This is a genomic window from Candidatus Tectomicrobia bacterium (assembly GCA_016192135.1).
GTDB lineage: Bacteria > UBA8248 > UBA8248 > UBA8248 > UBA8248 > 2-12-FULL-69-37.
On record JACPUR010000013.1, the window covers coordinates 1 to 54,506 of the forward strand.

Consider the following 54,506-nt stretch of genomic DNA (forward strand, 5'->3'; position numbering starts at 1 on the left):
CCTTGTTTTCCTGGTCGGGGCGGGCGGATTTGAACCGCCGACATCCTGCTCCCAAAGCAGGTGCGCTACCGGGCTGCGCCACGCCCCGCCGGGGAAAGAGTAGCATATCCGGGCATCCGCCGGCCTCAGGTGCCGCGGTAGATCCTAGGGGAAATAGGTTGCCCGCAGGGCGGCCCGGAGCGAGGCCTCGGGCGGCCCCGAGGTGTCCACGAAGACCCTTTCCTCCTCCCAGGGCTCGAACGCCGCCTCCTGGGCCGCCATGATCTCGATCCGCCCGTCCGAGGCGCTCCCGCCCCTGGCCTCCCGCCGGGCGAGGCGGCCCCGGCGCTCCTCCCATGGGCATTCGCAGGCGATCCAGTGGAGGCGGGCCCCCGCCTCCTCCGCCAGGCGGGCGAAGGAGGCCCGGCCGGCCCGCCGCGCGAAGCTCGCGTCCACGACGGCCCCCCGGCCTCCCTCCAGATCGCGCCGTGCCCGGGCGAGGAGCTCGGCGTACACCCGGCCGCTCATCCCCTCGGCGTAGAGGCCCCGGCCCCAGGCCTCCCGGGCCGGCGCCGTGGGGGCCAGCCCCGCCAGCTCCTTGCGCACCGGGTCGGAGTGATGGGCCGCCATCCCCGACGCCCGGGCCAGACCCCGGGCGAGGGCGGACTTGCCCGTCGCCATGAGCCCCCCCACCAGGACGAGGCGCGGGCGGCGCTCCCGCGCGGCCGCCTCCCCGGCCAGCCGGAAGAGCGCCCGGGAGCGCTCCCCCGCCCCCTCCCGCTCGGCGGGCGGGGCATCCTCGGAGGCCGCCAGGAGCCCCTCCACCTTCGCCCGGACGAGGGCCCGGTGGAGGAAGTAGAGGGGGAGCAGCGGCAGCCCGGCGTCGTCTCCGGTCCGGTCCAGGTAGGCGCGCAGGAAGGCCCGGGCCTCGGCCCGCCGCCCCGCCAGGCGGAGCTCCATCACCAGGGCCGCCGCCTCGTGGATGACGTCCATGCACCGGAAGTCGTCCCGGAAGTCCAGGCAGTCGAAGACGACCACCTTCCCGTCCTTGAAGACCACGTGCTCCATCCGGAGGTCCCCGTGCACGTCCCGCACGAAGCCCTCCCCGGCGCGGCGCCCGAGGACCTCGTCGAGCTCGCCCAGGAGCCGCTCCAGGGAGGCCCGGCAGTCCGCGGTGACCTTCTCCCCCGGCCGCTGGGAGGGGGGGAGCGAGGCGCACTCGCCGAGGTTCCCGAGGAGGAGATTTTTCACCGCCTCCGGGGCACCGTGGCGGGCGATCTCCCCTCCCCGCTCGGCCCGGAGGTGGAAGCCGGCCACCGCCTCCGCCGCGCGCTCCAGGAGGGGCTCACCCGGCTCCCCGCGCTCGAGGCGGGCGGGCAGGAAGCCCTCCGGCGGAAGCTCGGCCATCCGGAGGAGGAACTCGGCCGCCCCCGCCTCCTCCCCGGCCCGGCCCACCCGCAGGCGGCCCCCCTCCTCCAGGACGGGGAGGACGTCGAGGTACACGTCGGGGGCCAGGCGGCGGTTGAGCCTCAGCTCCCGCGCCAGGGCCTCCCGCCTTTTTTCGAGGGTGGAGAAGTCGAAGAAGGGGTACTTCACGGGCCGCTTCATCTTGAAGGCCCATTGGCCCGTGAGGAAGACGAAGCTCCCGTGCGTCCGGCGGACCCGGACCGAGGCGGGCCTGGGATCGTAGGCCGCCGGGTCGCTCAGCCCCCGGACCACGTCCTCCGTCTTGCGCGCCGCGTCCGGCATGGAACGTCCTCCGAAGAGGCGGGAGAGCATCCCCTGAATTAAATGTAATGATTCGGCGCGACGGCGGCCAGCGGCACCACGAGATACCCGGCCATCCGTCGGGGCGGCCCCCCGTGGCCGCCCACTCCATAGGCAGGGGCAGGCACGGGGCCTGCCCCTGCCAAACCGCTGCGCCGCGATCCTCCGCCCCTTGCCTCTCCCCCGCCCGCCCCGCCATGATGGCGCTTTCCGCTTCCGGAGGGGCCGATGGCGCCGAGCCGCTGGGACGCCGTGATCGTCGGGGGAGGCATCCTGGGCCTCTCGAGCGCCATGGCGCTCTCCAAGCGCAACCCCGATCTGCGGCTCCTCGTCCTGGAGAAGGAGGCGGAGCCCGGCCGGCACCAGTCCGGCCGCAACAGCGGGGTCATCCACGCCGGGCTCTACTACCGCCCCGGCTCCCTCAAGGCGCGGATGTGCGTCGAGGGCGCCCGGGCGATGGTGGAGTTCGCCATCGAGCACGGAATCCCCCACGAGCTCTGCGGCAAGCTGGTCGTCGCCACCTCGGAGGCCGAGCTGCCCCGCCTGGAGGAGCTCCACCGCCGGGGGACGGCGAACGGGGCCCAGGGCCTGGAGCTGGTGGGTCCCGAGCGGCTTCGGGAGATCGAGCCTCACGCGGCGGGCATTCGCGCACTCTGGTCGCCGGGGACGGGGATCATCGACTACCCGGCCGTGGTGCGGGCCTACGCCCGCATCGTGAAGAGCCGGGGGAACGAGATCCGCACCGGGGCCGAGGTGAGGGGCATCCGCCGCCTGGGGGGGGAGACGGTGGTCGAGACCACCGACGGGGAGTTCGCGTGCGGCTTCCTCGTGAACTGCGCCGGGCTCCACGCCGACCGGGTGGCGAGGCTGGCGGGCGGGCAGGTGGGACTCCAGATCGTGCCCTTCCGGGGGGAGTACTACGAGATCGTCCCGGAGCGCCGCTCCCTGGTGCGGGGTCTCATCTACCCGGTGCCGGACCCGGCCTTCCCCTTCCTGGGGGTGCACTTCACCCGCCGGGTGGGCGGGGCGGTCGAGGCCGGGCCCAACGCCGTGCTCGCCTTCATGCGCGAGGGCTACACCAAGATGAAGATCGATCCGAGGGACCTCTTCGAGACCCTCTCCTACCCCGGCTTCCGGAGGCTGGCGCGCAAGTGGTGGCGGGTGGGGGCGCGGGAGATGGCCCGCTCGTTCAGCAAGGCTGTCTTCACTCGGGACCTTCAGAAGCTCGTGCCGGAGATCGAGGAGCGCGACTTGGCGCCCGGCGGGGCCGGGGTGCGCGCCCAGGCGGTGGACCGGGAGGGGAACCTCCTCGACGACTTCGCCATCGTCCGCACCGAGGGGGCCATCCACGTCTGCAACGCCCCCTCGCCGGGGGCGACGGCCTCCCTCCTCATCGGGCGCGCCATCGCCGAGATGGCCGGGGAGGCCTGCCCGGCGCTGGCGCCGCGCTGAGGTGCCTCAGCCCCCCACCGCCGCGGCGGCGGGCACCCCGCCCGCGACGAGCGTCCGGACCAGCTCCGGGGTAAGATTCCCCCCGCTGACCACGGCCACAATCTTGCCCTTCGCCTTCACCTGCCCCGCCAGGCACGCCGCCACCGGGACGGCCCCCGCCCCCTCGGCCAGCACCTTCCCCCGGAAGAGGAGCTGGCGGAAGGCCTCGGCGATCTCCTCCTCCGTGACGAGCACCACCTCGTCCACCCGGGCCTGGATGTGGGCGAAGGGGAACTCGCTCGGCCGGGTGGCCGAGAGGCCGTCGGCCATGCTGTCCCAGTGATCCATGGTGAGGAGCTTCCCGGCCTGGAGGGAGTGGTAGATGGCCGCCGCCCCGACGGGCTGCGCCCCCACCACCCGAATCTTCGGGTTCCGGAGCTTGGCGGCGCTGGCCACCCCCGCGATGAGCCCGCCCGAGCTGCAAGGGCACACGATGGTGTCCACGCCGGGCATGTCGTCGAGGATCTCCATCCCGGCGCTCGCGTGCCCGATGGGGGTGCGGCGGTCCTCCGATGCGTCGATGGCGATCATGCCGCGCTCCTCGGCCACCCGCCGCATCATGGGCTTGCGGGCCATGGGGTCGTTCTCGGAGAAGACGACCTCCCCCCCCACGCGCCGCACGGCCTCCACCTTGAAGGGGCTCGCCTTCTTCATCATCACCACCGCGACCTTCACCCCGTGCTCCCGGCCCGCCAGGGCGAAGGCCTGGCCGAAGTTGCCCGAGGAGCACATGACCACCCCCCGCGCGCGCTCCTCGGGCGCGAGGGAGCGCACGATGTGGAAGGCCCCCCTCGGCTTGTAGGCCCCGGTGATCTGCTGGTTCTCCTGCTTGAGGAAGAGGGTCTCCCGCCCCGCCTCCTCCGGCCGCAGGGCGAAGGGCGTGAGGGGGGTCCAGCGCACCAGGGGGGATATCCGCGCCCGGGCGTCCTCAATTTCCTGCAGGGTGATGAGCTCGGCCATGGGGCACCTCCGGGGGGGGGAGATGTATCCGACACGATTGGATTCAGCGAGCATGACACATTTGCAGGGGCGAGGCATGCCCCGCGCTAAATCATCCGATCCGCTAAGCGTCCCCTCGCCCCGGGCGTGGTAGAATTCCGCTCCCACCCCAGGGGAGGAGACGCTGATGCTTCCCGATCCTGCCTTGATGGACGGCTTCACCCGCCTCGAATGGCTCAATCAATGCGGCTCGGCCATCGCGGATCTCGGCTTCTGGCGAAGGATCAGTTTCCTCGGCGACGGGGACGCGGCCATCCTCGTCTTCGCGGGCATAGCCATCGGCGTCATCGCCTGCGTCACCAAGGACCACTTTGTGGGCTGACCCAAGCTCATTTCGCCACCCCCACCCCACAGGAGGCGATGCCGATGCAAAAAGGTGATGGCCTGGCCGTCATACTCGTTGCTTGTGGGTTATGGGCCATCTTAGTCATTCTGCTATCAACGAAAATGATCGGTGTTCTGGCCATGCTTTTTGCTCTGTCCTTGGGTGGAGCTTTTTTCTTCAATTGGCTGGGAGATTTACGCGGGCGCTCCGCAGTAATCGGATGGGGCGCCGTAACAATCATTCTCATCGCTTCCGTCCTCATTCGGCTGTTTGAACCTTGAGGCACCTGTAGGGGCGAGGCATACCTCGCGACTACAAATCGCCGGCGCAGGTCGGCTTGATCATTCTTGCTGTCATTCTAAGGGAGCGAAGCGATCGAAGAATCTCGGTTTTGAACCGATATCCTTCGCTGCGCTCAGGATGACACCTACCGCAGAGTCCGTCCCCTTTCCCTCACACTTTGGGCCTGTACCGGCTGTCCGGGGGGTCGGGCTTGGTCCAGGGGGCGAGGAGCCTGCCGCCCCGGTAGGCCGCGCGCCAGGGGCCTTTCTCGGTGAGGACGACCACGGGCTTCTTCCGCCGGCTCATCAGCCGCCGGTAGTTGCGGCTCTGGTCCATGTAGAGGTCCTTCTCGCCCGGGAGCTTCTCGATCAGGCGCTCGAAGAAGCGGAGGAAGGAGCGGATGAAGTCCCGGGTCACGACGCGGTGGCGGTCCACGAGGTAGCACTTGTCCTCGATCACGCGGTTGTACATGAGCCCCAGGAGGTTCCCCTCCGCGTCGAAGTAGGGCTCGTAGGGGAAGGTGCGGCAGGAGACGGAGCGGTTGTGGCGCTCGCAGTGGGCGGCGCCCCGGCACTCGATGAAGATGCTCTCCTTCCCGTCCACCTCATCCACCATCTTGAGCTCGGAGGGGGTGCGGGGGCGGAACTCGTGCCAGAGGCGGGTGTTCCGGCCCTGGAGGAAGGTCCACTCCTCCCGGTAGGCGATGGGGACGAGCCAGCCCGTGTCGCAGCAGAAGGGGACGCCCCCGTTGAAGGGGGAGCACTTCTTGCCGCAGTCGAAGCGCGCGGGCGGACTCTCGAGGTCCTTGTAGAGAGCGGCGAAGTCGTCAGGCTTGAGCACGCGTTTCCTCCGAAAGCCCCAGGGCGGCCTCGGGCGTGGGTCCGGCCGGCGCCCCCCGGCCCCCGCGCCGGGAGGGCCAGCGCCCGCCCGCCGCCGAGAGGAAGAGCCCGGCCAGGATGGCCCCCGCCCCCAGCAGGGAGACGCCCGAAGGCCACTCCCCCAGGAGCGCCAGGCCGAAGGCCAGGGCGAAGACGGGTTCCGAGAGCAGCCAGAGCGCTCCCCGGGCGGGCTCCAGGCGGGCCTGGGCCCAGGTCTGCAGGAAAAAGGCCAGGGTGGTCGCGAGCGCCCCCGTCACCCCCAGGGCCAGGATCACGGCGCCGCTCCAGCGCACCGGACCGCCCCACAGGATGGCCGCGGCCCCCGCCAGGGCGCCCGCCGCCAGGAGCTGGATGGCGAAGAGGTGGAAGGTGGCCATCCGCCTCCCGAAGGCGCCCAGGCAGAGGATGTGCCCGGCGAACAGCACGGCGCAGGCGAGGGTCAAGGCGTCGCCCCGGCCCGTGGCGGAGAGGTCCGCCCCCGAGAGCAGGAAGAGCCCGGCCACCGCCACCCCCGCCCCGGCGAGGTCGCTCCGACCGGGCCGGGGCCCCCAGGCCCACATGAGGAGGGGCACCAGGATCACGCACAGGCCGGTGATGAAGGCGGAGTTGGCGGCGCTCGTGAAGCGGAGCCCCTCCGTCTGAAAGAAGAAGCCCCCGTAGAGGAAGAACCCGGCCGCGGCCCCCATGCCCCACTCCCCGCAGCGGGCGCGCCGGATGACGCGCGCCAGGGCGAAGGGGGCGGCAAGGGCCATCGCCAGGACCGCCGCCGCGAAGCGCCAGCCGAGGAAGCCGAGCGCCTCGGCCTCCCCGAGGGCGGCCTTCACCAGGGCGAAGGTCGAGCCCCAGACCAGCGACGCCAGGAGCAGCGCCGCGACGGGCCACGCCGCCCCGGCGGGATGTTTCGCCAAAACCCTCACGATCGGATTCCTCGCCGCCGGAGCCGGGACGAAGCGCATCCCGCCCCGGCCGGTCTCAATGCACCTCGGCGCCCCGCGGCGGCGGCTCGGCGAGGGAGAGCGCCCTCGCCACCGCCGACGCGCACTGGAGGGCGGCCAGGGAGCAGAACTCCACCTCCCGGCCCTCCAGCTCGCGCGGCTCATTGAAGAAGAAGGAGAGAAGGCCAAAGACCCGATCCTGGATGCGGATGGGGAAGACGGCGGCGGCCTTGGACCCTTCGGAGCGGAAAGCCTCGGGCGCGTCCTGCCAGCCATCGAGGGAGGTCACCTCGACGATGTCCCGCTCCCGGATGGCGATCCATTCGGGCAGGTCGGCGACCCCCATCCCCACCGCCGCGCGGTAGCCTTCCCCGAGCTGGGAGCTCGCCACCTCGAGGACCTGGTTCAGCGAATCGTCGTAGAGGGCGGCGTAGTGGCGGTCGGCGCGGATGAAGCGGGCCGTTTCCTGCGCGGCCAGGGCAATGACGTCGCGGAAGTGATCCCCGCGCGCCACGGCCTCGCTCACCCGGTTCAGGCCGAACAGCGCGGACGGGGCGATGCCCTCGGGCCCCGCGGCCGGCCGCCCCGCAGGGAAGGCCTCCTCCCCCCCGGCGAGAGGCTCGGGGGCGGGCGCCCGGCGGCCCTGGGCGAAGCCGAATATCCCGACCAGCAGGATCCAGCCGGCCGCCAGGGTGCCGATGAGCAGCCGCTCCGTGGACGATTGCCCCGCCCCGGCCTCGCGCCGGTCCGCCACGCGGACGAGGAGGAAGTCCCGCGCGCCGGCCGTGAAGCGCGACTGGACCATCCACCGGTCCCCCTCGTTCACGGTGTTGAAGGCGGCGGGCTCGCAGCAGGCGACGATGTCGAGGGCGCTAGCCAGCCCCCGGTCGAAGGGGCGGCCCACCTCCTGGTGGAGGAACCTGGGACCCTGCCGGGCGTAGATCACGGACTGCTCGTCCCCCGCCAGGAGGAACACCGCGTCGCGCGCCCCCGCCTCGGCGGGCTCGACCGGCAGCAGGGACTCCGAGGCCAGAATCACGCCCCAGAAGCCCTTGGTGGAGGGAGAGGGCCCCACGAAGTAGATCACGGGGACCCCGCTCAGGGCGCCCGCCTCCAGGTAGTGGCGGCCGTCGGGCGGCTTCTTCAGCGCGTCGGCCTTCTGCAGGGCCTCGGCGCCCCGGATCCAGGCGGCCTTCTCCGCCTCCCCGGGGGGAGGCACGCTCCCCTTCCGGCGCGAGGCGATGATGGCGCCGCGCTCGTCCAGCACCACGGCGGCCAGGTAGCCCTCCTCGGAGTCCTCCCGGAGGGCGAAGGCCAGGGCCCGGGCGGCCGTGCGGGCGCTGGGCGGGGTGGCCGCGATGAGGAGTTCCGCCCCCTCGACGCGCACCCGGACGGCGCCCAGGCGCGAGAGAATCCGGTCCTGGAAGATCTGGACGAGGCGGCGGTCGCGCTCGAGGAGGCGCGCCCGCTGGGCCTCGCCGACGGTCTGGCGCACGAAGAAATACAAGGCCACGGCGGCGAGGGCCGTGACCAGCGAGAAAGCGATCAGGGGCAGGCGGGAGACTTTTCGATCATCCATGATTCACGGCCGAACGCCCGACGGGCGGGATAGGGACCCCCATGAGGGCACTCTAACCCCGCCGGATTGGATGGAGCAACACGGCCGGCGGACGGCCCCGGCGGATCGGGCTCCGCTCACCCCACGGAGAGCGGGGATGATTTGGTTTCGATCCCGTAGAGCTTCTCGGAGAAGTGGCAGGCCGCCTGGTGGCCCGAGAGGATCTCCCGCAAAGGAGGCTCTTCCTTGACGCAGAGGTCCTCCTTGTAGGGGCACCGGGTGTGGAAGCGACAGCCCGAGGGAGGATTCACCGGGCTCGGCACGTCCCCCCGCAGGAGGATGCGCTTCTTCTTGACCTTGGGGTCCGGCACCGGGGCGGCCGAGAGAAGCGCCTCGGTATAGGGGTGCTTCGGCATCATGACCAGGTCGTCGGCGTCCGCCACCTCCACGATTTTGCCGAGGTACATGACGGCGATGCGGTCGCTCACGTGCTGGACCACGGCCAGGTCGTGGGCGACAAGGACATAGGCGATGCCGAACTCCTTCTGGAGGTCCTCGAGGAGGTTGAGCACCTGGGCCTGGATGGAGACGTCCAGGGCGCTCACCGGCTCATCGGCGATGATGAGGTCGGGGTTGAGGGCGAGGGCGCGCGCGATGCCGATGCGCTGGCGCTGGCCGCCGGAGAACTCGTGGGGGTAGCGCCGCATGTGCTCGGGCCGCAGGCCCACCCGGTGGAGAAGCTGGGCCACGCGCTCCTCGCGCGCCTTGCCCGAGGCGATGTGGTGAATGGCGAGGGGCTCGCCCACGATGCTCCCGACCGTCATCCGCGGGTTCAGCGAGGCGTAGGGATCCTGGAAGATGATCTGCATCTTCCGCCTGAGCTTGCGCATGGATTCCCGGTCGAGCTTCACCACGTCCTGGCCCTGGAACCAGACCTCTCCGGAGGTGGGCTCGATGAGCCGCAGGATGGCCCGGCCCGTCGTGGACTTGCCGCAGCCGCTCTCCCCCACGAGGCCCAGGGTTTCGCCCTTCGCCACGCTGAAGCTCACGCCGTCCACGGCGCGCACATAGGCCCTGACCTGGGAGAAGACGCCTCCCCGGACAGGGAAGTGCTTGACCAAATCCTTGACTTCCAGGAGCGCTTCAGCCATTTCGGGCACACCTTTAGAGAGAATAAGAATCGGCAAATGTGCGCAGAACCCTCGAGACTTCGTATGTACCAGACGGGGAGAGCCCGGGCAAGTCCCGAAAAACAAGGACTTTTAATTATTCGCCCGGGCTGGGCAAAATTTGCTCCTCTCCAAGCCCGTCGTTCGGGACCGGGAGAAGACGCGGGGCAAAAAAACCGCTGATTTCAGCCTCTTTTTCGGGAGCCGCGCCCCCCGGCATACTCCTTGCTGTAGAATGCGCCGGGTTGCGCGCGGGCCCGGGATTTTCCCCCTTTGAGGCGCCCCGCGGAACGGATATGATTTTCGCATCGCCCGGCGAGGGTCGTTCTCCCCGGGAGGGAGGCAGCGGACATGACGGACATCACGCCCATCCAGCCCTCCGGCGCCCCGGGAAGGCCCGATCCGGCGCACGGGACGCACCCGGCCGGCCAGCCGGACGGCTCCTTCGCCAAGTTCCTGGAGGAAGCCGCGCGGACCGGCGGGGCGGGCGCCCTTGGCGCTCCCGCCGCCGGGCAGGGCGTGCCCATCTCGCCCGCCCCCTACATCGGCCCCATCGAGTCCGGAGCCGGGACCCCGATCCGGGAGCTGGGCCGCCAGTTCCTCGCCCTGGCCGAGCAGTTCCAGGCCCGGCTCGCCGACCCCAAGTCCACCCTGCGGGACATCGCCCCGCTGGTGCGAGACCTGGAGGCCCACCGCGACCGGCTGGCCGGGGAGCTCCAAAGCCTTCCCGCGGAGGATCCGGGCCGGGGCCTCCTCGAGGAAATGGCCGCCCTCATCTCGTCCGAGTCGGTCAAGTTCCACCGGGGGGATTACATCTAGCCCTGTCCGGCAATCCAGCGAACGCAGGGAGCGGCGCACGAGCGCCGCTCTTTTTTTGGGGGGCGCCATTGATCCCCCCGCCCGCTTTTGCTAGCTTTGCCCCTCCAGACGGACCTCATTGGGAGAGAAGAGAAATGGCTGACGAGGAAAAGACCGAAGCGGCGGTGCCCGCCGAGGAAGGCCCGAAGCTGACCGCCCGCGAAATCGAGAAGATGAACGTTCCCAAGCTCAAGGAAGCGGCCCTCGCGTACAAGGGGCGCATCTCGGGCGTCCACGGGATGGACAAGGCCCAGCTCATGCGGGCCCTGAAGGAGATCAACGGCATTCCCCTTCAGGAGGCCAAGCGGGCCTCGAAGATCGATCGCACCGCCGTCAAGCAGAAGATCAAGAACCTCAAGAAGGCGCGCACCCAGCATGTTGAAGCCAAGGAGGGGGTCCAGCTCGGCCGGGTGCGCAAGCGGATCAAGGCCCTCAAGCGCAAGCTCGCCCGCTCAGCCTGAGAACCCCCAGGGCCGTTTGACCCCCGGGGGCGCCTCTCCGCATACTGCCCGCACCCGGAGAGCGCCGGCTTTCCGATCTTCGCTGAGGGTTCCGCCATGCGACGCCTTCTCTCGGCCACTGTCTTGAGCCTGTTCCTCGCCGCGCCGGCCTTCGCCGGGGAGTATCAGATATTTCCCGAGTACAGCTGCGACGACGCCCCGGATCTGCTCTCCACCGCACAAGACCTTCTGGCCGAGACGAAGAAACCAGAGGCCTCCGCTAAGGCCGAAGCCGCACCGAAGAAAAAAAAGATGCCCTCCGAAGAGAACCAAGCTCTCGCGCGCATTCACAAGTAGGGCGGGCCGTCTCACGGGCATTTTTCCGGAATATTTCCACTTGTGGGAACGTTCGACTGGGTAGTATGCGCTGAGTTTGCGCTAGAAGCGCGTCCCGCCATGAGGTTCGAATGAGTTCCCTTCTTCTCACCATCTCACGCGAGCGGAATGGCTTCGCCCGGCGCGTGAGCGAGGACATCGAGCGGCTCGATCGCCTCGCGCTGGCCACCCTCCAGGTGAACGTGGGCAAGCTCTGCAACCAGACCTGTGCCCACTGCCACGTGGGGGCGGGGCCCCACCGCCGCGAGATCATGACCCCGGAGACGGCCGGGCGCGTCCTCGCCTGGCTCGCGGAAACCTCCATCCCCACAATGGACATCACGGGAGGCGCCCCCGAGCTCTGCCCCAGCTTCCGGCACCTGGCGGCCTCGGCCCGGGCGATGGGCCGCCACGTCATGGTGCGCCACAACCTGACCGTGACGTTCGAGCCCGGGCAGGAAGACCTCCCGGAATTCTTCCGCGAGCAGGGCGTCGAGCTCGTCTGCTCCCTGCCCTGCTATCTCGAGGAGAACGTGGACGCCCAGCGGGGCGAGGGGGCCTTCGTGAAATCCATCGCGGCCCTCAAGCGACTGAACGCGGAGGGCTTCGGCCTCCCCGGAGGGCTCCCCCTCCACCTCGTCTACAACCCGGTGGGCGAGCACCTGCCACCCCCTCAGGACACCCTGGAGGCGGACTACCGCCGCGAGCTGGGCGCCCGCTACGGCGTCGCCTTCAACAGCCTCTTCACCCTCGCCAACATGCCCATCACCCGCTTCGCCAGCCACCTCAAGCGCTCGGGCAAGATGGCGAACTACATGGGGCTCCTGCGCGGCGCCTACAACCCCACGACCCTCCCCGGACTCATGTGCCGCCATCTCATCAGTGTGGGCTGGGAGGGCACCCTCTACGATTGCGACTTCAACCAGATGCTCGGCCTGGCGCTCGCGAACGGCCGGCCCCTCAAGCTCTGGGACCTCTCCCCCGAAGACCTCCTCGGCCGCGAGATACTGACCGGCGAGCACTGCTACGGCTGCACCGCCGGGGCCGGCTCCTCGTGCGGAGGGGCGCTGGTGTAGGGATTCCACCCCCTTCCCATTCTCCACGCCTCATCTCCCGGCGGAAGCCCTTCGCGACCCTTCGTACCGCAAAGCATTTGCCAGGCCCGGGCGCGCCCCGCGTCCTCAGGGAGAAGCGGCTTCCGCGCCGGCCGGCGCGGAAGCCGCCGGGGCCGCGGTTTCGAGCGCGCGCACCCTGTGCATCACCTGGTCGGCCACCACCACGCCCGAGGGCGAGAGGTCCGGGCGCGCCCCGCTCAGCATGCGGGCGGTCCAGGTGTTGCACGTGTTGAACAGATGGGACTTTCCGCGCGCGGCATAGAAAAAACTCCCCGGGTAGAGGCCGGGACTGTAGACCTTGGCCCGCTCAGCTCCGGCGCGGTCGAAGGAGGCGTCGATCCGCTCGATCAGGGCGGCGAGGGCCTTCGGCCCGAGCCGGATGGCGGCCACATCCGCGTCCGGGTAGGCCTCCTGCGGGGGCCGCGCCAGGCCAGCCACATGCAGCACCGAGGGTGTGGGCACCAGGAGGGCCGAGAGCGCGATGCCGGGGCCCGGCCGGGGCGCGGGGAAATACTTGCGGTCGCCCAGGCTGAACTCGAAGAAGGCCGCGTGGGGGAGGTCGGCCGCCTCGGGGATGAGCCCGGAGGCCTCGAGGTCGCCGCGCGCGAGGGTGATGCTCGTGTGCCAGCGGTTGCTGAGGACATAGACGACGTGGGCGGCGGCGCCCTCCTCAGCCGCGGGCGGGGCGGGGCGCGCACTATCGAGCGCCGCGCAGCCCGCGAGGCCGCCCAGGCAGGCGAGCACCAGCCCGCCCTTCATCCGCCGCGCCAAGGCCCGCCAGCTCATCCATTTCTCCCGCGGGCGGCCAGGAAAGCGGCACGGATACGATGAGACAGCAGGGCGGCATCGTCAATTTGCCGCCAAGCGCGGATTTTCGCCCGGAGGCCCGCCTTAGCTCCCCGCCTCCCATCTCTTCCGCGCCGCCTCGTCCTCCCAGCGGGCATGCTTGACGCTGAAACCGGGGACCACCTCCTTGCAGTTGATCACCTCGAGATCCTCCATTACCTCGAGGATGCCGTGCTTGACGTTGGGCGGGGCGACGTGGACGAGATCGCCCGGCCCCACCACGCGCTCCTCGCCCCCGATGGAGAAGCGGGCCCGGCCCCGGAGCACCACCTGCATCTGCTCGTTGGGGTGGGAGTGGAACTTGGCCTGGGTTCCCTTGGGATAGAGGAAGCGGCCCACCTCGATCTTCTTCCCGCAGACGTTGGGGCCGAAGGCGGAGGAGTATTCCGGAGTGATGAGATCGGGTTTCACGTCGTCCAAGTGGTGATAGGGCATCGGAGTCCTCTTTCTTCCCGTCCCGGGAATGATGTGGAAGCCTGGCGGCCTGTTGTTTTTTTCTTCACCCATTCCGGAGCCCCGCGCAACCCCCCGGGGAGCGGGCCGATTATTTCTCTTTCCCTTCTCCCGGGGCGTGGTAGAATCACGTCCACACCCGTATCCCATCGCATGGAGGTTTATTCCATGAAAAAGTTCGCCCTCGCTCTGCTCGCTTTCGCGGCGTTCGGCCTTTGGGCCTTCCCCGCGGCGGCCGCCTACCCGGAGCGCCCGATCAAACTCATCGTCCCCTGGCCGGCGGGCGGGGACACGGACGGCATCTTCCGGCCCTTCGGGCCCCAACTCCAGAAGTACCTGGGGCAGACGGTGGTCGTCGCCAACGTGGGCGGAGCCTCGGGCACCAAGGGGGCCCGCGAGGCGAAGGGCTCTCCCCCCGATGGCTACACCCTCTACGCCATCCACGACTACATTCACCTGACCTATTACACCGGGGTCGCGAACGTGAAGTTCAGCGATTTCGCTCCCATCTGCTCCCTTTCCTCTACGCCCGCCATTCTGACGGCGAGCCCCAAGACCCCCTGGAAGACCTGGCAGGAGTTCCTGGCCGACGCCAAGAAGCGGCCGGGGCAGATCAGCGCCGCCGTCACCCTGGGATCGACCAGCCACATCTTCCCCGCCCTCGTCGAGAAGGCGGCGGGCATCAAGCTCAAGTACGTCTCCTATGAAGGCCTGGCCCCCCGCATGAACGCCCTCCTGGGCGGCCACGTGGACCTGGGCGAATCCAACCTCACCCAGAAGGGCAAGGTCCAGGCCGGCCAGCTCAAGTTCCTCGCCATCGCCACCGAGAAGCGCCATCCCGAGATCCCCAACGTGCCCACGTTCAAGGACATGGGCCTCGACATCGTGTACGACGTGACGCGCGGGCTGGTGGTGCCCAAGGGCACCCCGGAGGCCATCCAGGCCAAGCTCGAGGACGCCTGCAAGAAGGCCGCGGCCGAGCCCAAGTTCGCCGATGACATGGCCAAGCAGGGGACGGAGGTGCGCTTCCGGGACCGGAAGGGCTACGCCGCTTACCTCAAGCGGACCGACGACCTCAGCCTGAGCAAGGTGAAGGAGCTGGGCCTTTTCAAAGCTCCCAAGAACTGATCGGCGGGGACTCTGGCTATGAGCCGCGACGGCGCCGCCGGGCTGGCCTTGCTGGGCGGCTCGCTGATCCTGCTGTGGGCGACGCTGCACCTGCCCCGCTCGCCCCTCGTGCCGATCGGGCCGGAGTTCTATCCCCGCATCCTGCTCAGCGTCACGGCGGGGCTGAGCGCCCTGCTCTTCGTCTCGGACCTCCTGCGCCGCCGCCCCCGGGCGGCGGCGCAGGAGGGGCATTACCGCAAGGTCATCCTCTCCTTCCTCATCTTCGGGGTCTATGTCTTCACCCTCTCCCCGCTCGGCTACCGGACGGCGACCTTCCTCTTCATGCTCGTCCTCCAGGCCGTACTCGACCCCCCGGAGGACTGGGGGAAACGGGCGCGCATCCTGGGGATAGCCCTGGGGACCACCGCGGTGACCTATTACACTTTTGAAATCTACTTGTTCGTCCTGCTGCCGCGCGGCTGGGTCACGGGGTTCTAGGCATGTTCTCCCAGCTCGGGACGAGCCTTGTAGAAGTCATGCAGTTCAAGTTCCTGATCCCGCTCGTCATCGGCACCTGGGCGGGACTGCTCGGGGGCGCCATCCCCGGCGTCACCATCACGATGACCATCATCCTCGTCCTGCCCTTCACCTTCGGGCTCGACCCGCTTCAGGGGCTGGCGGCGATGACGGGAGTCTATGTAGGAGGCTGCGCGGGAGGGCTCGTGACCGCCGTCCTGCTGGGAATCCCGGGGACGCCCGCGGCCATCGCCACCACCTTCGACGGCTTCCCGATGGCCCGCAAGGGGGAGCCCGGCCGCGCCGTCTGGCTGGGCTCGTGGGCCTCCTTCTTCGGGGGGCTGCTGGGGGGCATCTTCCTCGTCGGCCTGACCCTCCCCCTGGCCACCTTCGCCCTCCAGTTCGGCCCCTGGGAGTTCTTCTCGCTCTTCATCTTCGCCCTCTCCATGGTGGCCGGTCTGACGGAGCAATCCCTCCTCAAGGGGTTCATCGCCGGGGCCATCGGGCTCGTCATCACGGTCATCGGGACGGACCCCATCATGGCGGTGCCACGGCTGGAATTCGGGACCGACTTCCTCCAGGGCGGCTTCCAGTTCCTGCCCGTCCTGATCGGCGTCTTCGCCTTCGCGCAAATCATGACCGACCTGGAGAAACTCCCCTCGGCCCGCCGCCGGGAAGCGCAAGCCGCCCCGGACCTGTCGGTCTCCCACCCGGCCGTCATCTGGGAGATTCTCCAGCGGCCCTTCCTTCTCCTCTGGTCCACCCTCGTGGGGATATTGATCGGCGTCCTTCCGGCCATCGGGAGCAGCGCCGCCAACGTCATGGCCTACGACCAGGCGAAGAAGATCTCGCGCCATCCGGAAAAGTTCGGCACCGGCATCCCCGAGGGCATCATCGCAAGCGAGGCCTCGAACAACGCGAACGTGGGAGGCTCCCTCGTCACCATCATGGCCTTCGGCATCCCCGGAGACGCGGTGACGGCCGTCATGCTCGGGGCCATGATCATCCACGGAATCCAGCCGGGCCCGCTGTTCATCAGCCAGCAGCCCCGCATCGCCTACGGGATCTTCGCCGCCTATATCCTGGCCCACCCGGTGATGATGCTCCTCCAGTGGGTGGGGGCGCGCTTCTATCTCCGGATCGTGACGGTGCCCAAGGACATCCTTTTCCCCGTGGTGCTGGTGCTGTGCACCGTGGGGGCGTTCGCCCTGAACAACACCGTGGACAACGTGTACGCCCTCCTCATCTTCGGCGTGCTGGGCTACCTGATGGTGAAGTTCGGCTTCCCGCTCGCCCCCCTCATCCTGGGCGTCATCCTCGGCGACGAGATCGAGAAGAACCTCATCCGCGCCCTGATGACGGACCCCAACCTCTGGCTCTTCCTGACGCGCCCGATATCCGGCGTCCTGCTCGCCCTCTCGGCCGGTTCCATCATCCTGGCGCTATGGCAGCACCATCGCTCCCAGGCACGGCTCGCCGGGGCGGAGCCCGAGGCCGAGGCGGATTTCTAAAGGCCTTCCCCCGCGCCCCGATCAACCGCCGCGTCTCCTGCTCCTTCCCGTGCCGGAGAGGCCGGTCGGATCCACCTTCTTGCCGCCCGCCTCCTTCTTCTTGCCCCGGGTGACGTTCGGTTCGATTTCCCCGCCATCTCCGGGAGAAGTTTCGTCACGGTAAACGCTGGCCTTGTCCTTTTCCTTCTTGAGCACCTCCACGGGATCCTTTTTTGCTTTTTTTCGTATCGCCATTACCGGACTCCTCGGGCGACGCCTCCCCACGCATCCAATATGGGAGGCCCCGAGGTTCAACGCCAAGAAGGGCCCGCCCCGCCCTCCCCGCATTGGCCCGGGCGCGCGGATATGCGATTCTCCCCGGCACGTCCACCGAAGGAGCGCGCCATCATGCAGGCCCTGCTCCAGGGCGCCCTCGCCTGCGCCCTGGCCTACCTCATCGGCTCGATCTCGCCCGCCTGGTTCGCCGGGCGCGCGCGGGGGCTCGACCTGCGCTTCGAGGGGGAGGAAACCCTCGACGGGGAAAACGCCTGGCGGGTGCTGGGCCGGGGGGCGGGGGCGCTCGTCTTCCTGGCGGACATGCTGAAGGGGCAGGCGGCGGTGGAGCTCGCCTATCGAATCGCGGAAACGCCCCTCGCGATAGCGCTGGCGGGGCTTGCGGTGACGGCGGGCCACGTCTGGCCCCTCTTCCACGGCGGGGCGGGGGGCCGCGGGCTCGCCCCCGCGGCGGGGGTGCTGCTCGCGGCCTCGCCCTGGACCCTGGCCATCTCGGCCACCCTCTTCGCCCTCCTCGCCTCCCTCACTGGGAGGCTCGCCCACGCGGAGCTCTTCGCGATCGCGCTGATGCCCGGGGCGGCCATCCTGGCCGGGCGGGGGGACCCCTCCCTCATGCTCCTGGCCATCGGCCTGGCGGGGATACTCATCTGGGCGCGCTGGAGGCTGGTGGAGGTGTTCTTGGGGGTGAGGAAAGAGGAGGAAGAAGAAAAATAGGCGCGGGTGGAAACCCGCCCCAGGAAAGATCGATGCATCCCGGCCGCAGGGGCGAGGCATGCCTCGCCCTCGCGAAATTATCTCCCCCCTACGGCTTCTCGACCGCCGGCCAGATGCGGGGCCCCACGAAGGGCGAGCAGGGGGCGTGGACGACGTATTGGTGAACGCGGTGGGTCCAGGAGCCGGCCTCGTGGCCCAGCTCCTCGTGGCCGACGAACTCCCGCTCCCGCGCCTCGGCCGAGACGTACTCGTAGAGGATGGAGTGCCGCCCCCAGCCCACGGTGGCGGCGAGCTTCCGGGCGCCGATGGAGCCCTTCATCCTCTCCATGAAGGGGAGGCGGTGCTGGGCATACCAGCCTCCTAGGTCGTGGCCGTCGCCGAGCGACTTGACGTTGAAGTTACCCATCTGGATGTAGGGGCCGGCGGTGAGGCCCGGTCCCCGCTTGGCCGCCGCGGGGCCCTCCACCCGGGCCTCCTCGGTGAAGACACAGGAGTAGGACCCGATCCTCCGGCCGAGCATCCCGCGCTCCTCGGCTGTCTGGCGCTCCCGGAGCTGGTCCCGGTTCGGGTCGAAAAAGGCGAAGCTGGTCTCGGCGCCGATGAGGACGAGGAAGTCCTTTCCCGCCCCCACGGCGGAGTCGTCGGACCGGGCCATGTCCTTGATCACCTTGTGGAAGCGCTCGCCCCCGCCCGTGTTCTCGAAGTGCGCCGCCCAGAGATAGCCCTTGTGCTCGAGTACGCGGGGGAGGTGGACTTCGTGGAGCCAGGCGAGGTACTCGCCCCGGCCCTTCTCCGGCAGATCGTACCAAGTGGCCCAGATGCCGCGGTCCACGATAGGCCCTCCAGCGCGCGGGGCGCCTCATTCGACGCCGGGGGCGTCGGGACGAACGCCTATTCGACGAAAGTGGTGCCGGCCTTGTCCTGGTGGGGGCAGTTGCCGTAGCTCGCGATGAGCTCGGCGTGATCGGTCTGGCTGGGATTCTCCTGGCCGTGCACTTCCCCGGCCGGAACATAGCAGAAATGCCCCGGCTGGACGAGGTGGCGCTCGGGCCGCTTGGGATCGCCGCAGTAAACGTAGATGGGGCCCTTCACCACGTAGAAGGTGGCGTCGCAGGCGTGGTAGTGGAGCTTGTTCTTGCCGCCCGGGGGGATGATGGTGCGCTGCATGGTCATCACCCTCGTCCCCGCCGTCTCCTCGTTCACTCCCCACATGATGGTGTAGGGGGACTCGTAGCGAAGGTCCTTCTCCAGCCCCAGCGAGTTGATGATCTTCATTGGCCATCCCCATTCAATGAAAACGAAAATGCCCCTCCCGCCCCGGGGGAGCGGGAGGGGCGCGGATGGCGCATTCTAGCCTATTTCAGCTCCAGCATCTCGTTCGAGGTGAGGCCCAGGTGGGGGCCGCCGCCGCCGGCCACGTTCGCTCCGCTGATGGCGAAGATCTTGTTGCCGACGGCCGCGCCCAGGAAGCCGTGGCGCGGAGTCAGCAGGGGGGTCTCCGTCCGCCAGCTGTTGGTCTTGGGATCGTAGGACTCGTGGGTCTTGTGCACCCCGATGAAGGTGCCCTTCCATTCCTCGCCGCCCATCACATGAATGCGGCCGTTCACCGCCACGCCCACGATGGAGCTGCGGGGGGTGATCATGGGCCGCTTCACCGACCAGGTGTCGGCGGCGGGATCGTACATCTCGTTCGCCCCCACCGGGACGGACCATCCGCTCACGAACGGCCCGCCGACGCGGCCGCCGATGGCGTAGAGCTTGCCGCCCACGGCGTTGAGGGCGAAGTGGTTGCGCGGGGTGATCATCGGGGCCTTCTTGGACCACTTGTTGGAGGCGATGTCATAGACCAGGAGATCGACCGGCTGCTCGAGAGGCTGGCCCGGCCGGATGCCGTTCTCCTTGGAGCCGTCGGGCAGGCGAACACCGCCGGTGCAGTAGATCTTGCCCTCCAGCGCCGCGCAGGCCGGGGAGCCCAGGGGCTTGGGCAGGCCGGCGAGTTTCTTCCAGCCGTCGGTCTTGGGGTCGTATTCCCAGGCGGAATTCACCGGGGTCCAGGCGGGCCGCCCCTGGGGAAGCAGAAAGCCGCCCATCAGGTATATCTTCCCGTTGGCCTCGGCGACGCCGACGTGGTGGATGAGCTGGGGCATGTGCTTCTTCTTTGCCCACTTATTCGATGCTGGGTCGTACTCGGCCACGATCCCGAGAGGCTTCCAGCCGGGGGCGATGCCGCCCATCAGGTAGACCTTGCCGCCCGACGCCGTGCCGTACACCTCCTCCTCGCCCTCGGGCGCGTCCGCCATTTTCTTCCAGGGCGACATCTGGGCCAAGGCCTTCCCGGGGGCCATCGAGATCCCGAGCGCCGCGATGAGAATGGTTGCCGCCGCGAGCCAAGCTCTGCGCATCGTACCCTCCTCCTCCTGGATGAATCCGGGGCGCGAGCGGACACGCCGGCCCCGGCCCTCCCCGCGAATGAATTCTCCGAGCAAGCTGTGTGGTGCCATTCTAGCCCATCGGGGTGAAACGCGCCAGGTTTCCGGCCGTTGCTTGCGGGGAGAAGCCGAGGGATAATCCCGCCACTGATGGGCAGTGCAAGTCGCTATGGTTACGATGAAGGTTTCGTCCCGCGAAGCGGCATGAAGCCATCCGTTTGCGTCCGCACGAAGGGAGCCCCATGGAAACCGAAAAGATCCCCCTGCCCGCCGACGTACTTTCCGCTACCGCCGCCCCGCCCACCGCTGCCCTGGCGCGCCTGGAATTCGCGATTGCTATCGCATTCACCGCCGGCGCAGCCCTCCTAAGTATCTTCATGGACCGCCTGATTGCGGAGGGGGGAATGCGCGAGGCCCAGCAGTTCATCCGCCTCACCCCCGTCTTCTTCCCCCGGGTGGCGTTCGGGCTGATGGCCGTCCTGGGGGCCATTCATGGGTACAGGGCCTGGCGCCAGCTTTCCGAAACGGCCCCCCCCGGCCCCGGAAGCTGGATCGAGAAGTACCGGAACGTCGTCCTGGTGGGAGCCTTCATCCTGGCCTACGCCCTCCTGCTTCCAAAGCTTGGATTCACCGCGGCGACCCTTGTGGGAATCGCGGCCGTCACCGCTACCCTGGGCAGCCGCACGTGGTGGGAGATCCTCCCCGTCTCGCTCCTCTCCCCCCTGGTCATCCGGTTCGTGTTCGAGCGCGTGCTGCTCATCGCGCTGCCGAGGTCCGACTTCGAATTCATCGCGGTACCCGAGGAAGCTCTGATGAAGTTCCTCGTTCGCCTCTTCTTCTTCCAGTTCTGAGGCCGCCATGCTCGACGCCTTCTTCCAGGCTTTCCAACTCATCTTCCGATTGGATATCTACCTGTACGTCATCGTCGGCCTCGTGGTGGGGATGTTCGTGGGGGCCATGCCTGGTCTGACCACGGTCCTGGCCCTGGCAGTCCTGCTCCCGGTCACCTTCAAGGTGGAGCCCATGCTGGGCGTCCCCTTCCTGATCGGCATCGTCAAGGGCGGCATCTTCGGGGGCAGCATTCCCGCCGTGCTGGTGGGCATCCCCGGCACCGGGGCCGCCATCGCGACCTGCATCGACGGCCCCCCGCTCACCCGGAAGGGCTACGGACGCAAGGGGCTGGAGATGGCTCTCTTCGCCTCCGTCACGGGCGACACCATCGGGAGCATCCTCACCCTCTCCCTCATCGGCCTCTTCGCCCTGCTCGTCCTCCTCATCGGCCCGCCCGAGGTGTTCGCCATCATCGTCTTCTCCCTCGTCCTCATCGCGAGCGTCTCGAGCGAGTCCGGCCTCAAGGGGGCCATCGCCGCTTTCTTCGGCCTGGGCCTAGGCTTCATCGGCACGGACGCCACCACCGGCGCCACCCGCATGACCTTCGGCCTGAATGCCCTGAGCGGCGGGATTCCCCTCATCCCGCTCATCATCGGCGTGTTCGCGATCCCGGAAATCCTGATGGCGGTGGAGTCCAAGGAGCCCCGCTTCGTGACGGGGAAGGTGTCGGGGGCGACGGGAGAGCGCCTGCATCTCCGCGAGTTCATGGCGTCGTGGCGCACCCTGTTGCGCTCGTCGATGATCGGAGGATGGATCGGCGCCGTGCCGGGGGTGGGCCAGGTGGTGGCGGCCTTCGTGGGATACAGCGCGGCCAAGCGCGCCTCCTCCCACCCGGAAACCTACGGCAAGGGCGAGCTGGACGGCGTCGCCGCGCCCGAGGCCGCGAACAACGCCGTGAACGGACCGGCGATGGTCCCGCTCCTCACACTGGGCATCCCGGGGGACAACACCACCGCCATCATGCTGGGGGCCTTCGTGGCCCACGGCATCCGGCCCGGACCCCAGATTTTTCAGGAACAAGGGGCGCTCATGTACGCCCTGCTCATCGTCATGGTGCTGGCCAATCTGCTCTTCCTGGCGGTGGGCTATCTCCTCCTCAAGCCCTTCGCCATGGCCATCCAGATCAAGAAAGCCTACCTCATCCCCATCATCGTCATCCTGGCCTTCGTGGGCACCCTCTCGACGGGCGACATCTCCGATCTGGGCATCATGCTCGCGGTCGGGTTCTTCTCCTATGTCCTCCGGAAGCTGGGCTTCGACCTGGCGCCCCTGGTCATCGCGTTCGTGCTGGCGGAGCCGCTCGAGTATACCCTGAGCCAGTCCCTCCTTTACGCCCGCGGGGCGGTGCTGGGCTATTTCTTCCTGGCCAGGCCCATCGCCGGCGTCTTCCTCGCCGCCACTTTGATATGGGTTGCTTGGATGTCGGTGCGCCACCGTTTCCGCGCACCTCGGCCCGCAGAGCCGTAGCGCTCTGTCCATCCGGAGGAACACAACATGAGACGACGAATATTCCTGCTGACCGCCGCCGGCCTGGCCGCCGCCCTGGCCGCGCCGGTCCCCGCCCCGGCCGCCTACCCCGACCGGCCCATCACCCTCGTCATCCCAGTCGGCGCGGGCGGGAGCCACGACCTCCATGCCCGGGGCATCACGGGGATCATCAGCGACATCATCGGCCAGCCGATGATCGTGAAGCTCCTCCCCGGCGGCGCTGGGATGAAGGGGACGGGCTTCGTCGCCGGCGCGAACCCCGACGGCTATACCATCCTCTTCAGCCACAACGGCTGGGACCAGCTCGTGCCCCAGACCCAGAAGGTGCCCTTCAACACCCTCAAGGCCTTCAAGGCCGTCGCCCGCATCAACTACGGCGATACGGTTTTTATCACCAACGCCCAAAAGCCCTGGAAGAGCCTCAAGGACCTCATTGACTACGCGAAGAAAAATCCCGGCAAGGTCAACTGGGGCCACAGCGGAGTCTGGGGGGCCGGCCACGTGCCCGCCGCCCAGCTCGTGCGGGCCGCTGGCATCAAGGTGAACTTCATCCCCCACAAGGGCGGCGGCCCCAGCCTCCAGGCCGTCCTCTCAGGCCAGGACGACATGGGAATCGCGTTCCCCACGCAGATACGCCCCCACGTCAAGGCCGGCAGGATCCGCGCCCTCGCCGTCGCGGGCGACAAGCGGATGGAGAAAGACTCCGACTTCAAGGACGTACCCACGACGGCCGAGCTGGGCTATCCCCAGTCCTCCTTCACCATGGAGCGCATCTTCCTGGCCCCTTCGGGCATTCCCGAGGACCGGCTCAAGGTGCTGCGCGACGCCTTCGAAAAGCTGACGAAGAACCCCTCCTTCCTGGCGTTCATGAAGAACATCGGCGAGCCCGTCCAGTTCATGCGGGGCGAGGAGTACGAGAAGCTCCGCCCAAAGCGGTATGCCGAGTACAAGGAACTCATCAAGGAGATGACCAGGAAGTAGCGGACACACAACCAGTTTCCGCGGCCGGCCCCGGTCCGCCGGGGCCGGTTTTTTTATGGGGATTTCCGCATGCATTCCGCCGCTTGGCCGAGCGTGCCGGGAGCGCTATATTAGGACCGGGCCCTCCCGATTAATGGACGTGGGCGGAAGCCCGCCGGGCCGAGCCCGGTCCACCCAACGGGAGGGAGGTTTCATGCGCAGACGCTTCATCATCCTGGCGGCCGCTTCGATCACGGCCGCCGCCCTGGCCGGGCCGATCCCGGCCGGGGCCGCGAGCTATCCCGAGCGGCCCATCACCCTGGTCATCCCCCTGGGCGCGGGGGGGAGCCACGACCTCCACGCCCGGGGCATCACGGGGATCATCAGCGACATCCTGGGCCAGCCGATGATCGTGAAGCTCCTCCCGGGCGGTGCCGGCATGCAGGGCACCGCCTTCGCCGCCCAGGCGAAGCCGGACGGCTACACCGTCCTCTTCACCCACAACGGACTCGATCTCCTCGTCCCCCAGACCCAGAAGGTGCCCTTCAATTCCCTAAAGGACTTCAAGGCCGTCGCCCGGGTGAACTACGGCTACAACATGTTCATCACCCACCCGAAAGCGCCCTTCAAGACCATGAAGGAGTTCGTCGAGTACGCCAAGAAGAACCCGGGGAAGGTGAACTTCGGCCACAGCGGCGTCTGGGGCGCCATCTATACCCCGGCGGCCCAGCTCATGAAGGAAACCGGAATCAAGCTGAACATGATCCCTCACAAGGGGGGCGGCCCCTCCCTCCAGGCCCTGCTCTCCGGGCAGGACGACGTGGGCGGCGCCTTCCCCACCCAGGCCCGGGTGCACGTGAAGGCCGGGAAAATCATCCCCCTCGCCGTAATCGGCGACACCCGCATCAAGAACGACCCCGACTTCAAGGACGTTCCCACCACGGCCGAGCTGGGCTACAAGAACGTCTCGTTCGTGATGGACCGTTACTTCCTGGCTCCGGCCCAGACCCCCCCGGACCGCTTGAAGGTCCTCCAGGGCGCCTTCGCCAAGCTGATGGAACACCCCTCCTTCAAGGCCTTCATGAAGAACATCGGCGAGCCCATCGATTTCATGAGCGGCGCCGACTATGACAAGCAGCGCACCAAGCTCTGGAGCGAGTACACCGCGCTCATCAAGGAGATGACCAAGAGGTAGCGGATACCCGAAATCCGCGCGCCGGCCCCGGGCCCGCCCGGGGCCGGTTTTTTTCCGGGACATCAGGGGATTTCGGAGCCGCTTGCCCCAGCGCCCCCTCCCGCTATATTTTCCCCCCAGGCCGAATGCGCTCCCGGCGGGGTTTCCCCCGCGGCCCGGGATCGCGCGCGGCCCCGATTCGTCCCGCAACCATCCAGCGGCGGAGGACCCGGTGCCCAAGACCTACTACTTCAGCACCAAGAAGATGGCGGCCAAGCACGCCGGCGGCGACTACAGCACGGCCCACGGGCCCTTCGTGGTGGGCGAGCGCATCATCTTCGGCCACATCACCATCACCAGGGGGACCCAGGCGGAGCTCCACAGCCATCCGAACGAGCAGTTCATGCTGATTGAGAAGGGCCGGGCCCGGATGGAGGTGGGCGGCCAGAAGAAGACCGTGGGCCCGGGCGACATGATCCTGATCCCCGCCAACACCCTCCACAGCTGCAAGGTGACGGGGAACCAGGACCTGGTCTTCACCACCGCCAAGGACACCTCCTGGAGCATCCACGGGGTGAAGGCGGCCCAAAAGGCGCCGGCAGGGCCGAAGAAGGCGGCGCCCCGGAAGAAGGCCCCCGCGGGGCGCAAGGCCGCCCGCTAGCCCGGCTCCCCTTCATCCCGGCGCGCCCGGCGCGCGCCGCGCCCACTCGAGACGGAGACTCCGCTTTGGCCGACATCATCACCGGGATGATCAAGCGCTTCTCCTCGGACTCTCGCTTCACCCCCCAGCCCGACCCCTCGGGCCGGTTGCTCCGCCTGCGCCTGAACGAGAAAAGCTGGTTCGAGTTCGAGAAGCTCGAGGACGAGAACAAGCTGCGCGTCAGCTTCGCCACCGACGACCGGTACTTGAACGAGGACATCGAGCACGCCATCCTCGACAGCAAGGACCCCATCGACGACTTCGTCTACGACGGCATGGAGGAGGCGGGCGAGGAGGAGGAGCACGAGGTGAAGCATTACCACGACGGCGCCTTCCGCTACGCCATCGAGCTCCCGCTCGACAAGCCCAAGGTGGACGAGCAGGCCGCCCGCGTCCTCGACGGCCTCTTCAACACCTTCGAGGAGTACGCGGAAGGGGACTAGCTTCCCCTACTCCCCCACCACCATGATCTCCACCCGCCGCGCCCGCGGGCGGTTATCGAAGTCCACGAGCACGACCTGCTACCAGGTGCCCACCACCAGGCGTCCCCCCCGGAAGGGGAGGGCCAGGCTTGGGCCCAGGAGGGCCGCGCGCACGTGGGAGAAGCCGTTGCCGTCCCCCCAGCGCTTGTCGTGGGCGTAGGAGATGCCCTCGGGCGCCAGGCGGGCGATGGCGGCCTTCAAGTCCTCCACCGCGCCGGGCTCATACTCGATGGTGGTGACGCCGGCCGTGGAGCCGGGCACCGAAACCAGAGCGATTCCCTCTCGCAATCCGCTGCCCTCGACGGCCGCCTCCACCTCCCCGGTGATGTCTCGGACGTCCGTGAAGCCCCGGCACTCCACCTGGATGCTCCGGGCGTAGCTGCCCATCCCCGCCTCCCTGTGTTATACAATCGGCCGTAGAATCAAATTCCGCGTTCGCCGAGTCCGTTTTGGCGTCCTCAATCGAAAGGAATCTATCATGCGCAGATGGCCCCTCATCCTCCTCGCGCTCATCTTGGTGGGCTTTGGTGCCCCCCGCGCCGAGGCCTTCAAGGGCACGGTGACCATCGCCCTCTCGGGCGAGCCCCTGACGATGGACCCCCACCGGGAGACGGACTTCATCGGGACGATGGTCTGGCCCTGGGTGACAGACCGGCTGGTCACGACCCAGCTCGGGACGGGGAAGATCGTCCCCTGGCTCGCCGAGAAGTTCGAGAGGCTCGACGCCAAGCGCACCAAGATGACCCTCCGCAAGGACGCCAAGTTCTTCGACGGGAGCCCCGTCACCTCCGAGGCGGTCCAGTACTCCATCGGGCGGATCCTCGACCCGCAGATGAAGAGCCGCCAGCGGTCCTTGTGGAACACCTTCGACCGGGTCGAGATCCTCGACGAGCGCACCTTCATTCTCCACAACAAGGTGCCGGACAACGGCCTCCTCAACCGGTTCCTCAACTGGGGACAGATCCTCTCCCCCAAGTCGCGGACCTTGGACCCGGCTGCGATCTCCCGCAACCCCCTGGGCTCGGGGCCCTACATGGTGAAGGAGTTGGTGAAGGGCCAGCGGACGGTCTTCGAGGCCAACCCCAACTGGTGGGGCAACTCCCTTTATCCCAACCGGCCCAAAACCGTCATCCTCCGGCGCATTCAGGAAGCGACCACCCGGATCAAGGCGCTCGAGACGGGCGAGGTGGACGTGATCACGGGCGTCCCCCACCACTTCATCCCCGAGATCAAGAAGCACGCCGGCCTGGAGGTCGCGGCCGTCCCCGCGGTGCGCATCCTCTTCATCGGCTTCTTCACCCGATTCGGGGGGCCCTTCGGGGACGTGAAGGTGCGCCAGGCCGTGAACCACGCCATCGACGCCGAGAAGATCCGGACCACCCTGCTCGGCGGCTACGCCGACATCTTCCACCAGCTGCTCCACCCGTGGAACTACGCGGGCTACAACCCGGACAAGCGCTGGTACGGCTACGACCCGGCCAAGGCCAAGCAGCTCATGAAGGAGGCCGGCTACGAGAAGGGCTTCCGGGCGGAGTTCATCACGACGAACGGGCGCTACCCCGCCGACCGGGAAACCTGCGAGGCCGTGGCGGGCATGCTCCGGGACATCCAGGTCCAGACCACCTGCTCCGCCCTGGCCTTCCCCCTTTTCCGGAAGACCTTCACCGCCTACCAGAACGAGCAGAAGAAGGGCGCCGCCATGTACTACATGGGCTGGGGGAACGGGTCGGGCGAGGCCGGGCTCGTCCTGCGCGGCTCGACCTCCTGCAAGGGCTCGTTCAGCGGCAGCTGCTTCCCGGATCTGGATGGGGCCATCGAGAAGGCGGCCACCACCGCGGATCCCAAGGAGCAGCAGGCGGCCTTCGAGCGCGTCACCGACCTCATGAAAGAGAAAGCTTCCCACAAGGTCATGTTCAAGATCCACGACATATTCGGCTTCAATAAGCGCCTCAACTTCCAGCCCAGGCACGACGAACAGCTCCAGCCATGGGAGATAAGCCTCAAGTAGGCGGCGCCGCGGGGAGAGGCGATTTTGGGCCGGCGGGGACTCGTTCCCCGCCGGCCTTTGTGACTCCCTCCCGCCCGGCCTCCATCCGCCGGCGATGGCGCGGGCGTCCGCGAAGCCCGGCACTCCATCCCGGCGCGGGCCGGCCCCATCCCCGCCTCCCGCCTCGGGCCAAAAAGAGCCGTAAAAAAGGGCAATTTCACATCCTCCCCGGTTGTTATACAATCTGGATGCGCAACCGATAACCCCATTCCACCTGCCCGGGCGGGACGGCCCCCCTTCGGGACCCGTCTCACCTCCCGCCGCAGCGCAGGAGAGGGAGGATTTTCCATGCCGCGCACGACTCGCTCGATCCGCTCCGCCGCCCGCGCCTTCCTGGCGGCCCTGCTGCCGGCGGCCCTTCTGGCGGCGGCGCCCGCCGAGGGCGCGCGCCGCTTCATCATCGCTTTCCAGGGCGACGCAGCCACCCTCGATCCCCAGGGCCGGAACGAGACCACGACCATCTCCATCCAGATGCACATGTTCGACACCCTCGTCTTCCGGGGGATCGAGGGCTATGAGCCCGGCCTCGCCACCTCCTGGAAGGCGGTGAGCCCGACCAAGTGGGTCATCAAGCTGCGCCAGGGGGTGAAGTTCCACGACGGCTCGCCCTTCACGGCCGAGGTGGCCAAGGAGAGCCTCCTCCGGGCCCAGGGCAAGAATTTCCCCAAGAGCCAGATGAAGCACTTCACCAAGGGCATCAAGTCCATCCGAGTGGCGGACGCCTCGACCCTCGAAGTCGACACGGGCGTCCCCTGGCCTACCCTGCACGAGGACCTGGCGAATATCGCCATCGTGCCCATCGACTACATCAAGAAGGTGGGCGACGCGATCTTCGCCCGCAAGCCCGTGGGCACCGGCCCCTACAAGTTCGTCGAGTGGGTGAAGGACGATCACATCGACCTCGACGCCTTCCCGGGCTACTGGGGGAAGCAGCCCACCGTCAAGCAGGTGCGCATCCGCCCCGTCCCGGTGGACGCGGCGCGGACGGCGGGGCTCATCTCGGGCGAGATCGACGTGGTGTGGGGCGTTTCCCCGGTGGACGCCAAGACGCTGGAGAAGAACCCGGACGTGAAGGTCCTCCGCACCATTACCCAGCGGAACATCTACTTGGCCTTCGACCATTGGCGGAAGGAGGGAGGCGCCTTCCAGAAGGGCGGCTCCCGCTCGCCCGGGCTTCCGGCCGGGGCCCCCAACCCCTTCCTGAAGCTCAAGGTGCGCCAAGCGGTGGCCCACGCCATCGACGTGCCCGAGCTCATCCGCTCCGTCATGCACGGAAGCGGCGCCCCGGCCACCCACCTCGCCCCGCCCCAGGCCTTCGGCTTCAACAAGAAGCTCTCCCGGCTCCCCTACGACCCGGCCCGGGCGAAGAAGCTCCTGGCCGAGGCCGGCTTCCCGAACGGCTTCCAGGTGCGGCTCGACTGCTCGAACGACCGCTACATCAACGATGGGCCCATGTGCGAGGCCATCACGGGCATGCTCCGCAAGGTGGGCATCAACGCGACGCCCAGCCCGCGCACCAAGGCGGTCTTCTTCCCGGCCCTGGACAACGGCGACTTCTCCATCTACCAGGCGGGCTGGGGCACGGAGTCCGTCGGCCCCACCTTCAGCGCCGTCTTCCACACCCAAGACCTGAAGAAGGGCGTGGGCCGCATCAACCGCGGCCACTACAGCAACAAGGAGGTGGACGCCCTCATCGCCCAGGCCTCCTCCGAGATGGACGACTCCAAGCGCCAGGCCCTGTGGGAGAAGGCGTGGTCCATCTCCATGGGGGAAATAGCCGTGCTGCCCCTCTACCAGCAGGAAGCGATCATCGGGGTGCAGAAGAACGTCCAGCTCAAGCCCCGCTTCAACGAGTGGATCCTGGCCCAGGAGATCACCCTCGCGGGCCGGAACTGACCTTCGCAGCCCCCGGCGGCCGCCCCCGCGGCGGCCGCCGGGGGCGGGACGGCTGCCGTGCCGGCATTCCTCGTCAAGCGCCTCTTGCAGAGCCTGGCTGTCTTCCTGGGCGTGAGCCTCGCCATGTTCCTCATGCTCCGCATGGCCGGGGATCCCGTCCAGCTCCTCCTCGGGGAAGAGGGCACGCCGGAGGACATCGCCCGCCTGCAGGTGGTCTTCGGCCTCGACCGCTCCCTGCCCGTCCAGTACCTCTACTTCCTGCGGAACGCCCTGCGCGGGGACCTGGGGGTCTCCTACCACCACGGCGTGCCCGCCATGGAGCTCGTGCTGGAGCGCGTGCCCGCCACCCTGGAGCTGGCCGGGGCGGCCATGCTCATCGCGATCGTGCTGGCCGTGCCGCTCGGGGTGATCGCGGCGAACCGCCGGGGGGGAGTGCTCGACCGGCTGTTCCTCTCGGGCTCGCTCGTCGGCATCTCGGCCCCGCCCTTCTGGGTGGGGATCGTCTTCATCCTGGTCTTCGGCGTCATGTTCCGATGGCTCCCGACCTCCGGGCGGGGGGGCTGGGAGCACCTCGTCCTCCCCGCCGGCTCCCTGGCCCTCTACCGGCTGGCCCTCTTCATCCGCCTCGTGCGCTCCGGGATGCTCGACGTCCTCGGGCAGGACTACGTGCGCACGGCGCGCTCCAAGGGCCTGGCCGAGCGGGCGGTGGTCTTCAAGCACGCCCTCAAGAACACCCTCATCCCCTTCATCACCATCGCGGGGCTCCAGATGGGGAGCCTCCTGGCGGGGGCGGTGGTGACCGAGCGCGTCTTCGCCTGGCCGGGGATGGGGCGGCTCATCCTCGACTCGATCCAGAAGCTCGACTACCCGGTGGTGATGTGCTGGGCGCTGGTGACGGCGGCCATCTTCATCCTGATCAACCTGGTGGTGGACATCTCCTACTCCTTCGTGGACCCCCGGGTGAGGAGCGGCTGATGGCCCAGGAGACGGCCCTCCGGGCCTACGAGGCGGAGGCCCCGCCCGCCCCCGGAGGGGCTCCGGGGCGCGCCCTCCTCCGGGCCGACGCCCTGGCGGGGATGGCCGTCCTCCTCGCCGCCTGCCTCGTCGCCCTGCTGGCCCCCTGGATCTCCCCCCACGACCCCATCGGCCAGAACCTGCGCTCGGTCCTCCGGCCCCCCTTCTTCCTCGAGGGCGCCCTTCCCGGCTACCTCCTCGGGACGGACGGACTGGGGCGGGACCTCCTGAGCTACATCTTCCACGGCTTCCGCATCTCCATGGCCGTGGGCCTGGCCTCGGTGGCCATCTCGGCTGTCCTGGGCGTGACGCTCGGGGTGTGGGCGGGCTACCGCGGCGGCCGGGTGGACGCCCTGGTCATGCGGCTCGCGGACTTCCAGCTCACCCTCCCCACCGTGCTCGTGGCGCTGGCCGTCATCGCGCTGTTCGGCTCAGGGGTGGGGAAGCTCATCCTCTTGATCGGCCTGACCCACTGGGCGGTCTACGGCCGCACGGTGCGGGGGTCGGTCCTGGCCATCCGGGAGCGGGAGTTCGTGGAGTCCGCCCGGGCGCTGGGGGCCTCCCCCTGGACCGTCATCCGGTGCCACGTCCTCCCCAACGTGATGACCCCCATCCTCATCATCGCGGCGGTGGAGCTGCCCCGGGTCATGCTTCTCGAGTCCACCCTGAGCTTCCTGGGGCTGGGGGTGCCCCCCACGGTGCCTTCCCTGGGCGGCGCCATCGCCCACGGCTACGGCTACCTCCTGAGCGGCTACTGGTGGCTCACCGTGCTGCCGGGCCTGGCCCTCATGGTGGTGGTCGTGGCCATCAACCTCCTGGGCGACTGGCTCCGGGACGTGCTGGACCCGAGGGTGGTGAGGTAGGAAACCCCAGGTCGTCACAACAAAAACGGGAGGCCCTTCCGGGCCTCCCGTTTTGATTCTCGCTCGGAGGGCTACTTGCGCTTCTCGATGGAGACGTACTCGGCCTCGAGCTCCCCGACGTAGATCGAGGTGGGCCGGAAGAGCCGGTTCTCGGGGAGGTACTCGAGGATGCTCGCGCACCAGCCGGCGATGCGGGGTACGGCGAAGATGGGGGTGAAGATCGCGGAGTCGATCCCCATGGCGTCGTAGATGACGCCCGAGAAGTAGTCCACGTTCGGGAAGATGCCCTTCCCGCCCAGGTCGGCCACGACGAGGGCCTCGAGCTTCTTGGCGATCTGGTAGAGGTGGCCGTGGCCTCCCCGCTCGGAGAACTCCTTGGCGATGGGGTCGAAGATGCGGGCGCGGGGGTCGTAGGCCTTGTAGACGCGGTGGCCGAAGCCCGGGACCTTCACCTTCCGCTCTTTGGCCTTCTTGAACCACGTGTCGACCGTGTTCGGGTCCTTGATCTCCATGAAGGTGCGCAGCGTCTGCTCGTTCGCCCCGCCGTGCAGGGGGCCCTTGAGGGCGCCGATGCCGGCGGTAACAGAGCTGTAGAGGTCGGTCAAGGTGCTGTTCACCACCATGGCGCTGAAGGTGGAGGCGTTCATGCCGTGCTCGGCGTGGATGATGAGGGCCATGTCCATCACCTCGGCCGTGCGCTCGTCGGGCTTCTTGCCCGTCATCATGCGCAGGAAGTCGGCCGAGTGCCCGAGGGAGGGGTCCGGGTCGAGGATGGGCTGGCTCCGCCGCACCCGGGCGATGGCCGCCACGAGGGTGGGGAACTGCGCGGTCAAGTCGAGGGCGATGCGCATGTCGTTCTCGACGTTGACCTCGAACTCCTTGGGGTCGAGGCAGCCCAGCAGGGAGACGGCCGAGCGGAGGGTGTTCATGGGGTGGGTGCCCTTGGCCACCAGGGAGATGAGGTCCTTCACCTCCTTGGGGACGCCCCGCCGCTTGGAGAGGTCGGCCTTGAAGGCGTCGAGCTCCCGGCGGGTGGGAAGCTTGCCCTTGAGGAGAAGGTAGGCCGTCTCCTCGTAGCCTCCCCCGCCCCGGCAGAGGTCGTCGATGCTGTAGCCGCGGTAGATGAGCTTCCCGTTCTGGCCGTCCACGTAGCTGAGGGTGCTCTCGTGGGTGATGGCCCCCTCCAGCCCCTTCACGAAGTCGGTCTTCCCTACGTATTTGCGCTCTTTCTCAGGCATGGCCCGTCCACCCGTATCTGGGGCAGCGCCCCGCTCAATGAAGGCCCCGCGGGCGGCGCCGCCCGCGCTAATGTTTTTCGAGAACTCCGAAAGCGTGAATGGCTGGCGCTCATGGGCCGGGTGATCCTGTCCGAACATAGCACCAAGCCCGGCCAGTGACAATCCGCCGGGGGCTTTTGGGCGTTTCGGATAGTGGAATCGAAAAAAGGCCGTGGGACGAGAAACGACTCAGCCGGGAAGGGCCAGGAGAAGCTCCCGGACGGCCTTGGCCGCCGCCACCGAGCTGGCGCCCGAGGGGTCGAGCATGGGCGAGAGCTCCACGGCGTCCAGGGCAACGATGCGGGCCCCCTCCCGCCGCAGGAGGGCGATGCAGGCGGCCAGCTCGCCGAAGCGGACGCCTCCGGGCTCGGGGGTGCCCGTCCCCGGGAACTCCCCCGGGTCGAGCACGTCGAGGTCCAGGGTGAGGTAGATGGGCTTCCCGGCGTGGCGGGCCAGGGCGCTTGTCAGGGCTTCGGGGCTGAGCGGGTGGACGGTGCCGTGCTGGCGCATCCAGTTCCACTCCTCCCGGGTGCCGGAGCGGATGCCGAACTGGACGAGCCGCCCGGGCCCCACGCGGTCCGCCGCGAGGCGCATGACGCTCGCGTGGGAGAGGGCGGCCCCCAGGTAGCCCTCCCGGAGGTCGGCGTGGGCGTCCCACTGGAACACCACGAGGTCCGGATAGACCTCCAGAGCCGCCTCGATGAGGGGGAAGCTCACCAGGTGCTCCCCGCCCAGGGCGAAGGGCACCTTGCCCGCCCCCAGGATGCGCCGGGCCTCCTCCCGGATACGGCCCAGGGCGGCCTCGGCGTCCCCCGGGGCCAGGGGGAGGTCCCCCAGGTCGCAGTAGGGGAGGTCCTCCAGGTCGGCATCGAGGAGGGGGCTGTAGGTCTCCAGGCCGTCCGAGACGCTGCGGATGGCCTCGGGGCCAAAGCGGGCGCCCGGGCGGAAGCTAGCGGTGCCGTCGAAGGGGCAGCCGAATAGGACGGCGCGGGCCTTGTCGAAGGGCGTATCCGCCCAGAGGAAGGGGGTGCGCGGGAGGTAGGGCGGAAGCCCCCCCGTCATCGGATGAAATCCCGCACGAAGGGAGGCAGCACGAAGGCGGCCGTATGGATCTCGGGGGAGTAGTAGCGGGTCTTCGTCCCCCTGGGCAGGGGGCGTGGCTTGAGGCCGGCGGGGTGCTTGGCCCCCCGGGCCCCGATGAGGTAGGTCCAGTGCCCGCCCGGGTAGGTGGGCGTGGGCCCCATGAAATGCGCGGCGTGGCGGAACACCTTGCGCGCCGCCCGGGCGATGCGGCCGATCTCCTTGCCGTCGAAGACGGGCCCCTGGGACTGGGCCACGTAGAGCCCCTCGGAGGTCAGGGCGTTCATGGCGGTGCGGAAAAAGGGGGCCTGCGTCAAGGGGCTGGCCATGCCGACCGGGTCGGTCGAGTCGACGATGATGACGTCGAAGCTGCCCCGGTTGTCCTTCATGAACTTCACTCCGTCCTGGATGAGGACGCGGACCCGGGGATCGCCCAGCTTCGAGGAGACGGAGGGGATGTGCTCGCGGCAGGCCTCGACCACCTCGCCGTCGATCTCGACGAGGGTGACCTCCGCGACGCCCGGGTGGAGCAGGGCCTCGCGGACGCAGCCGCCGTCCCCGCCCCCCACGATGAGCACCCGGCGGGGCCGGGGGTGGATGGAGAGGGGCACATGGACCAGCATCTCATGGTAGAAGAACTCGTCGCGCTCCGTGAACTGGACCGTGCCGTCCAGGAAGAGGGCCCGGCCCATGTCCTCGGTTTCGACGAGGGCGAGCTCCTGGAAGGGTGTCCTGGCCCAGTGGAGGACCCGCTTCACCCGGAAGGTGATGCCCGTCCCCGGCGCATGGAGCTCGGTGAACCAGAACTCCCCCTGGTGGAGGACTCCCAGGGAGGCCGAAGGCTCTTTCTTCAATTCCAAAGCACCACGGCCGCGAAGGCGGCACCGGTCTTCACGACCCTGTGCTCGCAGGCGATGCTCTTGACCGCGCGGACGGCCTGGCCCCGGAACTTCATCCCCTCCTCGGCCATCCGGCGCACCTTCTCCTCCACCGCGCCGCGCGGGGCGAGGTCGTGGTACTCCATGATGAGGCCGCAGTGGTCCGGGTCCTCGGGGTAGGCGATGGAGACGGCCGCCGTCAGCACCTGGCCCGGCTCCGCCGAGGTGATGGCGGAGTAGGCCACCGGCACGAGCGCGCCCTGGGGCAGGCGCACGGGGGCGATCTCCTGGCAGTGCGGGGGCAGGATGCTGCTCATCCGCACCAGGTTGGTGTTGCCGACGCCGGCGTTCAGGAGGGCTCCGTCGAACGCGTTGAGCTCGGTGAAGCCCTCGGCGCAGCCGGCCACGAGATAGTATTTGGTCGGGGTGGCGAAGATCATCGCTTGTCTCCCCCTCCGGGAAAAGCCTCGTTAAAGGGCCGGCTCGCGCCATTGGGTGGGAAAGAGGCCCTTCGCGGGGGAGAAGCTGGAGCCCTCCTCCACCGCGGGAGCCAGCACGCCGCGCTCGACTTCCTTCGCTTCCACGGTCATGGCGCCGAACCTCTCCTCGAGGTGGCGGATGGCCCCCTCGCAGTCCACCGGGCCGCACGAGAAGTAGTCCACGGCCGCGTAGCCGTGCTCGGGCCAGGTATGGACGGCGAGATGGCTCTCGGACACGACGACCACGCCGCTCACCCCGTGCGGGCTGAACATGTGGAACACGCTCTGCACGATGGTGGCGCCGCTCACCACTGCGGCCTCGCGCATGTACCGCTCGATCAGCCCCTGATCATTGAGCACGTCCCTGTCGCAATCGTAGAACTCAGCAAGGATGTGGCGGCCCAACGAGTTCAAGGCTTCCTCCTCCCATCCCGGGCGAGTGGGGCGACCGCCCCTTCTCCGTCTCTACGATCCGGCTTCGCTAGAAGCTGGGCGGAGCCGAAATCCACAGCAGCTTGGCCCGTTCCTCGAACGGATTCCAGACCTTATGGCTCCGGTCGGCCACCAGGTAGAACCATTCCCCCCGCTTCACGGGGCTCTGGCGCCGGCCGTACTGCACCATGACCTTCCCCTGCAGCACGTACCCAAATTCCTCTCCCGCGTGGGCGCGCTCCTCGATCCCCTGCTCCGGATCGAGCGTCACCAGGGCGGGCTCCATGTTGCAGTTCGCCGCCCCCGGGACCATCAGCTCGAAGGCGGCCACATCGGGATAGGTGTCCGCGTTCGTGCAATCGGCGGGGCCGAAGGCGACGCGCGCCTCGGACTGCCCGCGGAAGAATTCGACGATGTCGGTGTCCAGCGCCCGGAGAATCCCCATGAGACTCTCCAGCGAGGGGGACGTGAGGTCCCGCTCGAGCTGGCTGATGAAACCCTTCGTCAGATTCGAGCGGTGGGCCAGCTCCTCCTGAGTGAGGCTATAGGCCATCCGGAGATCCCGGATCCGCTCGCCGACCTGGAGCCTCCCTTCCCCGTCCCGCGGGACCGGCTCCTTCATCCGCCTCCCGTTGGCTGTGGAGGCCATCTTTCAACTCCTTCCTCGGCGCGCCCGTCGCGGCCCGGCGGAGCCCCGGGGCGCCTCATCCGCCCGGGCCAGAACCCTGCCGCCCGGTTTGTTTAATATACCAAACACGCCGGGAGCGTTTCCCTAAACCCGAAGCGAAGCTTATATATAGCCATTCGGCGGGCATGTCAACGAAAAATGCGGCGGCTGGCACGGAAAATCGAGGTTTTTTCGGGGGAAGGGGACCGAAGGGAAAATGGCGCCAGAAAACAAGGTTTTTCAGGCGGCGGGCGGGCTCCCGCCTGCGCGTCTCAAGCCGAAATGCCCGCCAAAGGGCTCAGTTCATGCGCTCGCCCGTGCCCCCGTCGAAAAGGTGGAAGCCCGCCTCCTCCAGGGAAAAGGTGACGCCGCTCCCCGGCGAGAGCTGGAGCTCGGGGGAGACCTTGACCACCAGGGAGGCATCCCCGCCGTAGTCGAAGAAGACGAGGGTCTCGTCCCCCAGGGGCTCGGTCAGGATGACGCGGCCCGGCTGGGCGCCCTTCCCGACCCGGACATGCTCGGCCCGGATTCCGAGGGTGATCTCCTCCTCCTTCCGGGGGAGGCGCACCCCGGCCGGGAGGAGCAGGTCGATGTTCTTGCCCCGGAAGCGGAGCCGGCCGTTCTCCTCCTCCACCCCTCCCCGAATGAAATTCATGGTGGGGGTGCCGAAGAAACCGGCGACGAACTGGTTGGCCGGCCGACGGTAGATCTCGAGGGGCCCGCCCACCTGCTGGATGTGCCCCCCCCGCATGACCACGATGCGGTCGGCCATGGTCATGGCCTCGGCCTGGTCGTGGGTGACGTAGACGAAGGTGGCCCTGAGGCGCTCGTGGAGGTGCTTGAGCTCGGTCCGCATGTCGAGGCGGAGCTTGGCGTCCAGGCTGGAGAGAGGCTCGTCCATCAGGAAGACGGCCGGATTGGTCACGATGGTGCGCGCCAGCGCCACCCGCTGGGCCTCCCCGCCCGAGCACTGGGAAGGGCGCTTCTCGAGCAGGGGGGCGATGTGCATGGCCGTCGCCGCCTGGAGCACCCGGCTGCGGACCTCCTCGCCGCGGGTATTTTTGACCCGGAGGCCGAAGGCGATGTTTTCGAAGACAGTCATGTGGGGGAAGAGGGCCAGGTCCTGGAACACCATGCCCAGGCCCCGCTCGCCGGGCTCGATCTCGTTCACCACCCGGTCACCGATGACGATCTCCCCGCTGGTGGGAGTTTCGAGGCCCGAGATCATGTTCAGGGTAGTCGTCTTCCCGCAGCCCGACGGCCCCACCATGATGAGGAACTCGCCGTCCCGGATCTCGAGGTTGACCCCGTCCACGGCGGTCACCCGCCCGAACTGCTTCACCAGGTTTCTCAGCACGATCTGCGCCACGCGGCGCCCCCCTTCTGAAAAACGCCCTACTTGCGAATCATGCCGAAACTGAAGCCCTTGATCAGGTGCTTCTGGATCAGGATGCCCAGCACGACCACCGGGATGGTGATGACCGTCCCGATGGCGGCCTGGGGGCCGTAGAGCCTCCCCTCGACGGCGCTCTGGAACTTATTGAGCAGGATGGGGAGGGTCGTCACCTTCGGGTGCGTCAGGGTGAGGGCCAGCAGGAACTCGCTCCAGTTCAGGATGAAGATGAAGAGGAAGGTGACCACCATCCCCGAGGCCACCAGGGGGAGCACCACCCGGCGGAGGGTGTAGATGCGCCCGGCGCCCATCATCCGGGCCGCGTGCTCCAGGGTGTAGGGCACCTCGTCGATGAAGCTCAGCATCATCCAGATGACGAACGGGAGCGTGGTTGCCGTGTAGAGAGACCCCAGGCCCGTGTAGGAATCGAAGAAGCTGATCCGGGCGCCGAAGAGCACGTCCGTCGTGTAGGGGATCATGATGGCGTAGTACATGAGGATGGGGATGGCGATGACGATGGGAGGCACCATCCGGATGGTCAGGATGAGGTAGCGGAAGTTCCGGCCCCCGACGCCGAAGCGCGAGACGGAGTAGGCCAGGAAGGTTCCCAGCAGCAGCGAGATGAGGGAGCTGACCGTACAGATGAGGAGCGAGTCGTACATCGCCCCCCAGATGCTGAACACCTGCTCGGAGGCCTCGCGGCTCAGGCCCTCGGACAGTGTGCTGAAGGCGAAGATCTGACGGTAGTTGTAGAGCGTGGGATAGTGCGGATACCAGTGGGGCGGCCAGGTCACCCACTCACCCGCGTCCTTGAAGGAGGTGGCCAGCATCCAATAGATGGGGAACATGACGAAGAGCGTCCACGCCAGGAGGGCCGCGTGGCGGAACCACCAGAACAGGTGATGGCGCCGGGCGAAGGAGGCCCGCGCCCCCGGGGCGGCGGCCATCATCCTGCCTCCCGCTGCAGGGCCGCCCGTTCGCGCACGAGCAGGTAGATTCCGCAGTAAATGAGGGCCGCGAACATCACGAGCAGCAGGATGGAGGCGGCCGCCCCGAAGCCGAACTTGTTGAACTGCCACACTTGGCGCCACAGGTAGAAGGCCACGGTTTGGGTCGAGTTGCCAGGTCCCCCGAAGGTGAGCAGCACCGCCTGGTCGAAGACCTTGAGCGCCTCCATCGAGCGGATGACCACCGCGATCACGATGACCGGCTTGAGTAGCGGGAGCTGCACCCGCCAGAAGATCTGCCACCGGCTCGCGCCCAGGATGCGCGCCGCCCGGATGAGCTGCGGCGGCAGCGCCGAGAAGCCCGACAGGAAAATGAGGAAAGTCAGCGAGGTCCACTGCCACACGTCGGCCAGGATGATGGCCCACTGGGCGGCGATGGGGTGGGAGAGCCAGCGCACGCGGGGATCCCCGCCGAAGGCCTCGATGAAGGGAGCCAGGATCTCGTTCAGCGGCCCCGAGTCGATGTAGATCATCGAGAAGTTGTAGCCCACCACCACCGGCACCACCATCATCGGGACGAGGAACACGGTGATGTAGAAGCGCCGCCCCCGGAACTGCTGGGCGCAGAGCATGGCGAGGCAGAAGCCGATGAGGAGCTCCAGCAAGACGGCCACGCCGGCGAAATAGAAGGTCCGGGCCAGCGCCCACCAGAACGCCGCGTCCGCCATGACGTCGAAGTAGTTGTCGAAGCCCTGGAAGAAGGCCTGCTCGAAGGGCCGGTTGGCCCGCCACTTGAGGAGGCTGATGTAGAGCGTGAGGGCGAAGGGCACCGCCAGCAGGAGGAGGAACATCGCTTCCACGAGGACGAAGGGGATGAGGCGAAAGACGCGCTCCCGTGCCAGCCACGCCCCCAGGCCGCCCCGCGCGGCGCGTGTGCCCTTTGCCGTCCCGCCCGCGGGGCGGGCCTCGGCCTCAGCCATGATTCCGCCTCGGGGCCCCCGCCCCCGCCCGGCGTGCCCGGGAGGGGGCGGGCGGCCGAAATTGGCCTACTTGAACTTGTCGATGTAGATGCCGCTCTCGACGCTCTGCCGCCAGGCCTTGACCTGGTAGGAGCGGCCGATGTCGCTCGTGACCTTGTTCCAGCCGGCCTCGATCCGCTTGGCGGCCTCCTCGGCCGTGTTGTTGTTGTTCATCACGTCGGCCAGGTTCTTGTCGAGGATGTTGAAGTACTCGTAGTTGCCCTCGATCATGAGGAGCGAGACGGCGTTCTTTGAGTTCTCCATCGTGACCTTGAGGAACTCCTCGCCGAACTTCTTCTTGATCCCCTCATGCTTGAAGTTCGTCTCCCGGAAGGGGTCCCAGAAGCCGCGCGGATGGGCGATGGCGTCGTCGCCCACGCTCGGGCTGGTGAACCACTGGATGAACCAGTAGGCCAGCTCGGGATGCTTGCTGTAGGCACTCACCATGTAGCCGGTGCCCGCCGCCTGGGGGGCGCGGCGCACGACCTTGCCGCCCCGCTCCACCCCCGGGATGAGACAGGGGAGCTGCTTGCCCTTCACCACGCTCTTGGGATTCGCGTTGCCGAAACCCACGATGGAGGGGAAGGACACGATCGAGAAAGCCTGGCCGCTGGCCCAGAAGGGATAGATTTGCGGGGTGCCCCAGCCCTGCACGTCGGGGGGCATATACTTCACGCTGGAGGCGAAGTTCCGGATGGCCTGAATGCCGGCCGGGGTGTTGATCTGGGGCTTCATGTCCTTGTCGAAGAGCAAGTGCCCGGCCATGTACATGGGGAAATGGCGGTAGGAGAAGTTGATGCTCCGGTAGGCCAGGGCGCCATAGAGGTCCTGGTCGAACTTCATCCCCCAGCGCGTCTGGCCCTTCTTCGTGTGGAAGAAGGCCGCCATCTGCTCCCACTCTTGGACGGTGTCGGGGCAGCCGGGGTCCTTGCCGAACTTGGCCCGGTACTCGGCCTTGGCCTGCGGATTCTCCACGATGTCCTTGCGCAGCACGAGCATCAGGTGGTCGCCGTCCAACACCATGTTGACCAGCTTGCCCTGGTAGAATTGCTGATAGGAGAGGCCGGGCGCCACGCCGGAGAAATCGGGTTTGCCCCTCGTGGCGAACGCGTCCATCGGCAGGACGACCTTCGCCCCCACGCCGTCCGGCGCGGTGTAGGGGAAGTCGTTGAAGAGGTCGAACTGGCCCGTCTTGGCCACCGACTCGGCCATGATCTTGGCCGGGATATCGGTGTAGCCCAGGGGCACGATGTTGAACTTCACCCCGGTGAGCTCGGTCCACTTCTTCGCGAAATCCGGGAAGGAGTTGTTGTAGAGGGAGCTCAAGAGGATGGTGAGCTGGGGATTCTGGAGGCTCTTTTTCTTGACGTAGTCCTTCGCCCCCTGGATGGCCCGCTCCGCCACCGGATCGGACGCCGCCCAGGCGGGCCCGGCCGCCAGCGCCAGGGCGATGGCGAGGCCGAGGACTTTCAGCAGTGTGCCTTTCATCCCTCAATCCTCCTTCGGTGGAAGACCATACCCTCGGCCGGGGCCGCGGCCACCTCCCCGGGCCCGACGGGCTCCAGCGGACACTCACAGAATTCCCCGGCCCAACCAGCGGAGAAAACCCCTGGGCCCGGAATAAAAACAATCGCACCGATGTTGGAATGCTATTTTGCATTCTCTGCGGAGTCAATCCCCGGGCGGGGGTGCGGGTGACGCAGCGCAGGCGTCCCTGCTATCTTCTCTGACGGCCCGGGTCCGGAACCGGAGCCCGCTGGATTGACGCGCACGGGAGGGATTCCATGCCCTACGAGATCGAGATGTACACCACCAATCCCTGCCCCTTCTGCCTGGCGGCGAAGAACCTCCTCCAGAAGCGGGGCCTGAAATGGAAGGAGCACCTCGTTTTCGGCGGCACCCCCGAGTGGGCCGCCATGATGAAGCGGACGAACGGCAAGACCGTCCCCCAGGTTATCATCAACGGCGAGGTGATCGGCGGCTTCCCCGAACTGTCCGCGCTGGACAAGGAGGACCGCCTGAAGGAGCTGGCGAACGGGAGAGAGTAAAAAGGGGAGTTCACGCATGGTCTGGATCCGTACGATCCCGGAAGACGAAGCGACGGGGATGCTCAAGCGGTATTATGAGGGAGCGAGGAAGAGCCGGGGCTTCCTCTCCGAGCGGATTACGGTTTTCAGCATCAAGGAAAACAACCTTCGGGCCAACCAGACGTTGACTTCCACCCTGATGGAAGGCGAATCGGGGCTTTCCAGGCCCGAGAAGGAGATGATTGCCGTCCGGGTGTCCGCCTTGAACCACTGTCATTACTGAACGGTGTCGCACGGGCAGGCGCTCGTTCAGCTGACCGCGGATGTGAACCTTCCCGTGGCCATTGAAAACGGGGACTTTGAAGGGCTCGGCCGCAGAATGCAGGCCGTTCTGCCATACGTGGAGAAACTCACTCTGCGCCCGGGCGAGATGGCTGAGGAAGACCTCGGGCCTCTGCGCGAAGCGGGGCTGTCCGACGAGGACATTCTCGATATGGTGATGATCGCCAGCTATTACGGCTACATCAACCGCGTCGTGGACGCCCTCGGCGTCCGCTTGTCCGCGGAGCAGGAGAAGCGGCAGGAGGAAATTGCCCTTTCGCGCAGCCGGGGGTGAGGGCGGCCCCCCGTGGGCCCCCAAGAGGGACAAGCCTTCTTTTGAGTGGCGATGCCCGCCCGCGCCAGGGCGCTGGGGCGGAGGGGGCCTGCCCCCTGCCCGTTTCTGCCGCACATTTCCCCCTCTCCCCCTTCCCCCTCCCCGCCAAAAGGGCTAGGCTTGGGGCCTCCTGACAACGCGAGCCGGAGGAAGCGCCATGCCGCTGATGAGCCCGGGGCAGTACAAGGAGAGCCTGCGCGACGGCCGGACGGTCTACTACCGGGGGGAGCGGGTGGAGGACGTGGCCGCCCATCCCGTCCTCGGGGTGGCCGTCGAGCACGCCTCGATCGACTACCGCATGGCCGAGGATCCGGCCGGACGGCCCCTCGCCGTGGTGGATGGGCCCGACGGCCCCGCCTCCCGCTACTACCACATCCCCCGCTCGGCGGATGACCTCCTGAAGCGCAGCGCCCTCATCGAGCGCGCCACCGCCCTGGGCGGCACCCTGGTGGTGCTCATCAAGGAGATCGGCACCGACGCCCTCTTCGCCCTCCACCTCCTGGCCGGCCATATGGACCGCACGAAGGGCACCTCCTATCTTCCCCGCGTCCAGAAGTTCTTTGAGCATTGCCGCTCCAAAGATCTCGCCGTGGCGGTGGCCCAGACCGACGTGAAGGGCGACCGGGGCAAGGGTCCGGGGGAGCAGGCCCACCCGGATTACTACGTGCGCGTCGTCTCCGAGGATAAGGAGGGCATCACCCTCCGGGGCGCTAAGGTCCACACCTCGGTCTCGGTGAACGCCCACGAGATCATCGTCCTCCCCACCCGGAACATGGGCCAGGGCGAGGAGGCCTATGCCGTCGCCTGCGCCGTCCCGGCCAACGCCCCGGGCCTCACCATGATCGCCAGCCCCTACGGGAGCCGGAAGTCCAACGCCTTCGAGGCCCCCATCAGCGCCCGCCACAAGATGATCGAGGCCCTCACCGTCTTCGAGGACGTGAAGGTGCCCTGGGAGCGCGTGTTCCTGAAGGGGGAAGCGGACATGGCCGGGCCCCTGGCCAAGACCTTCGTCGAGTTCCACCGCTTCACGGCGGTGAGCTACAAGCTCCCCCTGGTGGACCTCTTCGTCGGGGCCTCCCGCCTCATGGCCGAGTACAACGGCATCCTCCGGGCCAACCACGTGCGCGACAAGCTCGCCCGCCTCATCAGCTACGCCCAGATATGCCGGGGCATGGCCCGCGAGGCCGCCCGCGAGTGCAAGGTGGTGGACGGCATCGCCGTCCCCAGCGCCGAGCTCATCAACATCGCCAAACTCCACTTCGCCGAGAACTACCACCAGACGCTGGCCTGGGTCATCGACATCGCCGGGGGCCTCCTCGTCACCGGCCCCTCCGAGGAAGACCTGAACCACCCCCGCCTGGGCGAGATGGTTTCGAAGTACCTCGGCGGGGCGGGGGGCGTCCCGGCCGAGGACCGCCTCCGGCTCATCAACCTCATCGCCGAGATCACCACCACCGACTTCGCCGGCTACCAGGCCGTCCTCGCCATCCACGCCGAGGGCTCCATCGAGGCCGAGAAGCTCACCATCTTCGCCAGCCACGACGCCCGGGCCTCGGTCGCCTACGCCAAGCGGCTGGCGGGGATTGGGGATTGAACACGAGGGGATACCCCCTGCTCTTTTTGAATACCGGCCGTAATCATTCATAACAGGAGGAGCGCCATGGCCTATCTCTTCCGTCAGGACGAACTGCCCAAGCTGGTCTCGGTGACGCCGGGTCGGGAGCGCATCTTCTTCGTGAGCCCCGAGCTCGCGGGCACGGACGCCTTCCTCGCCGGCATCCTCCGCTACAAGAAGGGCGCCGCCTCGCCCTACCACTTCCACGAGAACTGTGAGCACTTCTACTTCTTCATCTCGGGCAACGCCTCGGTGGAGACCGAGGAGGGAACGCGGCCCGTCGCGCCGGGCACCCTGGTCTTCATCCCGGCGATGGAGAAGCACCGCCTGCGCGCGAGCGAGGACATCCTCTACCTGGAGTACCAGGCCCCCAACCGCTTCAAGACCACCATCCTGGAGGGGACCGAGGACGACCTGCGCTGGGCGAAGGTGGACGGCAAGATCTGGGTGCAGAGCTGAGAGGGGGTGACATCATGATCCAGTTCATCGACACCGAGGCGTGCGAGCGCGTGGGGGTGGGGCCGGGGCTCGGGACGGCCGCCGAGATCATGGGGCCGGAGCGCTGCGGGGCCCAAAACGGCCGGGGCCTCCTGCGCCGGGTGGGGCCGGGGGAGCGGGTCGAGGCCGAGGCCCTGCCCGGCGCCCGGCAGCTCCTCTACCTCATGGAGGGGGCCGGCACCATCGAGCTGGGCGGCAAGGCCCACCCCGCCGGCGCGGGCATGGGGGTGTTCCTGGACCTGGGCGAGGGCGCCGTCGTCCGCCACACGGGGGGCGCCCCCCTCAAGGTCTTCCACCTCATCGTGCCGAAGGAGTAGGCCGGGCGCGGCCTGCTCACATCCGCCAGGAGACGCGAATGCCCGAAGCCAAGGCCATCACCGCCATCTGGTCGAACGTCCCCAAGGAGCACGAGGAGGCCAGCCGCAAGTGGCACAACCTCGAGCACACGACCGAGCGCCTCGAGGGCCCCGGCTACCTCTGCTGCCGCCGCTACAACCGCGAGGGGGGCGAGGGCAAGCACGGGCGCTTCAACATGTTCGAGGCCGAGGATCTCTCCGCCTTCACCAGCGCCTACTACCTGCGCTCCCGCAACAACCCCACCCCCTGGACGCGCGCCTCGATGAAGCTCTCCCGGGACGGGGAGCGCAGCATCGCCTCCCTCGCCGCCTCGCACGGGCCCCGGCCGCGCATCGAGCCGCCCTACCTCTACCTGGTGCGCTTCAACCCGGCGCCGGGGGCGGAAGAGGAGATCGCCGCCTGGTACCGGGAGGAGCACCTCCCCCGCATGTGCGCCGTCGGGAGCGTGCTGCGCGGGCGGCTCTTCCGCCACTCGGAGGAGGTCACGAACGTCGAGACGGTGGAGTCCAAGATCCACGGCTCGACGGGCATGCGGCCGGGCGCCCGGGCTTTCCTGGCTCTCTACGACCTGACCACCGTCGAGCCCGTCGGAGGGGCCGCCTGGAAGGAGGCCGCGGCGGGCACCCCGCGCAGCGCCGAAATGATCCGGAAGCTCCTCGACCCCGTCCGCGAGACCTGGTGGCTCGACTTCGTGAAGTACTCCCCCGCCGTGCTCGCCCGGCTGGGGGGGTGAGGAGGCCCCCCTTGCCCGAACCGCAGGCCGTCACCGCCGTCTGGGTCAACGCCCCGGAGGCCCACGTCGAGGAGTTCCGCCGGTGGCACAACTGCGAGCACACGACCGACCGCCTCGAGGGGCCGGGCTACCGGTGCGTCCACCGCTACCGCCGGGCGGGCGGGGACGGCCGGCACGAGTTCTTCATCCTCTTCGGGGGGGATGACCTCTCGGCCTTCGACAGCCCGTATTACATGCGCTCGCGCAACAACCCCACCCCCTGGACGCGCAAGTGCATGGCCTTTCTCCGGGACGCCGAGCGCAGCGTTTGCGCCCTCGCCGCCTCCTTCGGGGAGCGGCCCCGCTATGACGCCCCCTACGTCTACACCGTCCGGGTCGACCCCTCCTGGGGACCGGGGGCGGAGGCGGAGCTCGCCGCCTGGTACCGCGAGGAGCACCTCGCCCGGATGTGCGCGGTCGAGGGGGTGCTGCGCGGCCGGCTCTTCGTCCGGGACGAGAGGCTCTCGGGCGAGGAGACCGAGGAGACGAAGATCCAGAGCATGGCGGCCGGGAGGCTGCCCCTCCTCGCCCTCTACGAGATGTCCACCCTCGGCCCCATCGACACCGGCGCCTGGCACGAGGCGGCCTACGGCACCCCGCGCAGCGCCGCCATGCGGGAGAAGGTGGCGAAGGGCGTCCGCGAGCGCTGGTGGCTCGACTTCGCGAAGTGGAGGGAGGCCTAGATGGACCTCCGCCTCTGCTTCATCGGCGACTCCTTCGTGAACGGCACCTCCGACCCCGAGTACCTCGGCTGGCCGGGGCGGCTCTGCCGGGCCGAGCGGGCGAAGGGCCACGCCCTGACCCTCTACAACCTGGGAATCCGCGGGGCCACGAGCCGGGACATCCTCGGCTGGTGGGAGGAGGAGGCCCTGCGCCGCCTGCCCCAGGGGACGGAGGGCCGCCTCATCCTCGCCTTCGGGGCGAACGACACCCGGCCCGCGGAGGGAGGAGGCCTGCGGGTCCCGCGGGAGGAGTCCATCGCGAACGCGGCCCGAGTCCTCCGCCGGGCCAAGCAGCTCCGTCCTCTCTTGATGGTGGGGCCGCCGCCGGTCGGGGACGAGGCGAACAACCGCCGCATCGCGGACCTTTCGGGCGCTTTGGCGGGAATGTGCCGGGAGGAGGGAACCCCCTGCCTCGAGGTGCATGCGCCCCTCGCCCGCTCGGGCACCTGGCAGAAGGAGGCGGCGGCGGGGGACGGCGCCCATCCCGGCGCCAGGGGCTACGCCGAGCTTGCGGCCCTGGTGGAATCCTGGTCTGCTTGGCGGGCGTGGCTGGATTGACCCAAGGAGCCCCCATGCCGCCGATCGACCTCCCGTCCCTCCTGGAAGCCTGATGCGCCTCCTCCAGCGGCCCCGCGTCCCGACCGCCTTCGGCCTTTGGCTGCGCCTGGCGCTCCTGGCCCTGGCCCTTCTCCTCTGGGGGCTGATGGCGATGGGCTGCGCCATGCCCCCCTCGCCCCCCGCCCGGGCGGACGGCCTTCCCGAAGCTCGGGCGGCGCGCCTCGCCCTCTACGAGAAGACCCTGCGCCACTACCTGGAGCGGGGCTGGCTCCCCTTTCTCGACCTGGGCGTCTCCCTGGCCGATCTCAAGGACCCGGACCGCCTGATCGAGGGCATGGACGCCGCCGGGGTGGCGCTCGCCGCCGTGAGCGCGCCGGACGAAGACGCCCTCTGGGAGGCGGTGCGCCGGCACCCGGGCCGCCTCGTGCCCTTGACCGGGGAGGCCCCGGCGGAGGCCTGGGCCGGGAGGCCGGCCGAGTTCCGCGAAGGGCTGGAGCGGCGGCTCGGCCGGGGGGCGCTCGGCATCGGTCCCATCCGGGCCGGGAGGCTCGCCGAAGGGGAGGAGAGCCGGCCCCGGCTGGAGGCCCTCGCGGCCCTCCTCGCCTTCGCGGCGGGGCGGCGCATCCCGGTCGTCCTCGACCTGCCCCCCGCCGACCCCGACGTCGGGCGGCTCGAAAAACTCCTGGCCGACCACCCGGCCGCCCAGGTGGTCTGGACCGGCGCGGGCCACCTCCCCCGGCGCGAGATGAACCCGGGCTACGGCCACGCCCTGCTGCGCGCCCTGAGCCTGCGGCACGCCAACCTCTCCTTCGCCCTGAGCACCCTCCAGCCCCCCGAGGCCTCCCCCGTCATCCGCCCCCAGCGGAACCTCCTCTACGACCCGGGCGGGCGCTTCACGCTGGAGTGGGGGGCCGTCATCGACTCCCGCGTTGGGCACTTCTTGACCGGCAGCTCCCCCGGCGCCGGGAGCGCCGCGGCCTACGCCGCCCGGATGAAGGCCTACCGGCGGCTCGCCATCGAATCCCTGGCTCCCGCCTCCCGCCCCAGGGTCGCCTACCAGAACGCCTGGCGCCTCCTGGCGGGGGAGGATTGGAAGGAGTAGGGGCGGCCTCCAGGGGCCCCCCAGCCCACACGGAACCCTTCCCTCGCGCGCGCGTAAAAATAAGCCTGAATAAGCCTGAACATCCCTGAATATCCCTGAAACCTCTCCTCCCTCCCGCACGCCCCGCATGGACCGGCCGTGACAACCCATCCCCCCTTTATTGGGGAAGTACCCGGTACTAGCGGCAACTATCCGGCATTCCCGCAACTATCCGGTACGCCCCGCCCCATCTTCTCCCCGCCCACGGGCGCATTCCCCTATGCGCGGGCGCACCCGCCCGCCGGCCGGCCCCGGGGGCCGGATCGGGAATGTAGGGCTTGCCGGGGAAAAGCCGGTTACCGCAAATGACAGCGATTTCGTGCAGGTTCGTGGGTGGGGAAGGATTTTGGGGGGGGGAGAGGTGCTTCAGCAGTCGAAGCCGGAGTTACGGCGGCGATTATCCCCTTGGCAAAGAATCCGGAGCGGGCGATGAGTAGGGACGTATTGCAATACGCCCCCACGGCCCTCACCCCAGCCCTCTCCCATAGGGAGAGAGAGCCCCCCCCGCATTGCGCCCCCCCTTCCCCCCGGGGATAATGAACGCCCCCTCCCGGGGCGGCGATCATCCATCCATACCCATCGGGCGAAGGAGCTTCCGCGATGTCGAGCATCCGCCATCCGCGCAGGACCTGGTTCGGGGCCGGGACGATCGAGAGGCTGAAGGAGGAGGCCCTGTTCCTGAAGGCCAGGCGCGCGCTTTTCTTCACCGACAAGGGGGTGCGGGGGGCGGGGGTGGCCGACAAGGCGCTGGCGCCGCTCGAGGAGGCGGGGGTGGAGGCCGTGATCTACGACGAGTGCCCGCCCGAGCCGGCCATCGGGGATTTGGAGGCGGCCCACGAGCGCTTCAAGGACGCGCGCCCGGACCTCGTGCTGGGGGTGGGGGGCGGGAGCTCGATGGACATGGCCAAGTCGGTCGCCGCCATCCTGGCGAACGGGGGAAAGCCCCGGGACTACCTGGGGGTGGAGCTCCTCCCCAAGCCCTCGGTGCCCACCATCCTCGTCCCCACCACGAGCGGCACGGGGGCCGAGGCCACGCCCAACGCGATTTTTTCGGTGCCCGAGCAGGGGGTGAAGCTCGCCATCGTGAGCACCTACATCATCCCCTGGGTGGCCATCGTGGACCCGGCCCTCACCCTCTCGGCCCCCCAGAAGGTGACCGCCGCCTCGGGTGTGGACGCCCTGACGCACTGCCTGGAGTCCTTCGTGAACCCGAACTCCCACCCCCTGAGCGAGCTCTACAGCGTGCGGGGGATGGAGCTCATCGCGGGCTCGCTCCGGCAGGTGTGCCGGGACGGGAGCGATTTAAAGGCGCGTTCGGACATGGCGCTGGGCTCCCACTACGGGGGCGTCTGCCTGGCGGGGGCGGGGGCGGGGGCCATCCACGCCCTGGCCTATCCCCTGGGCTCGCGCTTCCACATCCCCCACGGGGTGAGCAACTCGCTCATGTTCTCCCACGTCATGCGGTGGAACTTCGAGGCCGCGCCGGCCAAGTTCGCCCGCATCGCCCGCATCCTGGGGGAGAAGACCGACGGGCTTGCCGAGCGGGAGGCGGCCGAGCGCTCGGTGGGGGCGGTGGAGCGCCTGTGCCGGGACTGCGGGGTGCCCACCCGGCTGTCGGAGGTGGGGGTGCCGGCCCACGTCATCCCCGAGCTGGCCGAGGCGGCCTTCAGCACCCAGCAGCGCCTCCTGGGCTTCAACCCCCGCAAGCTCACCCAGGAGGACATCGAGGCCATCTACCGGGCGGCGGCGTGAGGGATGGGAGGGAATGGCATCTTCATTTGGGGCGGTTTTGCACTGTCATTCCGAGCGCAGCGAGGAATCTGCTTCTCAAGATCGAAAGCGGATTCCTCGGTCGCCCTTTTTGGGGGTCCCCAGGCGGCGAGCCGCCTGCGCGGGCTCCCTCGGAATGACAGGGATACATTCCGGCTGAACCCGGGATTCCCCGACCCCCTCTCCCCCTGGGAGAGGGAGTTTCGCGCGGTTTCATCCGCGGGAAACCTTCCGGCGGAAAGCGCCCGCCCCCGATGAGTGGCACCCCCCAGCCCCTCCCCTCCCTCTCGGCCGTCCTGGGCCTCAAGCCCGGGGACATGGCGGCCGTCATGGGCGCGGGGGGGAAGGCCACCCTGATGAAGCGGCTCGTGCGCGAGCTCCTGGACGCGGGCACCCCCGTCATCGTCACGAGCACCACCAACCTCCATGGCCTGGGGGCGGAGGAAGGCGTCTCCCTCCTCCTGAGCGGGGAGGGGCGCGATCGGGTGCGGGAGGCGGCGGCGGCCTGGGCCGCGCGGGGGCCGGTCGTCTGGGTCGAGAAGAAGCTGCCCCAGAACATGTTCCGGGGGCTCCCGCCCGCGCAGGTCGAGGCGCTCCACGCCCAGCGGTTCGGGGGCGTCCTGGTGGTGAAGACCGACGGCGCCCGCAAGCGCCTCGTCAAGGCGCCCGGGAAGGGCGAGCCCGTCATCCCCCGGGGGGCCACGCACTGCCTCGTGGTGCTGGGCCTGAGCGCCATCGGCCAGCGGGCGGAGCCGGGCATCGTCCACCGGGGGGAGCGCGTGGCGGCGCTCACGGGGCTGCGGCTGGGGGATGTCATCGCCCCGTCGCACCTGGCCGCCCTGGCCTCCCACCCCGAGAGCTACCCTTCGCGCCTCCCGCCGGGAAGCCGGAGGGTGCTCTACCTCAGCCACTGCACGGACGCGGAACGGCTCCGGCTGGCCGGGGAGGTGTGGCGCGGGGTCCCCCCGGGCCGCTACGATCTCCTCGTGGCGGGGGACACGGCCGAGGGGAATTTCTACGTCCAGGGGGAAAACGCATGATCGGCGGAAAGGCCCTGCTCGCCCGGCTCAAGGCCCGCCTTCCCCGGATGGTGGAGACGCTCGCCGAGGCGGTCGCCATCGACTCCCCGACCTTCCCCTGCGCGGGGACGAACGCCGTCGCCTCCCTCTTCGCGGAGCGCTACCGGGCGCTGGGCGCCGGGGTGGAGCGGATTCCCGGCGATCACGGGGCGGGGGACCACATGCTCGCCCGCTTCCCGGGGGCGACCCCGGGCGGGCCGAAGGTCATCCTCCTCGGGCACTGCGACACCGTCTTCCCGGAGGGCGAGGCCGCGCGGCGGCCCTTCACGGTGCGGGGGGAGCGCGCCCACGGCCCGGGCGTGGCCGACATGAAGGGGAGCCTCACCGCCTGCCTCTACGCCATGGAGGCGCTGCTGGAGGCGGGCTTCCGGCCCCGGGGCGAGGTGCTCGTGCTCTACGACACGGACGAGGAGCGGGGGAACCCCTCCTCCCGGCCCCACATCGAGCGCAAGGGCGGGGACGCGGCCGCCGCCCTCGTCATCGAGCCCGGCCGGGCGGACGGTTCGGTGGTCTCCTCCCGGAAGGGGAGCGTCTTTTACCGCCTCGGCGTGACGGGCGTCGAGGCCCACGCGGGGGTGGACCCGGAGAAGGGCCGGAGCGCGGTGGTGGAGCTGGCCCACCAGATCCTCCGCGCCCAGGCCCTGGAGCGGCCCGGGGGCACGGTGAACGTGACGGGCCTCTCGGGCGGGGAGCGGCCCCACATCGTGGCCGGGGAGGCCGCCTGCTTCATCGAGGCGCGGGCCGAGACCCAGGCCGTCCTCGACCAGATGGAGTGGGAGCTCCTCGCCCTCGCCAAGCAGCCCGCCCTGCGCGGCACCAGGCTCGGCTTCGAGCGCAAGGGCGGGCGCCCCGCCATGGAGCGGAACCGCAAGACCGACGCCCTCATCGGCCTCGCCGCCGAGGCCGCGCGCGAGGCCGGCTTCATCCTCATCCACACCCCCACGGGCGGGGGCTCGGACGGCAACTTCCTCTCGCCGCTCGGCGTGCCCGTGCTGGACGGCCTGGGCCCCGTCGGCGGCAACCTCCACACGGAGGACGAGTACCTCGATCTCCCCACCCTCCCTGAGCGCGCGGCCCTGATAGCGGGCTTGGTGGAGCGCATCGCGGGAGAAGAAGGTGAAAACCGGATTGAACGCCGCGCCTAGGCGCGCTGTAATGGCGCCGCGGCGGCTCCCCGTCTCCTGAGCCGCGCACCCCTCCCCATCCAGGCTCCCGCCGCCGTCCAGGTCCACGGCAATGGCCAACGCTCAGTCCCACCTCGATTTCCCGGGCATGGCCCTCTGGTTCAAGTTCCGGAACTTCCTCCACCCCCGGGACAAGCTCCTCGCGGAGATCCCCGTCCGCCCGGGCGACGCCGTGATGGACTACGGCTGCGGGCCGGGCGCCTCCATCCTTCCGCTGGCGGAGCGGGTGGGGCCGGAGGGGATCGTGTACGCCGTGGACATCCATCCGCTCTCGATCAAGTACGTCCAGGAGATCGTCGAGAAGCACCGGCTCGGGAACGTCCGCACCATCCTGACGGACGCCATCACGGGCCTGCCGATGGCGACGGTGGACGCCGTATGCCTCTTCGACGTGTTCCACGCGCTGGAGCAGCCCGCGCGCGCGATCCGGGAGATCCACCGCGTCCTCAAGCCGGAGGGCATCCTCTTCTTCAGCGACCACGCCATGAGGCACGAAGAAATCATCGCGGGGGTGACGCGCGGAGGGCTCTTCTGGCTGGCGGGCCGGGGCGAGAGGACCTACAGCTTCTCGAAGGGGTAGATTCGGAAAAATACGGCTCCGTGATGGCATTTCCCCTCACCCCTTCCCCCTCTCCGGGGGGGGCGCCGGGGCCCGCGAACCGCCTCCCTCAACGGATGAACGCGCCGAATTCCTCCCTCTCCCTCCAGGCCTCCGCCCGCCGGCCTTCCTCCGCCCGCCGAAGCGGGCTACGCGAAGGCGGGAGCGAGGTTCGCCAAAGCGGGAGGGGGCCGGGGCGAGGGAAGGGTGCGCGGGCATCCATTGAAACCGGGAGCCGAGCGGGTGGGACTTTACCCCGTCAGGCCCGGGTGTTGACGCGGCCCCCGCGGCCCTGCTTCAGCAGGATGGGCTTGAGGGCGGCGTCCTGGAGGGCCTGGACGACGGCGGGCGAGGTGGGCGGGATGCCCTGGTCCGGCCCCGCCTTGTCCGAGATGGACTTGGTGGACATGGGGAAGCGCTGGTTCGTCTGCTCGACCGGGGGCGGGATGGGCAGGGGCTTGCCCCGCGAGCCGAGGTCGGGCAGGAAGCGCGACCTCCCCGCCCCCTGCTGCGCCAGCTCTCTCCCATCGATGGCCGCCATCGCCCTACCTCATGAGCGGGACTTCCTAGACGAGCACGTCCACGACCGAACCGCGCGGCTCGCCCCCGCCCTGGGGGTCGGCCGCCGATCCGGGGCCGCCCGGGCCGCTCAGCGGGGGCTCGGGGGCCCGAAGCTCCGGCGCGGCGGGCCCGGCGCCGGGCTGCGCGCCTCCCAGCGGGCGCGGCCCGGGCACGTCCTCGCCGCCCCCGGTCTCCCCGAGAGGAGCGATGTCGCGCACCAGCGGGCTCGAGGGCCCCGCGGGCCCGAAGCCCCCGCCGCCGAACAAGGGAGCTCCCGCCTGGCCGGTGCCGGGCACGGGGAGCTGGACCTCGGGGCCCAGGCTCCGCTCCAGGGCCACGTCCGCCGGCCCCGTCGGCTCGCCCGTGTTCTGGTTCGGGCCGAGGGCGGCATTGCCTTCCTGGGGCGCCCCCGGCAGGTTCGCCGCGTTGCGGGCGGCCTCGTCGCGGGGGGTGCGCCGGGCGTCGTCCTGCTCGGGCCGCTCCTGGCGCTGGGGCGCCTCGGGCGCGGGCCGGGACTCGGATGCGCCGATGCGCGGGGCCTCGGTGACCAAGGAATTGAGGAGCGCCTGGCGCGCCTCGCGCTGCGCGAAAAGCTGGCGCGGGTCCACGCCGCCAAGGGGACTGAACTCGATCCGGTCAACCATGGGTCACCCACCTTCCTTGCAGAATCTCCTTCATTCGCAGGGCCCGCCGGAGCGCCCGCCCATGCGGCGCCCCGCCCTCCCGGCCCTTGGCCCTCCTTGGCCGACCCGGAAACAACCTAAGGGGCAATCCTCCCTTTGGAGGGCCCCGTTGTCTATATCGGCTGGACATAACCGCCACTTGAGCTTTTTTTTACAAAAATTTTCTTTATTTATTTGAATTATTTATCTTTTAAGTGGTCCCACCCCCCCGCCCGAAGAGGAAGGAGGTCCTCCCCCCGCTTGAGCCGCAGGCCCTGCCCGGCGGGGACAATCTCACCGATCGGCGTGAGGGGGAGGGCTCCCGCCTCCCGGACCGCCTTTTGGAGGGCGGGCACGGCCTCGACGGGGGCGGTCAGGAGGAGCTGGTAGTCCTCCCCCCCGTAGAGCGCCCATTCCTCGGGGCGCAGTCGCGCGGCGGCGGCCAGCTCCAGGGCGGCGGGGGAGATGGGGAGCTCCTGCTCCCAGACGACCGCCCCCACCCCGCTGGCCTCGCAGAGGTGCCCCAGGTCCCCCGCCAGGCCGTCGCTCAGGTCCATCATGGCGGTGGCCTTCTTGAGGGCGGCGACGGCCTTCCCCTCT

The 54,506-nt window shown here is 68.9% G+C and carries 60 protein-coding genes, 1 tRNA gene and 1 pseudogene (1 of these 62 running past the window's edge); 35 read left to right on the plus strand and 27 right to left on the minus strand.

Features of this window, described 5'->3' with window-relative positions; genetic code table 11:
* Positions 1–11: 11 nt before the first annotated feature.
* Both HYZ11_04105 and HYZ11_04110 read right to left on the minus strand, forming a co-directional pair.
* A tRNA-Pro gene (locus HYZ11_04105) sits at positions 12–88 on the minus strand.
* Positions 89–144: 56 nt separating this feature from the next.
* Positions 145–1,728 (minus strand): AAA family ATPase, encoded by a 1,584-nt coding sequence (locus tag HYZ11_04110; protein ID MBI3126770.1) that lies wholly within the window; start codon positions 1,726–1,728, stop codon positions 145–147.
* Between the two features lie 246 nt (positions 1,729–1,974).
* Here HYZ11_04110 and lhgO point away from each other — a divergent pair, with 246 nt between their 5' ends.
* Positions 1,975–3,198 carry an L-2-hydroxyglutarate oxidase gene (lhgO, locus tag HYZ11_04115; GenBank protein ID MBI3126771.1) on the plus strand — a complete coding sequence of 408 codons (1,224 nt, stop codon included), beginning with the start codon at positions 1,975–1,977 and terminating at the stop codon, positions 3,196–3,198.
* A 6-nt stretch (positions 3,199–3,204) separates the two neighbouring features.
* Here lhgO and HYZ11_04120 read toward each other — a convergent pair whose 3' ends face one another.
* Positions 3,205–4,197, minus strand: a complete 993-nt coding sequence (locus HYZ11_04120) for a threonine/serine dehydratase (protein ID MBI3126772.1) — start codon at positions 4,195–4,197, stop codon at positions 3,205–3,207.
* 166 nt (positions 4,198–4,363) lie between these two features.
* Between HYZ11_04120 and HYZ11_04125 the strand changes: the two genes are divergently transcribed.
* Positions 4,364–4,558 (plus strand): hypothetical protein, encoded by a 195-nt coding sequence (locus HYZ11_04125; GenBank protein ID MBI3126773.1) that lies wholly within the window; start codon positions 4,364–4,366, stop codon positions 4,556–4,558.
* 44 nt (positions 4,559–4,602) lie between these two features.
* Complete coding sequence (locus HYZ11_04130) at positions 4,603–4,842, plus strand: hypothetical protein (protein ID MBI3126774.1); 240 nt, start codon at positions 4,603–4,605, stop codon at positions 4,840–4,842.
* Positions 4,843–5,014: 172 nt separating this feature from the next.
* On the opposite strand, the gene HYZ11_04135 is transcribed toward HYZ11_04130, so the two are convergent.
* From HYZ11_04135 to HYZ11_04150, 4 genes are all read right to left on the minus strand, one after another.
* The gene (locus tag HYZ11_04135) at positions 5,015–5,683 is read right to left on the minus strand and encodes a hypothetical protein (GenBank protein ID MBI3126775.1); all 669 of its coding nucleotides are present in this window, start codon (positions 5,681–5,683) and stop codon (positions 5,015–5,017) included.
* Complete coding sequence (locus HYZ11_04140) at positions 5,670–6,638, minus strand: DMT family transporter (protein MBI3126776.1); 969 nt, start codon at positions 6,636–6,638, stop codon at positions 5,670–5,672. The genes HYZ11_04135 and HYZ11_04140 overlap by 14 nt, the downstream gene beginning before the upstream one ends.
* 55 nt (positions 6,639–6,693) lie before the next feature.
* Positions 6,694–8,235 (minus strand): GAF domain-containing protein, encoded by a 1,542-nt coding sequence (locus HYZ11_04145; GenBank protein MBI3126777.1) that lies wholly within the window; start codon positions 8,233–8,235, stop codon positions 6,694–6,696.
* A 116-nt stretch (positions 8,236–8,351) separates the two neighbouring features.
* Positions 8,352–9,365: a dipeptide ABC transporter ATP-binding protein gene (locus HYZ11_04150; GenBank protein MBI3126778.1), complete on the minus strand. Its 1,014-nt coding sequence runs from the start codon at positions 9,363–9,365 to the stop codon at positions 8,352–8,354.
* A gap of 369 nt (positions 9,366–9,734) precedes the next feature.
* On the opposite strand from HYZ11_04150, the gene HYZ11_04155 reads away from it, so the two are divergent.
* From HYZ11_04155 to arsS, 4 genes are all read left to right on the plus strand, one after another.
* Complete coding sequence (locus tag HYZ11_04155; protein ID MBI3126779.1) at positions 9,735–10,202, plus strand: hypothetical protein; 468 nt, start codon at positions 9,735–9,737, stop codon at positions 10,200–10,202.
* Between the two features lie 134 nt (positions 10,203–10,336).
* The gene (locus HYZ11_04160; protein ID MBI3126780.1) at positions 10,337–10,702 is read left to right on the plus strand and encodes a hypothetical protein; all 366 of its coding nucleotides are present in this window, start codon (positions 10,337–10,339) and stop codon (positions 10,700–10,702) included.
* 96 nt (positions 10,703–10,798) lie between these two features.
* A complete protein-coding gene (locus HYZ11_04165) occupies positions 10,799–11,038 on the plus strand; it encodes a hypothetical protein (GenBank protein ID MBI3126781.1) in 240 nt (79 codons plus the stop codon).
* Positions 11,039–11,148: 110 nt separating this feature from the next.
* A complete protein-coding gene (arsS, locus tag HYZ11_04170) occupies positions 11,149–12,132 on the plus strand; it encodes an arsenosugar biosynthesis radical SAM protein ArsS (GenBank protein ID MBI3126782.1) in 984 nt (327 codons plus the stop codon).
* Between the two features lie 105 nt (positions 12,133–12,237).
* Here arsS and HYZ11_04175 read toward each other — a convergent pair whose 3' ends face one another.
* A complete protein-coding gene (locus tag HYZ11_04175; protein ID MBI3126783.1) occupies positions 12,238–12,957 on the minus strand; it encodes a DUF2459 domain-containing protein in 720 nt (239 codons plus the stop codon).
* Positions 12,958–13,062: 105 nt separating this feature from the next.
* A complete protein-coding gene (locus tag HYZ11_04180; GenBank protein MBI3126784.1) occupies positions 13,063–13,452 on the minus strand; it encodes a cupin domain-containing protein in 390 nt (129 codons plus the stop codon).
* Between the two features lie 186 nt (positions 13,453–13,638).
* Between HYZ11_04180 and HYZ11_04185 the strand changes: the two genes are divergently transcribed.
* From HYZ11_04185 to HYZ11_04195, 3 genes are read left to right on the plus strand one after another with little or no spacing between them, the layout of a single operon-like run.
* Positions 13,639–14,598, plus strand: a complete 960-nt coding sequence (locus tag HYZ11_04185; protein ID MBI3126785.1) for a tripartite tricarboxylate transporter substrate binding protein — start codon at positions 13,639–13,641, stop codon at positions 14,596–14,598.
* An 18-nt stretch (positions 14,599–14,616) separates the two neighbouring features.
* Positions 14,617–15,075: a tripartite tricarboxylate transporter TctB family protein gene (locus HYZ11_04190; protein ID MBI3126786.1), complete on the plus strand. Its 459-nt coding sequence runs from the start codon at positions 14,617–14,619 to the stop codon at positions 15,073–15,075.
* Positions 15,076–15,077: 2 nt separating this feature from the next.
* Positions 15,078–16,604 (plus strand): tripartite tricarboxylate transporter permease, encoded by a 1,527-nt coding sequence (locus HYZ11_04195; protein ID MBI3126787.1) that lies wholly within the window; start codon positions 15,078–15,080, stop codon positions 16,602–16,604.
* A gap of 21 nt (positions 16,605–16,625) precedes the next feature.
* Here HYZ11_04195 and HYZ11_04200 read toward each other — a convergent pair whose 3' ends face one another.
* Positions 16,626–16,838: a hypothetical protein gene (locus HYZ11_04200; protein ID MBI3126788.1), complete on the minus strand. Its 213-nt coding sequence runs from the start codon at positions 16,836–16,838 to the stop codon at positions 16,626–16,628.
* A gap of 153 nt (positions 16,839–16,991) precedes the next feature.
* On the opposite strand from HYZ11_04200, the gene HYZ11_04205 reads away from it, so the two are divergent.
* Positions 16,992–17,591 carry a glycerol-3-phosphate acyltransferase gene (locus tag HYZ11_04205; protein MBI3126789.1) on the plus strand — a complete coding sequence of 200 codons (600 nt, stop codon included), beginning with the start codon at positions 16,992–16,994 and terminating at the stop codon, positions 17,589–17,591.
* An 88-nt stretch (positions 17,592–17,679) separates the two neighbouring features.
* Here HYZ11_04205 and HYZ11_04210 read toward each other — a convergent pair whose 3' ends face one another.
* The 3 genes from HYZ11_04210 to HYZ11_04220 all read right to left on the minus strand — a co-directional run bounded on the left by HYZ11_04210 (position 17,680) and on the right by HYZ11_04220 (position 19,993).
* Positions 17,680–18,423, minus strand: a complete 744-nt coding sequence (locus HYZ11_04210) for a hypothetical protein (protein MBI3126790.1) — start codon at positions 18,421–18,423, stop codon at positions 17,680–17,682.
* Positions 18,424–18,482: 59 nt separating this feature from the next.
* Positions 18,483–18,866, minus strand: a complete 384-nt coding sequence (locus HYZ11_04215; GenBank protein MBI3126791.1) for a cupin domain-containing protein — start codon at positions 18,864–18,866, stop codon at positions 18,483–18,485.
* 80 nt (positions 18,867–18,946) lie between these two features.
* Positions 18,947–19,993: a hypothetical protein gene (locus HYZ11_04220; protein ID MBI3126792.1), complete on the minus strand. Its 1,047-nt coding sequence runs from the start codon at positions 19,991–19,993 to the stop codon at positions 18,947–18,949.
* 404 nt (positions 19,994–20,397) lie between these two features.
* Between HYZ11_04220 and HYZ11_04225 the strand changes: the two genes are divergently transcribed.
* The 6 genes from HYZ11_04225 (at position 20,398) to HYZ11_04250 (ending at position 25,676) form a co-directional block, all read left to right on the plus strand.
* Positions 20,398–20,871, plus strand: coding sequence for a tripartite tricarboxylate transporter TctB family protein (locus HYZ11_04225; protein ID MBI3126793.1), 474 nt, complete (start codon positions 20,398–20,400; stop codon positions 20,869–20,871).
* Positions 20,872–20,878: 7 nt separating this feature from the next.
* Positions 20,879–22,378 carry a tripartite tricarboxylate transporter permease gene (locus tag HYZ11_04230; protein MBI3126794.1) on the plus strand — a complete coding sequence of 500 codons (1,500 nt, stop codon included), beginning with the start codon at positions 20,879–20,881 and terminating at the stop codon, positions 22,376–22,378.
* A gap of 27 nt (positions 22,379–22,405) precedes the next feature.
* Positions 22,406–23,380, plus strand: a complete 975-nt coding sequence (locus HYZ11_04235) for a tripartite tricarboxylate transporter substrate binding protein (GenBank protein MBI3126795.1) — start codon at positions 22,406–22,408, stop codon at positions 23,378–23,380.
* A gap of 193 nt (positions 23,381–23,573) precedes the next feature.
* The gene (locus HYZ11_04240) at positions 23,574–24,554 is read left to right on the plus strand and encodes a tripartite tricarboxylate transporter substrate binding protein (GenBank protein ID MBI3126796.1); all 981 of its coding nucleotides are present in this window, start codon (positions 23,574–23,576) and stop codon (positions 24,552–24,554) included.
* Between the two features lie 211 nt (positions 24,555–24,765).
* Positions 24,766–25,194 (plus strand): cupin domain-containing protein, encoded by a 429-nt coding sequence (locus HYZ11_04245; GenBank protein MBI3126797.1) that lies wholly within the window; start codon positions 24,766–24,768, stop codon positions 25,192–25,194.
* Positions 25,195–25,259: 65 nt separating this feature from the next.
* Complete coding sequence (locus tag HYZ11_04250; GenBank protein ID MBI3126798.1) at positions 25,260–25,676, plus strand: hypothetical protein; 417 nt, start codon at positions 25,260–25,262, stop codon at positions 25,674–25,676.
* A gap of 6 nt (positions 25,677–25,682) precedes the next feature.
* Here HYZ11_04250 and HYZ11_04255 read toward each other — a convergent pair.
* Positions 25,683–26,102 (minus strand): annotated as a pseudogene (locus HYZ11_04255) (YjbQ family protein).
* Positions 26,103–26,193: 91 nt separating this feature from the next.
* Between HYZ11_04255 and HYZ11_04260 the strand changes: the two are divergent.
* The 4 genes from HYZ11_04260 to HYZ11_04275 all read left to right on the plus strand — a co-directional run bounded on the left by HYZ11_04260 (position 26,194) and on the right by HYZ11_04275 (position 31,535).
* Complete coding sequence (locus HYZ11_04260) at positions 26,194–27,723, plus strand: hypothetical protein (protein ID MBI3126799.1); 1,530 nt, start codon at positions 26,194–26,196, stop codon at positions 27,721–27,723.
* Positions 27,724–28,050: 327 nt separating this feature from the next.
* Positions 28,051–29,658, plus strand: a complete 1,608-nt coding sequence (locus HYZ11_04265) for an ABC transporter substrate-binding protein (protein MBI3126800.1) — start codon at positions 28,051–28,053, stop codon at positions 29,656–29,658.
* 57 nt (positions 29,659–29,715) lie between these two features.
* Positions 29,716–30,633 carry an ABC transporter permease gene (locus HYZ11_04270; protein MBI3126801.1) on the plus strand — a complete coding sequence of 306 codons (918 nt, stop codon included), beginning with the start codon at positions 29,716–29,718 and terminating at the stop codon, positions 30,631–30,633.
* On the plus strand, positions 30,633–31,535 hold the full coding sequence (locus HYZ11_04275; protein MBI3126802.1) for an ABC transporter permease: 903 nt from the start codon (positions 30,633–30,635) through the stop codon (positions 31,533–31,535). Before HYZ11_04270 ends, HYZ11_04275 begins: the two co-directional genes overlap by 1 nt.
* 71 nt (positions 31,536–31,606) lie before the next feature.
* Here the strand turns inward: HYZ11_04275 and HYZ11_04280 are convergent, their stop codons facing one another.
* The 10 genes from HYZ11_04280 to HYZ11_04325 form a co-directional block, all read right to left on the minus strand.
* Positions 31,607–32,773 (minus strand): citrate synthase/methylcitrate synthase, encoded by a 1,167-nt coding sequence (locus HYZ11_04280; protein MBI3126803.1) that lies wholly within the window; start codon positions 32,771–32,773, stop codon positions 31,607–31,609.
* 228 nt (positions 32,774–33,001) lie between these two features.
* On the minus strand, positions 33,002–33,874 hold the full coding sequence (gene speB, locus HYZ11_04285) for an agmatinase (GenBank protein ID MBI3126804.1): 873 nt from the start codon (positions 33,872–33,874) through the stop codon (positions 33,002–33,004).
* On the minus strand, positions 33,871–34,746 hold the full coding sequence (gene speE, locus HYZ11_04290; protein ID MBI3126805.1) for a polyamine aminopropyltransferase: 876 nt from the start codon (positions 34,744–34,746) through the stop codon (positions 33,871–33,873). The genes speB and speE overlap by 4 nt, the downstream gene beginning before the upstream one ends.
* Entirely contained in the window at positions 34,743–35,210 is a 468-nt protein-coding gene (locus HYZ11_04295) for an arginine decarboxylase, pyruvoyl-dependent (protein ID MBI3126806.1), read from the minus strand. Before HYZ11_04295 ends, speE begins: the two co-directional genes overlap by 4 nt.
* A 30-nt stretch (positions 35,211–35,240) precedes the next feature.
* Positions 35,241–35,663: an S-adenosylmethionine decarboxylase proenzyme gene (locus tag HYZ11_04300; protein ID MBI3126807.1), complete on the minus strand. Its 423-nt coding sequence runs from the start codon at positions 35,661–35,663 to the stop codon at positions 35,241–35,243.
* A gap of 67 nt (positions 35,664–35,730) precedes the next feature.
* Positions 35,731–36,330 carry a cupin domain-containing protein gene (locus tag HYZ11_04305; GenBank protein MBI3126808.1) on the minus strand — a complete coding sequence of 200 codons (600 nt, stop codon included), beginning with the start codon at positions 36,328–36,330 and terminating at the stop codon, positions 35,731–35,733.
* A gap of 316 nt (positions 36,331–36,646) precedes the next feature.
* Positions 36,647–37,717, minus strand: a complete 1,071-nt coding sequence (locus HYZ11_04310; protein ID MBI3126809.1) for an ABC transporter ATP-binding protein — start codon at positions 37,715–37,717, stop codon at positions 36,647–36,649.
* Positions 37,718–37,743: 26 nt separating this feature from the next.
* Positions 37,744–38,691 carry a carbohydrate ABC transporter permease gene (locus tag HYZ11_04315; GenBank protein ID MBI3126810.1) on the minus strand — a complete coding sequence of 316 codons (948 nt, stop codon included), beginning with the start codon at positions 38,689–38,691 and terminating at the stop codon, positions 37,744–37,746.
* Positions 38,688–39,668: a sugar ABC transporter permease gene (locus HYZ11_04320; protein MBI3126811.1), complete on the minus strand. Its 981-nt coding sequence runs from the start codon at positions 39,666–39,668 to the stop codon at positions 38,688–38,690. Before HYZ11_04320 ends, HYZ11_04315 begins: the two co-directional genes overlap by 4 nt.
* A gap of 66 nt (positions 39,669–39,734) precedes the next feature.
* Positions 39,735–41,195, minus strand: coding sequence for an extracellular solute-binding protein (locus HYZ11_04325; GenBank protein MBI3126812.1), 1,461 nt, complete (start codon positions 41,193–41,195; stop codon positions 39,735–39,737).
* 296 nt (positions 41,196–41,491) lie between these two features.
* On the opposite strand from HYZ11_04325, the gene HYZ11_04330 reads away from it, so the two are divergent.
* From HYZ11_04330 to HYZ11_04395, 14 genes are all read left to right on the plus strand, one after another.
* A complete protein-coding gene (locus HYZ11_04330) occupies positions 41,492–41,755 on the plus strand; it encodes a glutaredoxin 3 (GenBank protein MBI3126813.1) in 264 nt (87 codons plus the stop codon).
* 16 nt (positions 41,756–41,771) lie between these two features.
* A complete protein-coding gene (locus HYZ11_04335) occupies positions 41,772–42,017 on the plus strand; it encodes a carboxymuconolactone decarboxylase family protein (GenBank protein ID MBI3126814.1) in 246 nt (81 codons plus the stop codon).
* A 54-nt stretch (positions 42,018–42,071) separates the two neighbouring features.
* Entirely contained in the window at positions 42,072–42,350 is a 279-nt protein-coding gene (locus tag HYZ11_04340) for a peroxidase (protein ID MBI3126815.1), read from the plus strand.
* A gap of 196 nt (positions 42,351–42,546) precedes the next feature.
* The gene (locus HYZ11_04345; protein ID MBI3126816.1) at positions 42,547–43,983 is read left to right on the plus strand and encodes a gamma-aminobutyrate dehydratase; all 1,437 of its coding nucleotides are present in this window, start codon (positions 42,547–42,549) and stop codon (positions 43,981–43,983) included.
* Positions 43,984–44,049: 66 nt separating this feature from the next.
* Positions 44,050–44,463 carry a cupin domain-containing protein gene (locus HYZ11_04350; protein ID MBI3126817.1) on the plus strand — a complete coding sequence of 138 codons (414 nt, stop codon included), beginning with the start codon at positions 44,050–44,052 and terminating at the stop codon, positions 44,461–44,463.
* 14 nt (positions 44,464–44,477) lie between these two features.
* A complete protein-coding gene (locus tag HYZ11_04355; protein MBI3126818.1) occupies positions 44,478–44,819 on the plus strand; it encodes a hypothetical protein in 342 nt (113 codons plus the stop codon).
* 38 nt (positions 44,820–44,857) lie between these two features.
* Complete coding sequence (locus HYZ11_04360; protein ID MBI3126819.1) at positions 44,858–45,592, plus strand: hypothetical protein; 735 nt, start codon at positions 44,858–44,860, stop codon at positions 45,590–45,592.
* An 11-nt stretch (positions 45,593–45,603) separates the two neighbouring features.
* Complete coding sequence (locus HYZ11_04365; protein MBI3126820.1) at positions 45,604–46,314, plus strand: hypothetical protein; 711 nt, start codon at positions 45,604–45,606, stop codon at positions 46,312–46,314.
* Positions 46,315–46,911 carry a hypothetical protein gene (locus tag HYZ11_04370; protein MBI3126821.1) on the plus strand — a complete coding sequence of 199 codons (597 nt, stop codon included), beginning with the start codon at positions 46,315–46,317 and terminating at the stop codon, positions 46,909–46,911.
* A gap of 52 nt (positions 46,912–46,963) precedes the next feature.
* Positions 46,964–48,013, plus strand: a complete 1,050-nt coding sequence (locus tag HYZ11_04375) for a hypothetical protein (protein MBI3126822.1) — start codon at positions 46,964–46,966, stop codon at positions 48,011–48,013.
* A 639-nt stretch (positions 48,014–48,652) separates the two neighbouring features.
* Positions 48,653–49,804, plus strand: a complete 1,152-nt coding sequence (locus HYZ11_04380; GenBank protein ID MBI3126823.1) for an iron-containing alcohol dehydrogenase — start codon at positions 48,653–48,655, stop codon at positions 49,802–49,804.
* Positions 49,805–50,076: 272 nt separating this feature from the next.
* Positions 50,077–50,862, plus strand: a complete 786-nt coding sequence (gene yqeC, locus HYZ11_04385; protein MBI3126824.1) for a putative selenium-dependent hydroxylase accessory protein YqeC — start codon at positions 50,077–50,079, stop codon at positions 50,860–50,862.
* Positions 50,859–52,046, plus strand: coding sequence for a M20 family metallopeptidase (locus HYZ11_04390; GenBank protein ID MBI3126825.1), 1,188 nt, complete (start codon positions 50,859–50,861; stop codon positions 52,044–52,046). The genes yqeC and HYZ11_04390 overlap by 4 nt, the downstream gene beginning before the upstream one ends.
* Positions 52,047–52,137: 91 nt before the next feature.
* On the plus strand, positions 52,138–52,665 hold the full coding sequence (locus HYZ11_04395) for a methyltransferase domain-containing protein (protein ID MBI3126826.1): 528 nt from the start codon (positions 52,138–52,140) through the stop codon (positions 52,663–52,665).
* Between the two features lie 277 nt (positions 52,666–52,942).
* Here HYZ11_04395 and HYZ11_04400 read toward each other — a convergent pair whose 3' ends face one another.
* From HYZ11_04400 to thiL, 3 genes are all read right to left on the minus strand, one after another.
* Positions 52,943–53,224, minus strand: coding sequence for a hypothetical protein (locus HYZ11_04400; GenBank protein MBI3126827.1), 282 nt, complete (start codon positions 53,222–53,224; stop codon positions 52,943–52,945).
* Positions 53,225–53,249: 25 nt separating this feature from the next.
* Positions 53,250–53,888, minus strand: coding sequence for a hypothetical protein (locus HYZ11_04405; protein MBI3126828.1), 639 nt, complete (start codon positions 53,886–53,888; stop codon positions 53,250–53,252).
* A gap of 218 nt (positions 53,889–54,106) precedes the next feature.
* On the minus strand, positions 54,107–54,506 hold the final stretch of the coding sequence (gene thiL, locus HYZ11_04410) for a thiamine-phosphate kinase (GenBank protein MBI3126829.1). 632 nt of this gene lie beyond the right edge of the window; 400 of the gene's 1,032 nt are visible here — the last part of the coding sequence; its start codon lies off the right edge, out of view; it ends in the stop codon at positions 54,107–54,109.

Excerpts from the sequence above, each read along its gene's own strand:
- HYZ11_04180 (MBI3126784.1), bottom strand. The coding sequence starts at position 13,452 with ATGCCCTATCACCACTTGGACGACGTGAAACCCGATCTCATCACTCCG.
- HYZ11_04350 (MBI3126817.1), top strand. The coding sequence starts at position 44,050 with ATGGCCTATCTCTTCCGTCAGGACGAACTGCCCAAGCTGGTCTCGGTG.
- arsS (MBI3126782.1), top strand. The coding sequence starts at position 11,149 with ATGAGTTCCCTTCTTCTCACCATCTCACGCGAGCGGAATGGCTTCGCC.
- HYZ11_04175 (MBI3126783.1), bottom strand. The coding sequence starts at position 12,957 with ATGAGCTGGCGGGCCTTGGCGCGGCGGATGAAGGGCGGGCTGGTGCTC.
- HYZ11_04345 (MBI3126816.1), top strand. The coding sequence starts at position 42,547 with ATGCCGCTGATGAGCCCGGGGCAGTACAAGGAGAGCCTGCGCGACGGC.
- HYZ11_04130 (MBI3126774.1), top strand. The coding sequence starts at position 4,603 with ATGCAAAAAGGTGATGGCCTGGCCGTCATACTCGTTGCTTGTGGGTTA.
- HYZ11_04265 (MBI3126800.1), top strand. The coding sequence starts at position 28,051 with ATGCCGCGCACGACTCGCTCGATCCGCTCCGCCGCCCGCGCCTTCCTG.
- HYZ11_04280 (MBI3126803.1), bottom strand. The coding sequence starts at position 32,773 with ATGCCTGAGAAAGAGCGCAAATACGTAGGGAAGACCGACTTCGTGAAG.
- HYZ11_04125 (MBI3126773.1), top strand. The coding sequence starts at position 4,364 with ATGCTTCCCGATCCTGCCTTGATGGACGGCTTCACCCGCCTCGAATGG.
- HYZ11_04240 (MBI3126796.1), top strand. The coding sequence starts at position 23,574 with ATGCGCAGACGCTTCATCATCCTGGCGGCCGCTTCGATCACGGCCGCC.
- HYZ11_04120 (MBI3126772.1), bottom strand. The coding sequence starts at position 4,197 with ATGGCCGAGCTCATCACCCTGCAGGAAATTGAGGACGCCCGGGCGCGG.
- HYZ11_04220 (MBI3126792.1), bottom strand. The coding sequence starts at position 19,993 with ATGCGCAGAGCTTGGCTCGCGGCGGCAACCATTCTCATCGCGGCGCTC.
- HYZ11_04380 (MBI3126823.1), top strand. The coding sequence starts at position 48,653 with ATGTCGAGCATCCGCCATCCGCGCAGGACCTGGTTCGGGGCCGGGACG.
- HYZ11_04405 (MBI3126828.1), bottom strand. The coding sequence starts at position 53,888 with ATGGTTGACCGGATCGAGTTCAGTCCCCTTGGCGGCGTGGACCCGCGC.
- HYZ11_04370 (MBI3126821.1), top strand. The coding sequence starts at position 46,315 with ATGGACCTCCGCCTCTGCTTCATCGGCGACTCCTTCGTGAACGGCACC.
- HYZ11_04295 (MBI3126806.1), bottom strand. The coding sequence starts at position 35,210 with ATGATCTTCGCCACCCCGACCAAATACTATCTCGTGGCCGGCTGCGCC.
- HYZ11_04360 (MBI3126819.1), top strand. The coding sequence starts at position 44,858 with ATGCCCGAAGCCAAGGCCATCACCGCCATCTGGTCGAACGTCCCCAAG.
- HYZ11_04145 (MBI3126777.1), bottom strand. The coding sequence starts at position 8,235 with ATGGATGATCGAAAAGTCTCCCGCCTGCCCCTGATCGCTTTCTCGCTG.
- HYZ11_04205 (MBI3126789.1), top strand. The coding sequence starts at position 16,992 with ATGCAGGCCCTGCTCCAGGGCGCCCTCGCCTGCGCCCTGGCCTACCTC.
- HYZ11_04160 (MBI3126780.1), top strand. The coding sequence starts at position 10,337 with ATGGCTGACGAGGAAAAGACCGAAGCGGCGGTGCCCGCCGAGGAAGGC.
- HYZ11_04235 (MBI3126795.1), top strand. The coding sequence starts at position 22,406 with ATGAGACGACGAATATTCCTGCTGACCGCCGCCGGCCTGGCCGCCGCC.
- speB (MBI3126804.1), bottom strand. The coding sequence starts at position 33,874 with ATGACGGGGGGGCTTCCGCCCTACCTCCCGCGCACCCCCTTCCTCTGG.
- HYZ11_04225 (MBI3126793.1), top strand. The coding sequence starts at position 20,398 with ATGGACCGCCTGATTGCGGAGGGGGGAATGCGCGAGGCCCAGCAGTTC.
- HYZ11_04375 (MBI3126822.1), top strand. The coding sequence starts at position 46,964 with ATGCGCCTCCTCCAGCGGCCCCGCGTCCCGACCGCCTTCGGCCTTTGG.
- HYZ11_04190 (MBI3126786.1), top strand. The coding sequence starts at position 14,617 with ATGAGCCGCGACGGCGCCGCCGGGCTGGCCTTGCTGGGCGGCTCGCTG.
- HYZ11_04260 (MBI3126799.1), top strand. The coding sequence starts at position 26,194 with ATGCGCAGATGGCCCCTCATCCTCCTCGCGCTCATCTTGGTGGGCTTT.
- HYZ11_04315 (MBI3126810.1), bottom strand. The coding sequence starts at position 38,691 with ATGATGGCCGCCGCCCCGGGGGCGCGGGCCTCCTTCGCCCGGCGCCAT.
- HYZ11_04330 (MBI3126813.1), top strand. The coding sequence starts at position 41,492 with ATGCCCTACGAGATCGAGATGTACACCACCAATCCCTGCCCCTTCTGC.
- HYZ11_04155 (MBI3126779.1), top strand. The coding sequence starts at position 9,735 with ATGACGGACATCACGCCCATCCAGCCCTCCGGCGCCCCGGGAAGGCCC.
- HYZ11_04230 (MBI3126794.1), top strand. The coding sequence starts at position 20,879 with ATGCTCGACGCCTTCTTCCAGGCTTTCCAACTCATCTTCCGATTGGAT.
- HYZ11_04275 (MBI3126802.1), top strand. The coding sequence starts at position 30,633 with ATGGCCCAGGAGACGGCCCTCCGGGCCTACGAGGCGGAGGCCCCGCCC.
- lhgO (MBI3126771.1), top strand. The coding sequence starts at position 1,975 with ATGGCGCCGAGCCGCTGGGACGCCGTGATCGTCGGGGGAGGCATCCTG.
- HYZ11_04150 (MBI3126778.1), bottom strand. The coding sequence starts at position 9,365 with ATGGCTGAAGCGCTCCTGGAAGTCAAGGATTTGGTCAAGCACTTCCCT.
- HYZ11_04165 (MBI3126781.1), top strand. The coding sequence starts at position 10,799 with ATGCGACGCCTTCTCTCGGCCACTGTCTTGAGCCTGTTCCTCGCCGCG.
- HYZ11_04395 (MBI3126826.1), top strand. The coding sequence starts at position 52,138 with ATGGCCAACGCTCAGTCCCACCTCGATTTCCCGGGCATGGCCCTCTGG.
- HYZ11_04195 (MBI3126787.1), top strand. The coding sequence starts at position 15,078 with ATGTTCTCCCAGCTCGGGACGAGCCTTGTAGAAGTCATGCAGTTCAAG.
- HYZ11_04215 (MBI3126791.1), bottom strand. The coding sequence starts at position 18,866 with ATGAAGATCATCAACTCGCTGGGGCTGGAGAAGGACCTTCGCTACGAG.
- yqeC (MBI3126824.1), top strand. The coding sequence starts at position 50,077 with ATGAGTGGCACCCCCCAGCCCCTCCCCTCCCTCTCGGCCGTCCTGGGC.
- HYZ11_04305 (MBI3126808.1), bottom strand. The coding sequence starts at position 36,330 with ATGGCCTCCACAGCCAACGGGAGGCGGATGAAGGAGCCGGTCCCGCGG.
- HYZ11_04390 (MBI3126825.1), top strand. The coding sequence starts at position 50,859 with ATGATCGGCGGAAAGGCCCTGCTCGCCCGGCTCAAGGCCCGCCTTCCC.
- HYZ11_04185 (MBI3126785.1), top strand. The coding sequence starts at position 13,639 with ATGAAAAAGTTCGCCCTCGCTCTGCTCGCTTTCGCGGCGTTCGGCCTT.
- HYZ11_04110 (MBI3126770.1), bottom strand. The coding sequence starts at position 1,728 with ATGCCGGACGCGGCGCGCAAGACGGAGGACGTGGTCCGGGGGCTGAGC.
- HYZ11_04400 (MBI3126827.1), bottom strand. The coding sequence starts at position 53,224 with ATGGCGGCCATCGATGGGAGAGAGCTGGCGCAGCAGGGGGCGGGGAGG.
- HYZ11_04325 (MBI3126812.1), bottom strand. The coding sequence starts at position 41,195 with ATGAAAGGCACACTGCTGAAAGTCCTCGGCCTCGCCATCGCCCTGGCG.
- HYZ11_04355 (MBI3126818.1), top strand. The coding sequence starts at position 44,478 with ATGATCCAGTTCATCGACACCGAGGCGTGCGAGCGCGTGGGGGTGGGG.
- HYZ11_04335 (MBI3126814.1), top strand. The coding sequence starts at position 41,772 with ATGGTCTGGATCCGTACGATCCCGGAAGACGAAGCGACGGGGATGCTC.
- HYZ11_04200 (MBI3126788.1), bottom strand. The coding sequence starts at position 16,838 with ATGGCGATACGAAAAAAAGCAAAAAAGGATCCCGTGGAGGTGCTCAAG.
- HYZ11_04320 (MBI3126811.1), bottom strand. The coding sequence starts at position 39,668 with ATGGCTGAGGCCGAGGCCCGCCCCGCGGGCGGGACGGCAAAGGGCACA.